Source organism: Achromobacter sp. K91, from assembly GCF_003576205.1.
In the GTDB taxonomy this organism is placed as follows: domain Bacteria; phylum Pseudomonadota; class Gammaproteobacteria; order Burkholderiales; family Burkholderiaceae_B; genus Achromobacter; species Achromobacter aegrifaciens.
Genome location: NZ_QWFB01000012.1, coordinates 111774 through 169200, shown reverse-complemented (window position 1 = coordinate 169200; position 57427 = coordinate 111774). Strand labels below are relative to the sequence as shown.

Annotated in this window: 48 protein-coding genes (2 of these 48 only partly in view); 21 read left to right on the top strand and 27 right to left on the bottom strand. The window is 66.7% G+C overall.

The genetic code is table 11. The features are described 5' to 3' along the window. From ehuD to DXK93_RS03060, 4 genes are all read right to left on the bottom strand, one after another. Positions 1 to 432: the 5' portion of an ectoine/hydroxyectoine ABC transporter permease subunit EhuD gene (gene ehuD, locus DXK93_RS03075; RefSeq protein ID WP_054455981.1), read on the bottom strand. It extends 240 nt beyond the left edge of the window; the window shows 432 of its 672 coding nt (coding positions 1-432); the start codon lies at positions 430 to 432; its stop codon lies off the left edge, out of view. Continuing rightward, positions 429 to 1082: an ectoine/hydroxyectoine ABC transporter permease subunit EhuC gene (gene ehuC / locus DXK93_RS03070; RefSeq protein WP_119449323.1), complete on the bottom strand. Its 654-nt coding sequence runs from the start codon at positions 1080 to 1082 to the stop codon at positions 429 to 431. Before ehuC ends, ehuD begins: the two co-directional genes overlap by 4 nt. A 10-nt stretch (positions 1083 to 1092) precedes the next feature. Continuing rightward, positions 1093 to 2001, bottom strand: coding sequence for an ectoine/hydroxyectoine ABC transporter substrate-binding protein EhuB (gene ehuB, locus DXK93_RS03065; protein WP_119449322.1), 909 nt, complete (start codon positions 1999 to 2001; stop codon positions 1093 to 1095). Between the two features lie 175 nt (positions 2002 to 2176). Next, a complete protein-coding gene (locus DXK93_RS03060) occupies positions 2177 to 3331 on the bottom strand; it encodes an ABC transporter substrate-binding protein (protein ID WP_119449321.1) in 1155 nt (384 codons plus the stop codon). Positions 3332 to 3595: 264 nt separating this feature from the next. Here DXK93_RS03060 and DXK93_RS03055 point away from each other — a divergent pair, with 264 nt between their 5' ends. Beyond that, positions 3596 to 4021, top strand: coding sequence for an OsmC family protein (locus DXK93_RS03055; RefSeq protein WP_054455974.1), 426 nt, complete (start codon positions 3596 to 3598; stop codon positions 4019 to 4021). Between the two features lie 130 nt (positions 4022 to 4151). Continuing rightward, the gene (locus DXK93_RS03050) at positions 4152 to 5441 is read left to right on the top strand and encodes an Nramp family divalent metal transporter (RefSeq protein WP_119449320.1); all 1290 of its coding nucleotides are present in this window, start codon (positions 4152 to 4154) and stop codon (positions 5439 to 5441) included. Between the two features lie 69 nt (positions 5442 to 5510). Here the strand turns inward: DXK93_RS03050 and DXK93_RS03045 are convergent, their stop codons facing one another. Together DXK93_RS03045 and DXK93_RS03040 are read right to left on the bottom strand one after the other, a co-directional pair. Then, positions 5511 to 5732 (bottom strand): hypothetical protein, encoded by a 222-nt coding sequence (locus DXK93_RS03045; RefSeq protein ID WP_054455972.1) that lies wholly within the window; start codon positions 5730 to 5732, stop codon positions 5511 to 5513. 184 nt (positions 5733 to 5916) lie between these two features. Next, complete coding sequence (locus DXK93_RS03040; protein ID WP_054455971.1) at positions 5917 to 6525, bottom strand: TetR/AcrR family transcriptional regulator; 609 nt, start codon at positions 6523 to 6525, stop codon at positions 5917 to 5919. Positions 6526 to 6627: 102 nt separating this feature from the next. Between DXK93_RS03040 and DXK93_RS03035 the strand changes: the two genes are divergently transcribed. Beyond that, the gene (locus tag DXK93_RS03035; RefSeq protein ID WP_119449319.1) at positions 6628 to 7911 is read left to right on the top strand and encodes an MFS transporter; all 1284 of its coding nucleotides are present in this window, start codon (positions 6628 to 6630) and stop codon (positions 7909 to 7911) included. Positions 7912 to 7968: 57 nt separating this feature from the next. Here the strand turns inward: DXK93_RS03035 and DXK93_RS03030 are convergent, their stop codons facing one another. Continuing rightward, positions 7969 to 8667: a GntR family transcriptional regulator gene (locus DXK93_RS03030; protein ID WP_233564494.1), complete on the bottom strand. Its 699-nt coding sequence runs from the start codon at positions 8665 to 8667 to the stop codon at positions 7969 to 7971. 129 nt (positions 8668 to 8796) lie between these two features. Here DXK93_RS03030 and DXK93_RS03025 point away from each other — a divergent pair, with 129 nt between their 5' ends. From DXK93_RS03025 to DXK93_RS03015, 3 genes are read left to right on the top strand one after another with little or no spacing between them, the layout of a single operon-like run. Then, complete coding sequence (locus tag DXK93_RS03025) at positions 8797 to 9792, top strand: tripartite tricarboxylate transporter substrate binding protein (protein ID WP_054455963.1); 996 nt, start codon at positions 8797 to 8799, stop codon at positions 9790 to 9792. A 51-nt stretch (positions 9793 to 9843) separates the two neighbouring features. Further along, entirely contained in the window at positions 9844 to 10644 is an 801-nt protein-coding gene (locus DXK93_RS03020; protein ID WP_119449317.1) for an enoyl-CoA hydratase/isomerase family protein, read from the top strand. A gap of 20 nt (positions 10645 to 10664) precedes the next feature. Then, positions 10665 to 11903: a CaiB/BaiF CoA-transferase family protein gene (locus DXK93_RS03015; protein ID WP_119449316.1), complete on the top strand. Its 1239-nt coding sequence runs from the start codon at positions 10665 to 10667 to the stop codon at positions 11901 to 11903. A 546-nt stretch (positions 11904 to 12449) separates the two neighbouring features. Here the strand turns inward: DXK93_RS03015 and DXK93_RS03010 are convergent. The 13 genes from DXK93_RS03010 to clpS form a co-directional block, all read right to left on the bottom strand. After that, the gene (locus tag DXK93_RS03010; protein ID WP_054452351.1) at positions 12450 to 13181 is read right to left on the bottom strand and encodes an ABC transporter ATP-binding protein; all 732 of its coding nucleotides are present in this window, start codon (positions 13179 to 13181) and stop codon (positions 12450 to 12452) included. Beyond that, entirely contained in the window at positions 13178 to 13978 is an 801-nt protein-coding gene (locus DXK93_RS03005) for an ABC transporter ATP-binding protein (RefSeq protein WP_054452353.1), read from the bottom strand. The genes DXK93_RS03010 and DXK93_RS03005 overlap by 4 nt, the downstream gene beginning before the upstream one ends. Beyond that, positions 13975 to 15063, bottom strand: coding sequence for an ABC transporter ATP-binding protein (locus DXK93_RS03000; protein ID WP_054452355.1), 1089 nt, complete (start codon positions 15061 to 15063; stop codon positions 13975 to 13977). Before DXK93_RS03000 ends, DXK93_RS03005 begins: the two co-directional genes overlap by 4 nt. Next, positions 15060 to 15911: a branched-chain amino acid ABC transporter permease gene (locus DXK93_RS02995; RefSeq protein WP_370126311.1), complete on the bottom strand. Its 852-nt coding sequence runs from the start codon at positions 15909 to 15911 to the stop codon at positions 15060 to 15062. Before DXK93_RS02995 ends, DXK93_RS03000 begins: the two co-directional genes overlap by 4 nt. 236 nt (positions 15912 to 16147) lie before the next feature. Then, positions 16148 to 17293: a branched-chain amino acid ABC transporter substrate-binding protein gene (locus DXK93_RS02990; RefSeq protein WP_013394755.1), complete on the bottom strand. Its 1146-nt coding sequence runs from the start codon at positions 17291 to 17293 to the stop codon at positions 16148 to 16150. Positions 17294 to 17531: 238 nt separating this feature from the next. Next, complete coding sequence (putA, locus tag DXK93_RS02985; RefSeq protein WP_119449315.1) at positions 17532 to 21353, bottom strand: trifunctional transcriptional regulator/proline dehydrogenase/L-glutamate gamma-semialdehyde dehydrogenase; 3822 nt, start codon at positions 21351 to 21353, stop codon at positions 17532 to 17534. Positions 21354 to 21510: 157 nt separating this feature from the next. Continuing rightward, the gene (locus DXK93_RS02980) at positions 21511 to 22227 is read right to left on the bottom strand and encodes a membrane integrity-associated transporter subunit PqiC (RefSeq protein ID WP_225590330.1); all 717 of its coding nucleotides are present in this window, start codon (positions 22225 to 22227) and stop codon (positions 21511 to 21513) included. Positions 22228 to 22235: 8 nt separating this feature from the next. Continuing rightward, entirely contained in the window at positions 22236 to 23900 is a 1665-nt protein-coding gene (locus DXK93_RS02975; RefSeq protein WP_119449314.1) for an intermembrane transport protein PqiB, read from the bottom strand. Positions 23901 to 23939: 39 nt separating this feature from the next. Continuing rightward, positions 23940 to 25256, bottom strand: coding sequence for a paraquat-inducible protein A (locus DXK93_RS02970; RefSeq protein WP_119449313.1), 1317 nt, complete (start codon positions 25254 to 25256; stop codon positions 23940 to 23942). An 8-nt stretch (positions 25257 to 25264) separates the two neighbouring features. Continuing rightward, entirely contained in the window at positions 25265 to 27577 is a 2313-nt protein-coding gene (clpA, locus tag DXK93_RS02965; RefSeq protein WP_175162976.1) for an ATP-dependent Clp protease ATP-binding subunit ClpA, read from the bottom strand. Between the two features lie 55 nt (positions 27578 to 27632). After that, positions 27633 to 29855 (bottom strand): penicillin-binding protein 1C, encoded by a 2223-nt coding sequence (gene pbpC / locus DXK93_RS02960; RefSeq protein ID WP_119449311.1) that lies wholly within the window; start codon positions 29853 to 29855, stop codon positions 27633 to 27635. Further along, positions 29852 to 35047, bottom strand: a complete 5196-nt coding sequence (locus DXK93_RS02955) for an alpha-2-macroglobulin (protein WP_119449310.1) — start codon at positions 35045 to 35047, stop codon at positions 29852 to 29854. Before DXK93_RS02955 ends, pbpC begins: the two co-directional genes overlap by 4 nt. Before the next feature lie 164 nt (positions 35048 to 35211). Beyond that, the gene (gene clpS, locus DXK93_RS02950) at positions 35212 to 35526 is read right to left on the bottom strand and encodes an ATP-dependent Clp protease adapter ClpS (RefSeq protein ID WP_006383989.1); all 315 of its coding nucleotides are present in this window, start codon (positions 35524 to 35526) and stop codon (positions 35212 to 35214) included. Positions 35527 to 35751: 225 nt separating this feature from the next. Between clpS and DXK93_RS02945 the strand changes: the two genes are divergently transcribed. Together DXK93_RS02945 and DXK93_RS02940 are read left to right on the top strand one after the other, a co-directional pair. After that, positions 35752 to 35997 carry a cold-shock protein gene (locus DXK93_RS02945; protein WP_006220277.1) on the top strand — a complete coding sequence of 82 codons (246 nt, stop codon included), beginning with the start codon at positions 35752 to 35754 and terminating at the stop codon, positions 35995 to 35997. Between the two features lie 188 nt (positions 35998 to 36185). Next, a complete protein-coding gene (locus DXK93_RS02940; protein ID WP_119449368.1) occupies positions 36186 to 36593 on the top strand; it encodes a DUF192 domain-containing protein in 408 nt (135 codons plus the stop codon). Positions 36594 to 36679: 86 nt separating this feature from the next. On the opposite strand, the gene pcaF is transcribed toward DXK93_RS02940, so the two are convergent. The 5 genes from pcaF to xseA form a co-directional block, all read right to left on the bottom strand. Further along, positions 36680 to 37885, bottom strand: a complete 1206-nt coding sequence (gene pcaF, locus DXK93_RS02935; protein WP_054452365.1) for a 3-oxoadipyl-CoA thiolase — start codon at positions 37883 to 37885, stop codon at positions 36680 to 36682. Positions 37886 to 38059: 174 nt separating this feature from the next. Further along, positions 38060 to 39451: a chloride channel protein gene (locus tag DXK93_RS02930; RefSeq protein WP_054452367.1), complete on the bottom strand. Its 1392-nt coding sequence runs from the start codon at positions 39449 to 39451 to the stop codon at positions 38060 to 38062. A 72-nt stretch (positions 39452 to 39523) separates the two neighbouring features. Next, positions 39524 to 41215, bottom strand: coding sequence for a methyl-accepting chemotaxis protein (locus DXK93_RS02925; protein WP_119449309.1), 1692 nt, complete (start codon positions 41213 to 41215; stop codon positions 39524 to 39526). Positions 41216 to 41497: 282 nt separating this feature from the next. After that, complete coding sequence (sodB, locus tag DXK93_RS02920; protein ID WP_013394768.1) at positions 41498 to 42076, bottom strand: superoxide dismutase [Fe]; 579 nt, start codon at positions 42074 to 42076, stop codon at positions 41498 to 41500. Positions 42077 to 42242: 166 nt separating this feature from the next. Further along, a complete protein-coding gene (xseA, locus tag DXK93_RS02915; protein ID WP_119449308.1) occupies positions 42243 to 43610 on the bottom strand; it encodes an exodeoxyribonuclease VII large subunit in 1368 nt (455 codons plus the stop codon). A gap of 349 nt (positions 43611 to 43959) precedes the next feature. Here xseA and DXK93_RS02910 point away from each other — a divergent pair, with 349 nt between their 5' ends. The 10 genes from DXK93_RS02910 to rpsT all read left to right on the top strand — a co-directional run bounded on the left by DXK93_RS02910 (position 43960) and on the right by rpsT (position 52117). After that, entirely contained in the window at positions 43960 to 44583 is a 624-nt protein-coding gene (locus DXK93_RS02910) for a MotA/TolQ/ExbB proton channel family protein (RefSeq protein ID WP_054452372.1), read from the top strand. Continuing rightward, positions 44580 to 44993 (top strand): biopolymer transporter ExbD, encoded by a 414-nt coding sequence (locus DXK93_RS02905; protein ID WP_054452373.1) that lies wholly within the window; start codon positions 44580 to 44582, stop codon positions 44991 to 44993. The genes DXK93_RS02910 and DXK93_RS02905 overlap by 4 nt, the downstream gene beginning before the upstream one ends. Then, entirely contained in the window at positions 44990 to 46030 is a 1041-nt protein-coding gene (gene lpxK / locus DXK93_RS02900) for a tetraacyldisaccharide 4'-kinase (protein ID WP_119449307.1), read from the top strand. Before DXK93_RS02905 ends, lpxK begins: the two co-directional genes overlap by 4 nt. 64 nt (positions 46031 to 46094) lie before the next feature. Further along, a complete protein-coding gene (locus DXK93_RS02895; RefSeq protein WP_054452377.1) occupies positions 46095 to 46277 on the top strand; it encodes a Trm112 family protein in 183 nt (60 codons plus the stop codon). A gap of 10 nt (positions 46278 to 46287) precedes the next feature. After that, positions 46288 to 47052, top strand: a complete 765-nt coding sequence (gene kdsB / locus DXK93_RS02890) for a 3-deoxy-manno-octulosonate cytidylyltransferase (RefSeq protein WP_119449306.1) — start codon at positions 46288 to 46290, stop codon at positions 47050 to 47052. Positions 47053 to 47143: 91 nt separating this feature from the next. Then, entirely contained in the window at positions 47144 to 47800 is a 657-nt protein-coding gene (adk, locus tag DXK93_RS02885; protein WP_054452380.1) for an adenylate kinase, read from the top strand. 132 nt (positions 47801 to 47932) lie between these two features. Further along, on the top strand, positions 47933 to 48691 hold the full coding sequence (locus DXK93_RS02880) for a 3-hydroxyacyl-CoA dehydrogenase (RefSeq protein ID WP_054452382.1): 759 nt from the start codon (positions 47933 to 47935) through the stop codon (positions 48689 to 48691). A gap of 182 nt (positions 48692 to 48873) precedes the next feature. Beyond that, entirely contained in the window at positions 48874 to 50433 is a 1560-nt protein-coding gene (gene murJ, locus DXK93_RS02875; RefSeq protein ID WP_054452384.1) for a murein biosynthesis integral membrane protein MurJ, read from the top strand. Positions 50434 to 50625: 192 nt separating this feature from the next. Further along, a complete protein-coding gene (locus DXK93_RS02870) occupies positions 50626 to 51594 on the top strand; it encodes a FecR domain-containing protein (RefSeq protein ID WP_119449305.1) in 969 nt (322 codons plus the stop codon). A gap of 259 nt (positions 51595 to 51853) precedes the next feature. Further along, on the top strand, positions 51854 to 52117 hold the full coding sequence (gene rpsT / locus DXK93_RS02865) for a 30S ribosomal protein S20 (RefSeq protein ID WP_006396042.1): 264 nt from the start codon (positions 51854 to 51856) through the stop codon (positions 52115 to 52117). 149 nt (positions 52118 to 52266) lie between these two features. Here the strand turns inward: rpsT and DXK93_RS02860 are convergent, their stop codons facing one another. Further along, positions 52267 to 53139 (bottom strand): LysR family transcriptional regulator, encoded by an 873-nt coding sequence (locus DXK93_RS02860; protein ID WP_225590303.1) that lies wholly within the window; start codon positions 53137 to 53139, stop codon positions 52267 to 52269. Positions 53140 to 53346: 207 nt separating this feature from the next. On the opposite strand from DXK93_RS02860, the gene DXK93_RS02855 reads away from it, so the two are divergent. From DXK93_RS02855 to DXK93_RS02845, 3 genes are read left to right on the top strand one after another with little or no spacing between them, the layout of a single operon-like run. Continuing rightward, positions 53347 to 54918, top strand: a complete 1572-nt coding sequence (locus DXK93_RS02855) for a GMC family oxidoreductase (RefSeq protein WP_119449303.1) — start codon at positions 53347 to 53349, stop codon at positions 54916 to 54918. Continuing rightward, positions 54915 to 56387 carry an aldehyde dehydrogenase family protein gene (locus tag DXK93_RS02850; RefSeq protein ID WP_233564493.1) on the top strand — a complete coding sequence of 491 codons (1473 nt, stop codon included), beginning with the start codon at positions 54915 to 54917 and terminating at the stop codon, positions 56385 to 56387. The genes DXK93_RS02855 and DXK93_RS02850 overlap by 4 nt, the downstream gene beginning before the upstream one ends. 42 nt (positions 56388 to 56429) lie before the next feature. Next, positions 56430 to 57329 (top strand): catalase, encoded by a 900-nt coding sequence (locus DXK93_RS02845; RefSeq protein WP_119449302.1) that lies wholly within the window; start codon positions 56430 to 56432, stop codon positions 57327 to 57329. On the opposite strand, the gene DXK93_RS02840 is transcribed toward DXK93_RS02845, so the two are convergent. Continuing rightward, a protein-coding gene (locus DXK93_RS02840) for a LysR family transcriptional regulator (RefSeq protein ID WP_119449301.1) crosses the window boundary here: on the bottom strand, positions 57287 to 57427 show its 3' portion. 813 nt of this gene lie beyond the right edge of the window; the window shows 141 of its 954 coding nt (coding positions 814-954); the start codon falls outside the window, past its right edge; it ends in the stop codon at positions 57287 to 57289. The two genes, DXK93_RS02845 and DXK93_RS02840, sit on opposite strands and share 43 nt — an antisense overlap.

Here is a 57427-nt window from a genome sequence, read left to right as displayed (position 1 = left end):
AATCGCCTGCGGCAGCACCACGCCCACGGCCGTGCGCCAGCGCGACATGTTCAGCGCGGTGGCGGCCTCCCATTGGCCGCGCGGCACGGCTTCGATGCCGGCGCGGTAGACCTCGGCGCAATAGGTCGCGTAGTGCAGGCCCAGCGCGGTGATGCCGGTGGCCAGCGGCGACATCCGCACGCCGGTCAGCGGCAGCACGTAGAACAGGAAATACATCTGCACCAGCAGAGGCGTGCTGCGCACGAACTCGATCACGAAGGCGGTGGGCAGGGACACGATGCGCAGCCGCGAACGCCGCAGCAAGGCCAACACCAGGCCCAGCGTCACAGCCACCAGCATGCCCAGCAGCGTGGCCTCGATCGTGATGACCAGCGCCGAGCCCAGCGTGGGCAGGATCTCCAGGGCGAAGGACCAATCGAATACCGGCTTCATCGCACGCGCACCTTGCGTTCCAGCAGACGCACGCCGGCCGTGATCAGCAGCGCCACGGCGAAGTACATCAGCAGCATCAGGGTGAAGATCTCGGTGGTGCGCAGGGTCTCGCTGCGCAGCAGCTGGCCGCGGAAGGTCAGGTCCGTGATGGTGATGAGGGACACCAGCGCGGTGTTCTTCAACAGCTCGATCAACAGGTTGCCCGCAGGCGGCAGCATGGCCGGCACGGCCTGCGGCACCACGATGCGGCGCATGATCTGGCCGCGCGTCAGGTTCAGCGCGATGCCGGCTTCGCGCTGGCCCAACGGCACCGCGCGGATCGCGCCGCGCACCACTTCCGCGCCATAGGCGCCGGCGTTCAGCGCCAGCACCACGATGCCCACCAGCATGGCCGGCAGTTGCACGCCGAACAGCGGCAGCACGAAGTAGAACCAGAAGAGCTGCACCAGGGCCGAAGTGCCGCGAAACACCTCGACGTAGACCGCCGCGATCCAGCGCAGCGGGCGCACGGACGACAGGCGCCCGATGCCCGCGGCCAGTGCCAGCGGAACGGCCAGCACCACGGCGCCTGCCATGATCTCCAGGGTCACCGCCAGCCCCTGCAGGAGCGGCGGCGCCAGCTCGGCGAAATGCTCGGATATCAGCCGCATGCGCGCCCCCTTACTGGCCGGCGCACAGCTTGGCGGCCGTGACCCCCTTGGGCAGTTCCTCTGCTGTGAAGCCAAAAGGCGCCACGAGTTTCTGGTGTTCTTCGGTGCCGATGAACTTTGCCAGCTCAGCGTTGAAGGCGTCGGCAAAGGCCTTGTCGTCGCTGCGGAAGGCATAGGCGCCGTAGCCGCGCACGTCCTTGCCGTCGATGACGGGATCCTTGAACGGATCGGCCTTCTCCAGGCCGCTGGCCGCGCTGGTCTTGCCCATCAGGTCGTTGACCGTGAGCGCCGTGGCCGCATAGGCGTCGGCGCGGCCCGCCTGCACGCCGGACAGCGCGCTGACCGCATCCGGGAACACCACCACCTGGGCGGGCGGCACCTTGATCTTGGAGGCGTACTCCGCTTCGATCGCGCCGACCACCACGCCGAGCTTGGCGTCGGGATTCTTCATCACGTCTTCATAGCTGTGCAGATTCTTGGGATTGCCTTGCTTGACCAGGAAGGACTGGCCCACCCCATAAGTGGGGTCCGAGAACGCCACCTGCTGGCAGCGTTCGGGCGTGACGTACATGCCCGCGGCGATGATGTCGAAGCGCTTGGCCTGCAGGCCCGGAATGAGCGAGCCGAACTCGGTCAGGACGCCCTCCACTTCGTTGATGCCCATGCGTTTAAGCACCACCCGGGCGATCTCCACGGATTCGCCCGTGACCTTGGCTTCCTTGCTGTCCATGAAGGCGAACGGCGCTTCGTTGGCGTAGCCGATGCGTATCTTGCCGGCGGCCTTGGCGGCTTCCAGGGTGGACGTCGCGGCGGGCGCATTCGCTGCCGGAGCAGCCTTGTCGGATCCCGAGTCGGAACATGCCGCCAGCACCCCCAGGCTCAAGGCGGCCAGCATACGTCTGGATCGGATCAGGCTCATGGCAGTTTCTCCTGTATTTATTTCGAGGTATATGGATTCACTAAAAATAATACGCTATTAAATGATTTCGACACGAATCATATGCCCGAAAAAAAGCAGGCCGCAGCCTGCTTTTTGCTTCGCCGCCCTATGGGCGTCAGGACAAGTTACGAATCGTAGACTTATATGTCCCCACTTATTCCGCGTAGGAAAAACGGCCGTTCCGGACGATGCCCATGACGCGGGCGCGCTCGTCGAAACCCTGGTGGTTGTCCTTGGTGATGTTGAGCACGCCATTGGGCACGACCAGGTCACGCGTGTTTTCCAGGGCATCCCGCAGCGCCGCGCGGAATTCCGGCGTGCCGGGCTTGGCCCCGGTCTTGAGCGCCCGCGCCACCGCCGAGTCCAGCAGCATCCAGGCGCCATAGGCGTCGCCCGCGAACTGGGTCAGCGTGTTGGCGCCGTAGCGCGCTTCGTACTTGTCGGCAAAGGCCACCGCCACCTTCTTGACCGGGTTGTCGTCGGGCAGCTCGCGCGCCACCACGCCAGGGCCGGTGGGGAACAGGGTTCCCTCCACGTCCGCGCCGCCGACCTGCAGGAATTCCAGCGTGCCTATGCCGTGCGTCTGGTAGATGGCGCCGGTGTAGCCGCGTTCCAGCAGCGTCTTCTGCGGCAAGGCAGACGGGGTGCCGGCGCCGGCGATCAGCACGGCGTCCGGCTTGGCGGCGATGACCTTCAGGACTTGTCCGACCACCGACGCGTCGGTGCGCTGGAAGCGCTCCTGCGCCACGATCTTCAGGTCGGTCCCGGCAGCGGCGGTGAACTCCTTCCACCAGCTGTCGCCGTAGGAATCCGCGAAGCCGATGAAAGCCACGTTCTTCAGACCCTTCTTCTTCATGTCCGCGACCAGCGCGGTGGCCATCAACGAATCGTTCTGCGGCATCTTGAAGGCCCAGGCGCGCTTCGGATCGGACAGCGGCTCGACGATGACGCTGGAGGCGGCCAGCGCAATCATGGGCGTGCCGGTTTCGGCCAGCACGTCCAGGCCGGCCAGCGCGGCGGCCGTGGTGTTGGGGCCGACGATGGCGTCGACCTTGTCTTCGGAGGTCAGCTTGCGCATGTTCTTCACCGCGCGGCTGACGTCGGTACCGTCGTCCAGCACCACGTAGCGGGCCGGCTCGCCGCCCAGCGTGGCCGGCCACAAGCGGATCGCGTTATTGGTCTGGATGCCGATGGCCGCGGCCGGACCGGTGGTGGACACGTCCACGCCGATGACGATTTCAGCCTGGGCGGACAAGGCGGGGACGGCCAGCGCAATGGCGCAGGCGTAGCGGACGAGCTTGTAAGACATGACAGCAGTTCTCGGCGAGGTGTGAGCAGATGCCTGTATTTTGCCTGATGGCCGCGTGCCGCCTTGCGACGCGCATCAAGAAAGCTGGTCTGCGGTTACATAGGCTTGCCGTTGCGCGCAGACGCTTTCCGCGCCTGGCGCCCGCAGCCGCCTTATCATCGTTCATGCCATTCCAGGCAGCGCGCCCCGCCCCCAGCGGGCGGCCCGCGCCCTCCCACACCGGCCGCGCGCGCGACGGGCGCGGTCCTTCTACAGGAGTCACGCATGAAGAAAACCGCAACCGCCCACTGGTCGGGCGACCTGAAGACCGGCAAGGGCACGATCTCCACGCAGAGCGGCGCGCTCAAGGAACAGGCCTACGGCTTCAACACCCGCTTCGGCGACACCCCGGGCACCAATCCCGAGGAATTGCTGGGCGCGGCTCACGCCGGCTGCTTCACCATGGCCCTGTCCAACATCCTGTCCGAAGCAGGCATGGTCGCGCAAAGCCTGGACACCAAGGCCGAGGTCACGCTGGACAAGGTGGATGACGGCTTTGCCATCACCGCTGTCCATCTGACGGTGGAAGCCGTCATCCCCGGCGCCAGCGCCCAGGCCTTCGAGGACGCGGCCCGCAAGGCGGAAAAAGGATGCCCCGTGTCCAAGGTGCTGAACGCCAAGATCTCCATGGACGCCAAGCTCAAGTCCTGATCCCCGGTGCAGCCCATGGCCCGTCCGCGAAGGATGGCGCCATTGGGCCGTCCTATCCCCTGCTTGCCCAAAATCAATTTGACGATGCCGTCCCCCAAGAGGATGATGAGAATCATTCTCAGGAGCAAGCATGGGCCAATTCATCTACGCGATATCCGGCGGCAGGACCGCGCTGGCGCAGGACGTCCAAGTATCGGCGGGCCTGCGCCGCATCGCCGGCCCTGGCATCCTGGTGGCCGTGGGCTATATCGATCCGGGCAACTGGGCCACCGACATCGCGGGCGGCAGCGGCTTCGGCTACGGGTTGCTGCTGGTCGTCATCACCTCGGCGCTGCTGGCGCTGGGCTTCCAGATCCTGGTGTCGCGCCTGGCGCTGGCAACGGGGCAGGACCTGGCCACGCTGACGGCCCGCCACCTGTCGCCGCGCCTGGCCAAGGCCGCCTGGCTGGCCGGTGAGGCGGCGATCCTGGCGACTGCCCTGGCCGAACTCATCGGCGGCGCAATCGCGCTGCGCCTGCTCTTCGGGCTGCCGCTGATCGCGGGCGTTGCGGTGACCGGCGTCGGCACGTTTGCCGTGCTGGCGCTGACGCGCGGCAACGCCGACAAGCACGAGCGCTTCATTGCCCTGCTGCTGTCGGTGGTCGCCATGTCCTTCGTGTTCCTGCTGTTCAAGGCCAACCCGGCCTGGACGGAAGTGGCGCACGGCGTCACGCAGACCGGCCGCGCGCTGCGCGACCCGCAGGGCTTCCTGATCGCGCTGGGGATACTTGGCGCGACCCTGATGCCGCACAACCTGTACCTGCATTCCGGATCGCTCGCGCAGCGTGCGCAGCAATTGCCGCCCAGCGCCCGCGACCTGGCCATGCGCGTGGCGCGCAACGACACCGTCGTGTCGCTGGGCCTGGCCATGCTGATCAACGCCGCCATCATGATCGTCGCCGCCGCCTCGCTGTCGGGCTCGGGCATCATCGTGTCCAGCCTGGACGACGCGCATGCCGTGATCGGCCAGACCCTGGGCATCGGCGCGGCCATCGTGTTCGCCGTGGCGCTGTATGCCGCGGGCCAAAGCTCCACCATCACTGGCGTGCTGGCCGGACGCATCCTGTCCCAGGGCTTCCAGGTGGGCAGCGGCTGGTCGGACCGCCGCCGCGCGCTGGCGACGCGGCTGGTGGCGGGCGTCGCGGCGGTCGGCCTGCTGGCCTTCACCGGCGGCCAGGATCCGGACGGCCTGCTGGTGCTGAGCCAGGTCATCCTGAGCCTGGCCCTGCCCTTCGCGCTGGGGCCGCTGGTGCTGCTGGCTTGCAGCAAGAGCCTGATGGGCAAGTACGTGTTGCGCGGCGCCTGGGCCTGGGCCGCGGTTGCAGCCACGGTCGGCATCCTGCTGCTGGATGGCTATCTGGTGGCGGACATGCTGGTCTGAACCCCGGGAATCGGCCGGCATAAAAAAACGCCAGCGATGCTGGCGTTTTTCTCGTACCCGCTGTCGGGCTCAGTGGTAGGCGGAGACCACGGGGTGCTGGCGGCGGCCGGCGTCCATGTCATGCAACACCTCGCCCACGGCGCCGCCGAAGGCGGCCAGGCGCACTTTCAGGCGCAGCCAGCGCGAGCCGGAAGCGTGGCCGGACAGGCTTTCCGCGATGATCGCGTCATGGATCAGGGTACGTTCCAGCTCATCCGACATGCGGGCATTCTTCAGCGCGGTATCGCTCATGGTTCTCTCCTTGAGAAAGCGATGTGGAACAACACGAGTCCATCTTAGACCTGTGCTTGCTGCGCCGCAATAAATTTCTTAACCATTTTTTTGTGCGTTGCGCAATGGGTACAAACACCAAAAATGGTGCACATGTGCACTGCTGCCTGCACCTTTCTTGTGCTGCCCCTTCCGAAGACGCCCGTCAGGGCTGTGCGAGATGCGCCTGGATCAGCATGTCCGCCATCTGCGCGACCCGGCCGGCTGGCCCGCCTTCGCCAAATAGCTGGCTGGAGACGAAGGCCCCTTCGAACAACAGCAACAGGCCATCGCCCAGCGCGTCGGGATCGGCCGCCCCCATTTCCGCCGCCATGGCGGCCAGGCGCCGCCGCAGCTCGGCCTTGTGTTCCACCGCCACGGCGCGGGCGGGATGACCGGCCTCGGGGTATTCCACCGCCGCGTTCGTCAGTCCGCAGCCCCGGTAGCCGCTCTGCACCGCGCGCACGCCCAGGCCGGTCAGGTAGGCCAGGATCTGGGCCCGGGGATCGCCCGGATGCGCCGCGCAGGCCGCGTCGAAACGCGCCCAGAACTCAGCGTCATAGTCGCGCAGATAGGCCGCCGCCAGTTCGTCCTTGGACGAAAAGCTGCGGTACAGGCTGGGTTTGGTCACGCCCGCTTCGCTGACGATGGCGTCCACGCCCACCGCCCGGATGCCGTCCCGGTAGAACATTTCGCGCGCGGTCTTGCGGATGCGCTCGGCCGCCAGCGGCGGCTTGGATGCGGGCCGATCGGCGCTCGAGGTTTTACTGGCCATGGATGGGCTCCTTTCCGGATGACGGATCGACTAAAAATCGCTTGACGATGTTACTGACCGGTACGTACTATTCGCAAACCCCAATACGTACCGGTCAGTAACATGAGTATAGCCCACCCTCCCGTCCCTTTCCGGCGCGCCGGCCAGAAGTACGCTTTTGTCGTCGTCGCGGTGATTTTCCTGTCCCTGCTGGTATCCGCCGGCCTGCGTTCCTCGCCCAGCGTGTTGCTGGTGCCTCTGGAAGAAACCTTTGGCTGGAGCCGCAGCACCATCTCGCTGGCCGCCGCGGTCGGCATCTTCCTGTATGGCATGGTGGGACCGTTCGCGGCCGCCGCGATGGAGCGCTTTGGCTTGCGGCGCGTGCTGATCGGCGCGCTGATGCTGATGGCTGCGTCCAGCGCAGCCAGCGCCTTCATGACCCAGTCCTGGCATCTGCTGCTGACCTGGGGGGTGTTCTCGGGCCTGGGGTCCGGCGCGGTCGCCGTGGTGCTGGGCGCCACCGTCGTCAACCGCTGGTTCACCAAGCACCGCGGCGTGATGATGGGCCTGCTGACCGCCAGTTCCGCCACCGGCACGCTGGTGTTCCTGCCGGTGCTGGCCGCGCTGGCCTCGTCGGGCGACTGGACGCGCGTGGTGTGGACCGTGGCGGCCGCGGCGGCAGCGCTGGTGCCGCTGGCCTGGTGGCTGGTGCCGGACCGCCCTGCCAGCGTCGGGCTGGCCCCCTTCGGCAGCGATCCGCATGCGCCGCCCGCGCCCGCCGCGCCGCGCACCGGCATGCTGGCCGCCACCTTCGGCGCACTGGCGCGGGCCTCGCGCACCCGCACCTTCTGGTTCCTGTTCGCGACCTTCTTCGTGTGCGGATTCACCACCAACGGCCTGGTCGGCACGCACCTGATCGCGCTTTGCGGCGACCACGGCATGCCCGAGGTGCAGGCCGCGGGCCTCCTGGCGTTGATGGGCATCTTCGACCTGATCGGCACCACGGCGTCCGGCTGGCTCACCGACCGCTACGACCCACGCAAGCTGCTGTTCGTCTACTACGGCCTGCGCGGACTGTCGCTGATCTACCTGCCCTATTCCGACTTCTCGTTCTACAGCCTGTCGATCTTCGCCATCTTCTTCGGCCTGGACTGGATCGCCACGGTGCCGCCCACGCTGCGCCTGACGACCGAAGCCTTCGGCGAGCGCGACGCGTCCATCGTGTTCGGCTGGATCGTCGCCGGCCACCAACTGGGCGCCGCCAGCGCCGCCTGGATGGCGGGCGCCGTGCGCGAAGCCCAGGGCAGCTATCTGATGGCCTTCGTCATCTCCGGCATGACGGGCCTGATCGCCGCCGTCATTGCGCTGATGATAGGCAGGAAGCGCATGGTGGCGCAGCCGGCCTGAGCGCGCCAGCGGGCGGACGGCCGAGCCCTGGGCCCGCGCCGTCCGCGCGATGACAGGTCACTTCAAGCCTTGGGCCCCGCGCCCGCGCAGGTTGTAGGTCTTCTTGCTGCCCACATGCCTGCGGATGAGCGACTCCGCAAGCTCGCCGTCGCGCTGCATCAGCGCCTGCACGAAGGCCTCGTGGTCGGCCACCGCCGCCGTCCATTCGTCGATATCGAAGTTCGACTTGTAGCGCAACGCCTGCACCTGCAGGTTCAAGCGGTCATACGAATGCATCAGCGCCGGGTTGTGGGCGGCCCGGTTGATGGCGATATGCGTGCCCATGCTGGCCGCGAAATACGCGCGGATGTCGCGCTGTTCATACCCTTGCAGCATCTGCGCGTGCAATTGTGCGATATGCGCCAGTTCCGCGTCCGTGGCGCGTTCGGCGGCACTGCGCACCGCCAGCCCCTCCAGCACCGACAGCACGTCGAAGATGTTCTCGACATCGTCGGCCGACAACTCGATCACCATCGCGCCGCGCTTGGGCTGCAGAGTCACCAGGCCGTCGGAAGCCAGCATGCGATAGGCCTCGCGCAGCGGCGTGCGTGAAATCTTCAACTGGTCGCACAGGTCCCGCTCGTTCAGCCAGGTGCCCGGCTTGAAGGTGCCGTCGATGATGAGCTGCCGCAATTTTTCCGCCACCACGGCCGGCAGCGTGGGGTGATGAATGGCCAAATCGGGGACGGACTGGTCCATAACTTCAGGGTTAGCCATGAGTTGTTGCCACTCGCTATTTCGACTATTTTTGTATCTGGTATACCAAACACCAAAGGCATACCAACCTGACCCCATCATAGATCAAGCAACACGCGGGCAGGCTGACAACCACCAAAGGAGACCCACATGCACAAGCACGCTCGCGCCTGGGCCGGCGCCCTGGCGTTGACCGCCGGCCTGGCCGCCGCCAGTCCCGCCCTGGCGCAGGACGCATCCAAATGGCCGGAACGGCCGGTACGCCTGATCGTCGGTTTCGTGCCAGGCGGCGGCACCGACGTATCGGCGCGCATCCTGTCCGCGCGCCTGTCGGCGCTGCTGGGCCAGCAGGTCGTGGTCGAGAACAAGCCCGGCGCTTCCGGCCTGATCGCGGCCGACTTCGTGGCCAAGGCCGATCCGGACGGCTACACGCTGCTGCTGGCCAATATGCAGTCCACCGTCGCCGCGCCCTATGTGGTGCAGTCCAGCGTCGACCCGATCAAGGACTTCACGCCGGTGCGCTACATCGGGTCGGTGCCCAACGTGCTGGTGGTCAATCCCGCCAAGCACAGCTACGCCAGCGTGCAGAACCTGGTGGACGACGCCCGCGCCAAACCCAAGCAGCTGACCTACGCCTCTTCCGGCATGGGCAGCCCGCAGCACCTGAGCGCCGCGCGCTTCTCGCAGATCGCGGGCGTCAGCATGGAGCACGTGCCGTACAAGGGCAGCGGCCAGGCCATGACCGACCTGCTGGGCGGCAGCGTGGACATGAACTTCGACACCCTGCCCGGCGCCATCAACCAGATCCAGGCCGGCAAGTTGCGGCCGCTGGCTGTGACCAGCACCGAACGCAGCAAGCGCCTGCCCGACGTGCCGACGCTGGCCGAGTCCGGCATCAAGGGTCTGGACATCGTGCAGTGGTATGCGGTGCTGGCCCCGGCCAAGCTGCCCAAGCCGGTGCTGGACAAGCTCGACCAGGCGCTCAGCCAGACGCTGGCCGATCCCGAGATCAAGGCCAAGCTGGCCGACCAGGGCATGGAACTGGGTGGCGGTCCGGCCACCCCCGCGGCCTTCGCCAGCTACGTCCAGGACGAATGGAGCAAGTACGGCAAGCTCACCGCCAGCCTGGGCCTCACCAAGCAGTAAGCCGGCAGCAACCCGGCGGGGGGTGCGCCCCCGCCCACGCAAAGGAACACCATGAGCGCTACCCCCACTTCCGACACCTCCCCCATCCTGTGCCAGCGCGACGGCGACATCGCGACCGTGGTGCTGAACCGCCCGGAAAAGCTCAACGCCTTCACCATAGACAGCTGGCGGCTGCTGGGCGACGCCTTCCTGGAGCTGGACGCCGACGACAGCGTGCGCTGCGTGCTGCTGCGCGGCGCGGGCGAAAAGGCCTTCTCCCCGGGCAATGACATCAGCGAATTCGAGACCACGCGCAGCAACAAGCGCCAGGCCATCGAGTACGGCGCCGTGATGCGCCGGACCATAGAAGCCATCGGCAACTGCCGCCATCCGGTGGTAGCGCAGATACACGGCATCTGCGTGGGCGGCGGGCTGGAGATCGCCAGCCTGGCCGACATCCGCATCTGCGGCCAGAGTTCGCGCTTCGGCGTGCCCATCAAGAACCTGGGGCTGGTGATGTCGTACTCGGAACTGGCGCCGCTGGTGCGCCTGGTGGGCCCGACCGCCGCGCTGCAGGTGCTGCTGGAAGGCACCATCTTCGACGCGCAGGAAGCGCTGCGCCTGGGCGTGGTCACGCGCGTGGCGCCCGACGATCAGGTCGCCTCCGAAGCCCAGGCCGCCGCCCGCCGCATCGCCGACGGCGCGCCGCTGGTCGCGCGCTGGCACAAGAAGTTCATCCGCAATCTGGTGCAGGGCAAAGCCCTGACCGACGCCGACCGCGACGAAGCCTTCGACTGCTTCGACACCGAGGATTTCCGCACGGGCTACCAGGCCTTCCTGGCCAAGGCCAAGCCGCAATTCAACGCCCGCTGAACCCCATGCAAGGAGGACTCATGCATAACGATACCCAGCGCCCCGCCGGCGCCCTTTCCGGCATGCGCGTGATCGAGCTGTCGCAGATCATGGCCGGCCCGACCTGCGGCATGATGCTGGCCGACATGGGCGCCGACGTCATCAAGGTCGAGAAGATCGACGGCGGCGACGATTCGCGCCAGTACCGGGACCCGCAGATCAACGGCATCTCGGCGCCTTATCTCATGCTCAACCGCAACAAGCGCGCCATCGCGCTGGACTTGAAGCATCCGGAGGGCAAGAAGGTCCTGCTGCGCATGATCCGCGACGCCGACGTGGTGACCGAGAACTTCCGCAAGGGCACGATGGAAAAGCTGGGCCTGGGCTACGACCGGCTGCGCCAGGAAAACCCGGGCCTGATCTATTGCGCGGTGTCGGGCTATGGCACCACCGGCCCCTATGCCGACAAGGGCGGCTTCGACCTGGTGGCGCAGGGCTTCTCCGGCCTGATGGCGATCACCGGGGAACCTGGCGGGCCGCCGCTGCGCACCGGCAATTCCGTCGCGGACATCAACGCCGGCTTGCTGGCGGCTTTCGGCGTGCTGGCGGCCTACCAGCACAAGCAGCGCACGGGCGAAGGCCAGATCGTGGAAACGTCATTGCTGGAAGCCAGCCTGCAGCAGCTGTACTGGCACGCCGCCATCTACTTCGGCAGCGGCGTGTCCCCCGGCCCCACGGGTTCGGCGCACGTGCTGAGCGCGCCCTACCAGGCCTTCCCCACCGCGACCGACTGGATCATCATCGGCGGCGCCAACGAGAAGAACTGGCAGCGCATCACCCAGGCGCTGGGCAAGCCGGAATGGGCCGAGGATGCCCGCTACGCCCGCAATCGCGACCGCATGCAGAACCGCGATCAACTGGTAGAGGATATGTCCGCCATCCTCAAGACGCGCAGCGCGGAGGAGTGGCTGGACGTATTCGACACGGCCGGCGTGCCTGCGGGCCCTGTGCATTCCATCGCCCAGGCGCTATCGCATCCGCAGACGCTGGCGCGCGGCATGGTGGTGGAACAGGAGCACCCGGTCGCGGGCACGGTGCGCACGGTAGGCATGCCGGTGAAGCTGTCGGCCACGCCCGCGCAATACCACCGCGCGGCGCCGCGGCTGGGCGAGGACAGCATCGCGATTCTGGGAGAGTTCGGCTACGGCGCCAAGGAAATCGAAGCGCTGATCGATGCCGGCGTGGTCGCGGCCGTGGACCGTGAACGCGCGCCGGCTTAGGACGTTTTTGGCTGAATTGCTGACGTTCGGTTTTGTACGGCTGGGGTTCTTGAGTCGCCGGCGTCTGCCCACGAACGGGTCCGAAACCAACGCATTAGGCGACTGCCAGCCGAGGCGGCCCGGAGCCATCCGAAGCGCAGCCCCATTGGGGCGAGCATCGGAATGGCGCAGGGCAGCCTCGGCGGCTAAAGAACCCTGACATCCGCAAGCTCGAAGCCCTGCCGCTGCGGCTTTGTGAGGCTGGGTTCTTTTGTGCGGCAGGGTTCTTGAGCCGCCGGCGTCCGGACTGCGGGATTCCGATGCTCGCCCCGGTGGGGCTGCGCTTCGGATCCCTCCGTCCGGCCACCGGCTCACGATGTCTGCCCATGAACGGGGTCCAAAGCCAGCGCATTAAGCGACTGCCAGCCGAGGACCCCGGAGTCATCCGAAGCGCAGCCCCGCCGGGGCGAGCATCGGAATGACGCAGGGCAGCCTCGGCGGCTCAAGAACGCTGGCATCGGCAAGCTCGAAGCCCTGCCGCGCCCGCCCCAAGATCCCGGCCGCGCCCTACTCGGACTCGCCCAGATAGGCCGCCCGCACCTTGGGATCGTGCAGCATGTCGCCGGCCGGACCAGACAGGATGATCTCGCCCGATTCCATCACGTAGCCGCGATGGCTGTTTTCCAGCGCCAGGCGCGCATTCTGCTCGATCAGCAGGATGGTGACGCCTTCGCTGGCGATGGTGCGTACCACCTCGAAGACCTTCTCCACCATCAGCGGCGCCAAGCCCATCGAAGGCTCGTCCAGCAACAGCAGCTTGGGGCGCGCGATCATCGCGCGGCCCATCGCCACCATCTGCTGCTCGCCTCCGGACAGCGTGCCGGCCGCCTGCTTGCGGCGCTCCGCCAGGCGCGGGAACAGCGTGAAGACGCGGTCGGTGTCCTGGCGGATCTGGGCCGCATCGCGACGGATATAGGCCCCCATCGCCAGGTTTTCCTCGATCGTGAGCTGGCCGAAGATGCCGCGCCCTTCCGGCACCATCACCAGACCGCGGCGCACCAGCTCATGCGACTTCTGGCCGCCGACGGACTGGCCGCCGTAGACCACTTCACCGCCCGCCAGCGGCACCAGTCCGCAGATGGCGCGCAGCGTCGTGCTCTTGCCGGCGCCATTGGCGCCGATCAGGCAAACCAGTTCGCCCTGGTCCACGCGCAGGTCGATGCCGCGCACCGCGCGGATGCCGCCATAAGAGACCTGCAGGCCCCGCAATTCCAGTAGGGGTTGGGATGCTGCCGTCATGCCGGGCGCTCCTGATGAATCTGCGGATCCTGCGCGGCGCCTGCGCCCAGATACGCTTCAATGACCTTGGGATCGCGCTGCACCTGGGCGGGTTTGCCCATGGCCAGCACCTTGCCGTATTCGAGCACCAGCACGCGGTCGCACAGGCCCATGACGAGCTTCATGTCGTGCTCGATCAGCAGCACGGTGATGCCGTCGGCGCGGATCTTCTCGACCAATTTGCGCAGCACCACGGTTTCCGATGCGTTCATGCCGGCCGCCGGTTCGTCCAGCGCCAGCAGCTTGGGATCGGTGGCCAGCGCCCGCGCGATCTCCAGGCGCCGCTGGTCGCCGTAGGGCAAGGAACGCGCCACGTCGTTGGCGCGATGGCCGATGCCTACGTAGTCCAGCAGTTCCTGCGCCCGCGCTTCGGTGGCGGCCTCTTCGGCCCGCGTGCCGCGCGTGCGCAACACGGCGCCCAATACGCCCGACTTGGTGCGCATGTGGCGGCCGATCATCACGTTCTCGATCGCGCTCAGGTTGGCGAACAGGCGGATGTTCTGGAAGGTGCGTGCCAGGCCCGCATAGGCGACTTCATGCGGCTTCTTGCCGGACATGGACTCGCCGTTGAACGTGCAGCTGCCCTCTTCCGGGATGTACAGGCCGGTGAGCACATTGAACAGCGTGGTCTTGCCCGCGCCGTTCGGCCCGATCAGGCCGTAGATCTCGCCTTGCTCGATGTCGAAGCTGACGTCCGACAGCGCCTGCAGGCCGCCGAAGCGCTTGCCCAGTCCCTGGGCTTGCAGCAGTTTGCTCATGCTCCGCCTCCCTGGGTCTTGGTTGCAAGTTCACGCTTGCGCACCGCCGACGGCCACAGGCCGGCCGGACGGAACAGCATCACGCACACCATGGCCAGGCCGAACAGCAGCATGCGTATGCCCTCGGGGTCCAGCACCACGGCGCCGAACAGCATGTGCTGCACCGGTTCGACCACCGCGCGCAGGAACTCGGGCAGCGCAGCCAGGATCAACGCGCCCAGGATCACGCCCGGGATGTGGCCCATGCCGCCCAGCACCACCATGCACAGGATCGAGATGGATTCCATCAGCGAAAAGCTCTCGGGGCTGACGAAGCCCTGCATCGAGGCGAACAAGGCGCCCGCCACGCCGCCGAAGGACGCGCCCATCGCGAACGCCAGCAGCTTGATGTTGCGGGTATTGATGCCCATGGCCTTGGCCGCGATCTCGTCTTCGCGGATCGCTTCCCAGGCGCGGCCGATGCGCGAATTCTGCAGGCGCACGCAGACCACGATGATGATCAACGTCACCGCGAGCAGCAGGTAGTAATACTTTTCGGGTCCCGTCACGCGCAGGCCCAGCAGGCTTTCCGTGCGGCCGAAGGCGAACTCGCCGACCTTGAAGGTGTCGATGCGGTTGATGCCCTGCGGTCCGTTGGTGATGTTGACCGGCGCGTTCAGGTTGTTCAGGAAGATGCGGATGATCTCGCCGAAACCCAGCGTCACGATGGCCAGATAGTCCCCTCGAAGCTTGAGCGTGGGCGCGCCCAGCAGCACGCCGAACAGGCAGGCCACCGCCAGCGCGATCGGCAGGATCGCCCAGAACGGCAGGTGCAGGCCGAAATGCGGCGATGCCAGCAACGCCCAGGTGTAGGCGCCCACCGCGTAGAACGCGATGTAGCCCAGGTCCAGCAGGCCCGCGAAGCCCACCACGATGTTCAGGCCCAGCGACAGCATCACATACAGCAGCGCGAAGTTCAGGATGCGGACCCAGCTCTGGCCGGCCATGCCGATCACGAAGGGCAGCACCGCCAGCACCACGCCGATCAGCGCGATGCCGATCAGGTTGCGGGTGGAGAACCCGCTGCTTTTCAGGGTTGCGTTCATGCCCGGTCTCCCACGCGCTCGCCCAGCAGGCCGGACGGACGGAAGATCAGCACCAGCACCAGCACGAAGAACGCGAACACGTCCTGATAGTGACTGCCGAGGAAGCCCCCGGTCAGGTCCCCGATGTACCCGGCGCCCAGCGATTCGATGATGCCCAGCAACAGGCCGCCCGCCATGGCGCCTACCAGATTGCCGATGCCGCCCAGCACCGCGGCCGTGAAGGCCTTCAGGCCCAGCATGAAGCCCATGGTGTATTGCGACACGCCGTAGTAGGTGGCGACCATCATGCCGGCCACCGCGGCCAGCGCCGAGCCGATCAGGAACGCCGCCGAAATGACCGTGTTGATGTTCACGCCCATCAGCCCGGCCACTTCGCGGTTCTGCGCGGTGGCGCGCATCGCCGTGCCCAGGCGGGTCTTGTGCACCACGGCCAGCAGTCCGCCCATGATCAGCGCCGCAATCACCACGATGGCAATCTGCAGCGAGCTCATGCGCGCGCCAGCAATCTCGAACACCTGTGGCGACAGCACCTGCGGGAAGTTCAGGTAGTTGCGGCCCCAGCCCATCATCGCCACGTTCTGCAGGATGATGGACACGCCGATCGCGGTGATCAGGGCAGCCAGGCGCGGCGCGCGCCGCAACGGCCGGTAGGCCACGCGCTCGGCGGTCCAGCCCACGGCCATGCACAGCGGCACGGACACCAGCAGGCCGACGCCCAGCACCACGAAGGCGGACGTGGAAGGATCGCCGCCCACCAGCGAGATGGCGATGGTGGTCGCCGCCATCGCGCCGATCATGACGACGTCGCCATGGGCGAAGTTGATCAGCCCAATGATGCCGTACACCATGGTGTAGCCCAGGGCGACCAGGGCGTACACGCTGCCTAGCGTGACGCCGTTAATCAGTTGTTGAATGAAGATATCCATAGGGGCCGCTGAATAAGCCTGGAAAAATCGCGCGGACCTTGCGGTGACGGCCCTCGGGCCTGCCACGGCGCCGCGCGTGGCGCGCGCCTGACGGCGCGCACGCTGCAATACGGGCGGGACGCGGCGCTCAGCCGCCTCCCCGCCCCGGTCCAGCCGCCTTAGTTGGCTTGGCTGACCATCGTCTCAACCATCTCCCACTTGCCGTTCTTGACTTCGTAGATGGTGACCGAGATTTCCTTCAGGTCGCCTTTGGCGTCGTAGGAAATGTGCTCGCTGGTGGCGCCCTTGCGGTTCAGCTTGGCCAGGGCCGGCAGGTACTTCTCGGGCTTGGCCGAGCCGGCCTGCTCGATGGCGGCGATCATGTTCCAGGCGCCGTCATAGGCGTAGGGAGCATAGACGCCGGGGGCCTTCTTGAAGCGGGCCTGGTAGCGCTGCTCGAAGTCCTTGCCCGCGGCCATCTTGTCCAGCGGCACGCCGGCCAGCGAGGCGTAGGTGCCGTCGGCGGCGTCGCCGGCCAACTTGATGAAGGTGTCGCTGCGCGTCATTTCGCCCGAAACCAGCGGCGCCTTCAGGCCCAGGGTAGCCAGTTGGCGCTTCATCGGACCGGATTGCGCGTCCAGGCCGCCGTAGAAGATGGCGTCGGGCGCCGAACCCTTGATGTTGGTCAGGATGGCGGTGAAGTCGTTGGCCTTGTCGGTGGTGTACTCGCGGCGCACGACCTGGCCGCCAGCGGCCTTGACCGCCTTCTCGACCTCGTCGGCCAGGCCCTGGCCGTAGGCGGTGCGGTCGTCGATGATGGCGACCTTCTTGGCCTTCAGGCTTTCCACCATGAACTTGCCGACCGCGGCGCCCTGCTGGGTGTCGCTGGTCATCATGCGGAAGGTGGTTTCGTAGCCTTGCTTGGTGTACTCCGGCGAGGTCGCCATGGCGATCTGGGGCAGACCGGCTTCATGGTAGACGCGCGAAGCAGGGATGGTCGTACCCGAGTTGAAGTGGCCCAGGATGCCGACCACGTCCTGGTCGACCAGCTGCTGGGCAACCTGCACGCCGACGCGCGGATCGGCCTGGTCATCGCGCGACACCAGCACGAACTTGGCGGTTTCGCCGTCGACCTTGATGCCCTTCTTGTTGGCTTCTTCCAGGGCCAGGTTCAGGCCGTTCTGCATGTCCTCGCCATAGTGCGATTGCGGACCGGTGAGCGGCGCGGCAAAACCGAACTTGACGTCGGCAGCCTGCGCGGAGGCGGCCATGCCGGCGGCGGCGATGCTGGCGGCGAGAAGCTTCAAAGTGGTGCGGAACTTCATGGGTATCCTCCGAGTGTCGGACTTAAGACCTTGTTATACCTGAGCTTTTAACCAGGCTTTTGGTTTTTCACTACTAGCAAGTCCGATATGGCGGAAGCTTGCGTGTGCATGTTCTGCAAAATCCGGAAGCCGGGTTGCGACTTCCGGATTTGAGGTGCGACCGAATTTTCGTGCCAGTGCAACCTCTGCCGATATTGGAGATAACCCTTGGATACCCAAGGGTTGTCCTATACCAGGCTCAACCTATGGTCATGAGGCTGGCGTTGCCGCCCGCCGCCGCCGTATTGACGCTGACGGAGCGCTCCGCCAACAGGCGCTCCGGCACGTAGCCGGCGCCCGCCGCGATCGCGTCGGGGGTCAGTCCATGCACCGACAGGATGGCGCCCGGACGCTGCGCGATGCGCTGGTTCAGCGCCTGCAGCGCGTCGCCATCACCCTCGAACAGCACGGCCTGGTAGTCCGCCTGGTCGACCTCGCCGTCGGCCAGGATGCCCGCCTGTTCCGGCTGGCCGGCGTCCAGCGAGGCCAGCAGCGCCTGCGCCGCGGGCGTGTCCGCGAACCAGGCGTGGTTGCCGGTCAGCTTGGCGACGGACCACTGCGCCCGCGCCCCGGCCTCGGTGGCGGCCACGCAATATACGGCGCCGCGCGGCTCGACCACATAGGTATTGGTCTCGCCGGTCGGCCCCGGCAGCGCAATGCGCTGCGGCAGCGCCGCCGCCGCGTCCAGCGCCGGCGGCAGGCCCGCCGGACGCGTGCCCAGCAGGCGATACATGTAGAGCGGACCGCCGGCCTTGGGGCCGGTACCGGACAAGCCTTCGCCGCCGAAGGGCTGCACGCCCACCACCGCGCCCACGATATTGCGGTTGACGTAGACGTTGCCCGCATGGACCTGGCCGGTCACGTGCGCGATGGTCTCGTCGATGCGGGTATGCACGCCGAAAGTCAGGCCGTAGCCGGTGCCGTTGATGGCATCCAGCAAGGCGTCCAGTTCGTCGCGCTGATAGCGCACCACGTGCAGCACGGGTCCGAACACTTCGCGCGTCAGCTCGCTGACGTTGTCGATTTCGATGATGGTCGGCGGCACGAAGGTGCCGTGGCGGCATTCGCCGTTGAGTTCCACCTGGTCCACGCGATGGCCCGCCGTGCGCATCGTTTCGATGTGCCGCTGGATGCCGTTGCGCGCTTCCGTATCGATCACCGGGCCCACGTCCACCGACAGGCGGTCGGGGTTGCCCACGCTCAGCTCGCGCATCGCGCCGCGCAGCATGGTCAGCACGTGGTCGGCATTGTCTTCCTGCACGCACAGCACGCGCAGCGCCGAACAGCGCTGGCCCGCCGAGTCGAAGGCGGAGGTCAGCACGTCGAACACGACCTGTTCGGACAGGGCCGAGGAATCCACCACCATGGCGTTCTGGCCGCCCGTCTCGGCGATCAGCGGAATGGTGTGGCCGGCGTCATCCAGGCGATCCGCCAGCGTGCGCGCGATGATGCGCGCCACGTCGGTGGAGCCGGTGAACATCACGCCGCGCACGCCGGGGCTTGCGACCAGTTGCGCGCCCACGGTTTCGCCGCGGCCCGGCAGCAGCTGTACGGCGCCGGCAGGCACGCCGGCAGCGCGCAGGATGGCCACGGCTTGCGCGGCGATCAGCGGCGTCTGTTCGGCGGGCTTGGCCACCACCGTGTTGCCGGCGGCCAGCGCGGCCGCGACCTGGCCGGTGAAGATGGCCAGCGGGAAGTTCCAGGGGCTGATGCACAGCACCGTGCCCAACGGACGATGCGTGTCGTTGCTGAATTCCGTTTCGGCCTGGTCCGCGTAATAGCGCAGGAAGTCCACGGCCTCGCGCACCTCGGCGATGGCGTTGGGCAGAGACTTGCCGGCTTCGCGCACGATCAGGCCCAGCAGGGTCTGCATCTGCTCTTCCAGCAGTTGCGCGGCGCGGCGCAGGCACTGCGCGCGTTCGGCCACCGGCGTGGATTGCCAGATGGGAGCGGCATTGGCGGCGGCGCGCAGCGCGGTCTCGGCCTCGTCTGCCTGCGCTTCGACCACGTGGCCCACCACGTCGCGCAAATTGGCGGGGTTGCGGACTTCCATGGCGCGCGAGGCGTCCCAGGCGCCGTCGCCCTCGCCCAGCATGGGGCCGGCGCGCCACGGCATGGCGGCGCTGGCCAGCAGGGCCGCGGACAGCGAACCCAGCCGATGTTCGTTGCTCAGGTCCAGGCCCGCCGAGTTGGCGCGGGCGCCCTCCTGCGGGTCGCCATAAAGTTCACGCGGCAGCGGAATCTTCTCGTGCGGCGCGCCCAGCGGCGTGATGCGCGCAGCGGCTTCCACCGGGTCGGCCACCAGTTGCTCGACCGGAATGCTGTCGTCGCCGATCAGGTTCACGAACGAGGTGTTGGCGCCGTTTTCCAGCAGGCGGCGCACCAGGTAGGCCAGCAGCGTCTCATGCGTGCCGACCGGCGCGTAGATGCGGCACGGACGGTTGAGCTTGCCCTGCGACAGCGCGCCCACGACTTCGTCGTACAGCGGCTCGCCCATGCCGTGCAGGCATTGGAATTCGTACTGGCCCGGGTAGTAGTTCTGGCCCGCCAGCTGGTAGATCGCGGACAGGGTGTAGGCATTGTGCGTGGCAAACTGCGGGAACACCGCTTCCGGCGCGCCCAGCAGCTTGCGGGCGCAGGCCAGGTAGGCCACGTCCGTGTAGACCTTGCGGGTATAGACCGGATAGCCTTCCAGGCCGTCGACCTGGGCGCGCTTGATCTCGCTGTCCCAGTACGCGCCCTTGACCAGGCGCACCATCACGCGATGGCGGCTGCGGCGGGCCAGGTCGATCACGTAGTCGATCACGAAGGGAGCCCGCTTCTGGTACGCCTGGATGACGAAGCCGATGCCGTTCCAGCCGTCCAGCTCGGGCTCGAAACAGAGCGCTTCCAGCAAATCCAGCGAAATTTCCAGGCGGTCGGCTTCCTCGGCGTCGATGTTCAGGCCGATGTCGTAGCTGCGCGCCAGCACGGTCAGCGCCTTCACGCGCGGCAGCAGCTCGGCCATGACGCGTTCGCGCTGGGCGCGCGAATAACGCGGATGCAGCGCCGACAGCTTGATCGAGATGCCCGGTCCCTCATAGATGCCGCGGCCGGCCGCGGCCTTGCCGATGGCGTGGATGGCCTGCTCGTACGAGGCGTAATAGCGGTCGGCGTCCTCGGCCGTGGTCGCGGCCTCGCCCAGCATGTCGTAGGAATAGCGGAAGCCCCGTGCTTCCATCTTGCGGTTGTTGGCCAGGGCTTCGGAAATGGTCTGGCCCGACACGAACTGTTCGCCCATCATGCGCATGGCCATGTTCACGCCCTTGCGCACCAGAGGTTCGCCGCCCTTGCCGATCAGGCGGGTCAGCGCCTTGGACAGCGACTGCTCGCTGCTCACGGCCACCAGCTTGCCGGTGATCATCAGCCCCCAGGTGGCGGCGTTGACGAACAGGGATTGCGAGCCGCCCATGTGCGACTTCCAGTCGCCGCGGGCCACCTTGTCGCGGATCAGCGCGTCGCGCGTGGCGCGGTCGGGAATGCGCAGCAGCGCTTCGGCCAGGCACATCAGCGCCACGCCTTCCTGGCTGGACAGCGAGAACTCCTGGATCAGCCCTTCCACCCCGCCGCCGCTGCGCTTGCCGCGCAGCTTCCGGACCAGGTCGGCGGCCATGGCGTGGATCTTTTCCAGATTGGGCATGCGGGCCTGGCCCAGCAGCAGCGGCACGCACTCGGGCTCGGGGCGGCGGTAGGCGGCGGTAATGGCCGCGCGCAACACCGACTGCGGCTGCACGTCCTGACCGAATTCGTAGAACGGCGGCGTCGGCGCGGAATGGCCTTCGCCCGCCTCGTCCTCGCCGCCCGCGTCCATGCCCAGGTGCGACATCTCGGCGGGCAGGTGGCCGCGCTCGATCTTGTCCAGGTAGGAAAGGATCGCTTGCTTGTGCAGCCAGTGCGGCGTGCAGTTGAGCTTTTGCGCGGCGGCCTTCAGCCGGTCGCGGAGCGCGTCGTCGACTTTAACGCCTAGGGTCGTGCTGGCCATAAGAGATTGCTTCCTGTCGCATGGCAAAGGTAGTACCGGGCCCCGACGGGACCCGGCATGGGTAGGACCGTATGCTAGACAGGTTGCAACTTGGTTTGCACTATGGTTAACCCTAGGTTAACCATTTGAGATCAGGCGGAATTTTGGCCCAGGGCTATCAATCCTTAAGCGCCGCGCAGCCCAGCATCTGCACCGAGGCCGATCCCGCCGGGGTCTGCCCCCGTATGGCCGAGGCCATGGCGCCGGCCAGACTGACCACTGCGCGCTGCTGGGCAGCGATCATGGCGGGCACGCCCTCTTCCGCCACCGGTTCCGTCACCACGCTGCGGCACAGCAGGCCGGAACCCTTCATGTTGACCGGCCGCACGCGCCAGGTCGCATCCAGCTGGGCCATGCGGCCCGGCTCCAGCTCGAAACGCTGTACGTCGGTCTGGACCCGCCAGACCGCAGCGCCGGGGCCTGGCTTGACCAGTTGCACATCCAGCGCGCCCAGTTCCCGCTTCAGCGCGTCCGACAGCGCGCCCCGCAACTCGTCGCCCAGCGGTGAGCTCCAACGCTCGGAATACAACGCGGACAGACTGCCTTCGCCGGTGCGCACCATCAGTTGGGGCTGATCCGCCTGCGTCGAGATATTGACCGGTTGCACCTCGATCAGAAAGCTGGCCGGCGCCACCGCACCGCCCGGAGCCTGGGCCGCCGGCGACTGCAAGGTGTGATAGTGCACGGGCGAGGACGCCCCGCAGCCGGCCAGCGCCGCCGACAAGGCCAGCAAGGACAGGACCGGGCGCAGACGGGGCGTCAGCCTGCCCGCGGATTGGGGCTGCTCGGAACTCGGGGCCGCCTGGCGGGCGTGGGGGGACGGGCGTCTATTCATCATGGGATTCAGTTCCTGACAGGACCGGCGCCGGGGATCGGGTCTGGGCCGCGGCCGCGCAACAAGGCCTCGGGATTGGCTTGCAGGAAATCGGCCAGGGCGCGCAGCGAACGGGCCGCGCGACCCAGCTCCTGCATCGCCTTTTCCGTATTGACCGGCAAGGAAGCATCGGACGCCAGCAGCGCGTTGACCTGCGCCATGGACTCCTTGGCCTGCTTGAGCATGTTCTGCGCTTCAGGCGCGACCTGCTTGTCCAGGCGGTTCATCAGCTTGGAGGTGCTGGCCAAGGTGGTGCGCAGGTCCTCGCCGATCTTGTCGAACGGAATCTTCTCGATCTTGGCGACGATGTTGCTGATCTGCTGCTGCAACTGATCCAGGTTGCCTGGCACCGTCGGGATCAGCGCCGGATCCGAGGGTTTGAATTCAACCGGCTTGGCGTTCGGGAAGTCGTCCAGCGCCACGTACAGCTGGCCGGTCAGCAGGTTGGCGGTGCGCAGCTGCGCGCGCAGGCCGTGCTTGATCATGCCGCCCAACAAGCGGTTGCCGGCAACGTCGCCGTCCTTGGTGGCGCGATCGCGCACTTCGTCGAACACGCGGCCCAGACGTTCCGGATACAGGGTTGCATCCACCATCGAGTAGAAACGCTTGGCGACCGGATCGAAGTCCATGTTGATCTGCGTGACGTTGCCCAGCGTGATGCCGCTGAAGTCGATCGGCGCGCCCACCGTCAGGCCGCGGATCGACTGGTCAAAGCGCATGCGGATCGGGAAGGCCTCGCCGTCCGGATTGGCCTTGGCTGCGGCCTCGGTCGCGTACAGGTCAAATTGCGCGTCGGCCTGCGCCTGCTTGCCGGCATCGCGCGCGCTGATGACCGGCTCGAAGGCCACGCCGCCCACCGCCATCGACACCAGCGATTGCGTGCGCACCTTGAGGCCGTCCGCATTGACGCTGAAGTCGACGCCGCTGGCATTCCAGAAGCGCGTGCCCTGGGTCACGAACTTGTCGTTGGGCGCGTCCACGAACACCTCGACGTTCACGGCCTTGCCGGTTTCATCCAGCGCGTAGCCGATCACGCGGCCCACGTTGATGCGGCGGAAGTACACGGGAGAACCGATATCCAGGGAGCCCAGGTCGGACGCCTTGAGCTTGAAGCGCTTGCCGGCGCGGTCATGCGTGACCGCGGGCGGCACTTCCAGCCCTTCGAAATGCAGTTTGGTGGCCTTCTTGGAACCGTCCTTGCCTTCGGCCGCGTCCACGCCGATATAGGCGCCCGACAACAGCGTGCCCAGGCCGGACACGCCGCTCACGTCCAGACGCGGGCGCACCACCCAGAAGTTGGTGCCTTCGCGCGCCAGATCGGAAACATCCTTGGACAGTTCGGCCTGCACCACCACCTTGGTGCGGTCTTCGTTGAAGCCGATCGACTTCACGGTGCCGATGTTGACGTCCTTGTAGCGCAGCTGGGTCTTGCCGACTTCCAGCCCTTCTGCGGTATTGAACGAAATGGAGATGTCGGGCCCCGCCTGCATCCAGGTTCGCACGACCAGCGACAAGCCCATCAGGGCCGCCACGATGGGCACCAGCCAGATCCATGAAATCCGGCTCTTCTTCTTGCGCGAGATCGCGGGTGACGCAAACTTCTCTTCACCGGATCCGGGTGCTTGCTCGGACATCTACTCTTCCTTGTTCGTGGACGGAAGCCGCGGCGCTTCCTAGCCCATTTCCTTGCCGGCGAGAGACGCCGGCTGGCGCCCGCCTCCCACTGGCGGCGATTCTATTTCACTTTGTCCTTCCAGATCCCAACTGCGGCGCAGGTCGAAACTCATGGCCGACAACATGGTCAGGATCACTGTCAGCCCGAACGCCGCCGCACCCGCGCCGGCGCTGATTTCCATCAAGCCCTGGAAATCCGCCAACGCCGCCAGCAATATAACGACAAAAACATCCAGCATCGACCATTGGCCGATGAACTCGACCATTTGATACAGGCGCGTGCGCGGACGCAGGTTGGTGGTGCTGCGCCATTGTTCGGTCAACAGCAACAGCATGAGCGCCAGCAGCTTGGTCAACGGCACCGCCACGCTGGCAATGAAGACGATCAGCGCGATATCCCAGGAACCCATTTCCCAGAGTTCGACCACGCCGCCCAGAATGGTGTGGGCGCTGTCCCCCAGCACCGACCTGACCTGCATCACTGGTAGCACGTTGGCGGGGATGTAGAACACCACGGCCGCCAGCAACAGCGCCCAGGTGCGCGCCAGATGATCGGGCTTGCGGAAATGCACCAGGGCGTCGCAACGCACACAGCGGTGATGCTCTTCCGGATCGGCCGCGCGGGGCAACGCCTGCACCTGGCCACAGACATGGCATCCGGTCAGAACCGTGTCCGGCGCAGCCTGGGGGATATGCACCGGCACCACGCCCACGCTCTCGGCGTAGCGCCACAGCACATGCGGCGACAGCCGCCCCAGCATCGTCAACAGAATGGTCAGGATGCCGAATGCCGCCAACCCGATACCCGGAGTCACGGCGGCCATGCCCGCCAGCTTCACCACCGCCACCAGCACGCCCAGGAGGAACACCGGAACCATGCACCAGGGCCGCAGAATGCCCAACAAACGTATCGCAGTACGAAAGCCCAGGGGTTCCCGGCCGCGCGACAGCGGCCCCAACACCCACAGCAACACCGACAGCTGCAGCATCGGCAGCGCAAAGCCGGCCATGCCGGTCATGATGGCGACGACCCAATGGTCCTGGCGCCAGGTGATGGCAATAGCGTCCAGCAAGGATGCCTGCTGCACCATGCCCTGCACGGACATGGAAGCGACGGGATAGGCATTGGCCACCCCGAACACGATCAGGGCGGAAATGGCGAGCGCCAGCCAATTGGACAAAGTAAGCCCGCTGTAACGCCACAGAGTGGCGCCGCAGCGGGCGCAATTGGCGGTCTCGCCAGGTTCAAGCTGATGCCGGCGATAGATGCTCGCGCAGTGTTCGCACTCGATCAGCGGCTGGCGGTCCGCGGTCATTGAGAGCCTTAATCGACCAGTTCGACTTCCTGCTTGTCAGGCGCATCCGACGAGGGCGGCTTGCCGTTCTCGTCGAAGTCCAGCTTGACCTTGCCCTCCTCGTCCAGGTCGACCGTAACCGTGCCGCCATCGACCAGCTTGCCGAACAGCAGCTCGTCGGCCAGCGCGCGGCGGATGGTGTCCTGGATGAGACGCTGCATGGGGCGTGCGCCCATGAGCGGATCGAACCCTTCCTTGGCGAGATGCTCGCGCAGCCCCGTGGTGAAGATGGCTTCCACGCGACGCTCGTGCAGTTGGTCTTCCAGCTGCATGAGGAACTTGTCCACCACGCGCAGGATGATTTCGCGGTCCAGCGGCGCGAACGGGATGATCGCGTCCAGGCGGTTGCGGAACTCGGGCGTGAACATGCGGCGGATTTCCGCCATTTCGTCGCCCACCACGCGCGAATTCGCGAAACCGATCGACGGACGGTTCAAGGTTTCAGCGCCCGCGTTGGTCGTCATGATGAGGATGACGTTGCGGAAGTCCGCCTTGCGGCCGTTGTTGTCGGTCAGCGTGCCGTGGTCCATGACCTGCAGCAAGATGTTGAACACATCCGGGTGCGCCTTTTCGATTTCATCGAGCAGCAGCACGCAGTGCGGCTGCTTGGTGATGGCCTCGGTCAGCAGGCCGCCCTGGTCGAAACCGACGTAGCCCGGAGGCGCGCCGATCAGGCGCGACACCGCATGCCGCTCCATGTATTCGGACATGTCGAAACGCAGCAGCTCCACGCCCAGCGTGAACGCCAGCTGGCGCGCGACCTCGGTCTTGCCCACGCCGGTGGGGCCGGAGAACAGGAAGGCGCCGATCGGCTTTTCCGGCTTGCCCAGGCCCGAGCGCGCCATCTTGATGGCGGCGGACAGGGCTTCGATGGCGTTGTCCTGGCCGAAGACCACGGTCTTCAGGTCGCGGTCCAGCGTCGCGAGCTTGCTGCGGTCGTCGTTGGAGACGGACTGCGGCGGGATGCGCGCGATCTTGGACACGATGTTCTCGATGTCCACCTTGCCGATCACCTTCTTTTGGCGCGAACGCGGCAACAGGCGCTGCGCGGCGCCGGCCTCGTCGATCACGTCGATGGCCTTGTCCGGCAGATGGCGGTCATTGATGAAACGCGCCGACAGTTCGGCCGCGGCCGACAGGGCGGCGGACGAGTAGCGCACGCTGTGATGCTCTTCGAAGCGGCTCTTCAGGCCGCGCAGGATCTGCACGGTCTGTTCGACGCTGGGCTCGGCCACGTCGATCTTCTGGAAGCGGCGCGACAGCGCGTGGTCTTTTTCAAAGACGCCGCGGTATTCGGTGTAGGTGGTCGCGCCGATGCACTTGAGCTGCCCGGAAGACAAGGCGGGCTTCAAGAGGTTGGACGCGTCCAGCGTGCCGCCGGAAGCCGAACCGGCGCCGATCAGCGTATGGATTTCGTCGATGAACAGGATGGCGTCGGGGTTGCCGCGGATCTGCTTGAGCACGCCCTTCAGGCGCTGCTCGAAATCGCCCCGGTACTTGGTGCCCGCCAGCAAGGCGCCCATGTCCAGCGAAAAGACCTGGGCGGCCTGCAGGATCTCGGGCACTTCGCCGCGCGTGATGCGCCAGGCCAGGCCTTCGGCGATCGCGGTCTTGCCCACGCCGGCCTCGCCGACCAGCAGCGGGTTGTTCTTGCGGCGGCGGCACAGCACCTGGATCACGCGTTCGACTTCGTGCTCGCGCCCGATGAGGGGATCGATGCGACCCGCCAGCGCGGCGGCGTTCAGGTCGGTGGCGTACTGGTCCAGCGGCGACTGACGCGATTCGCCCTGCTCTTCACCATTGGTCTGCTGCTCTTTCTGCACGGCGGCGGACTCCACCTGGGGCTGTTTGGTAATGCCATGCGACAGAAAATTGACGACGTCCAGCCGCGTCACGCCCTGCTGTTGCAGGTAGTACACAGCGTGCGAATCCTTTTCGCCGAAAATGGCCACGAGCACATTGGCGCCGGTAACCGGCTTCTTGCCGGTGCCTCCCGCGGATACGTGCATGATGGCGCGCTGGATCACGCGCTGGAATCCCAGCGTGGGCTGCGTGTCGACCTCGGCGCCGCTCGGGATCACCGGGGTGTTCTCCGAGACGAACTGGCGCAGATTGCGGCGCAGGTCGTCCAGGTTCGCGGCGCAGGCGCGCAGCACTTCAACGGCCGAAGCGTTGTCGAGCAACGCGAGCAGCAGATGCTCGACGGTAATAAATTCATGCCGGGCCGAACGGGCCTCGACGAAAGCCATATGCAGGCTGACTTCAAGCTCTTGAGAAATCACGCTTCCTCCGTAACGCATCGAAGCGGGCAAATACACGATTCATATTCTATGCCGATCATGGCGTAACGCCAGAGATTTCAAAAACCACTCTGTCGTGGCGGCCTTGCGCATCCATGACGGTAAGCGTATACCGGCCGTCCATGGCCAACACTAATTTAAACGGATGACCCGACGCGCCATGGCCAACCACGCGCCCGTCCAGCATCCACCATACTTCGCCTTCAGTTCCCTGCACATCCACATCCAGCGCCACTTCGCGCCCGCCCGGCACGGGCCGCAGCACCGAGCCGCTGGCCACGCCGCCCAGACGCAACGGTCCGCGCGAGGCGTCGGCGTAGCCGGCAAAGGACGGCGGCGCCGTTTCATTCAGCACCCAGGCCGCGCGCTGCTCCGGACATTCGCCGGACGGCACGCTGCCGAGCTTGTAACCCAGGGGCCAGCATGTCACCGCGGCCTGCACCGTTTCGGGCCTGACGCGGACCTGCTGAGCGCCTTCGGGCAAGGCCGCCACGATATCCTGCAGTAGCGGCGCCGCCACGTTGGCCCCGAAAAATCCGGGGTTGGGCGTACCGTCCGGACGGCCGACCCAAACGCCCATCGTCCACCTGTCGGTCACTCCAACGGCCCAGGCGTCCCGGAATCCGAAACTCGTCCCGGTTTTCCAGGCCAGCTGCCGCGCCGGACTGCCCGACTGGTAGAACGGCCGGTCGGGATGGCCGCCGCTCTCCAGAATGTCACGGACGATCCAGGCCGCCCCAGGGCTCATCATACGGGACTCGACCCGCGGCTGCTCCGGCCGCAGCCGGGGCCGCCCTGAGACGCCGCCGCGGGCCAGGGCCCGGTAAGCGCCCACCAGTTCTTCCAATGTGGTGCCACCCCCGCCCAAAATCAAGCTCAAATTCGGTTCCGCGCCCGCGGGCAAACGTAACCGTACCCCGCCGGCCAGCATGACCGAGGCGAAACTGCTGGGCCCGACGCGGTCCAGCAGATCCACCGCCGGCACGTTGAGCGAACGCTGCAGAGCCTGGGCGACGCTGATCGGGCCGGCGAACGCGGCCTGGAAGTTGCCCGGCGCGTAGCCGCCAAACGACATCGGCGCGTCGATCAGCAGGCTTTCGGAATGGATCAGGCCTTCGTCGAGCGCCTGCGCATACAGAAAAGGCTTGAGCGTGGAGCCCGGCGAACGCACGCCGCGCACCATGTCCACGTGGGCCGCCCGGCTTTCGTCGGAGAAATCGGCGGAGCCGGCATAGGCCTTGACCTCCAGCGTATCGTTGTCCATCACCAACACGGCCATCGACACTTTAGGCGGCAGGCCGTCCACCCGATCCTGCAGCATGCGCTCCACCGCCGCCTGCATGTCCGCGTCCAGGGTGGACGTGACCACCGCGGGCCGCTCGCCAGGACGCCGGCCCGCCTTGCGCTGGCTGCCCGCCTCCTGCAGCAACCGCTGCGCGGCCAGGGGCGCCAGCCAGCGCGCCCGCAGCGGCGGCGCAACCACGTTCTCGATCTTGGCGTCGGCCACCTCGGCCGGGGTCCAGCGGCCCAGTTCGACCATGCGGTCCAGCACCTTGTCGCGCGCGGCCTGCGCGGCCTCGGGGTGACGATCCGGCCGCAGCCGCGATGGCGCCTGCGGCAAGGCGGTCAGCATCGCCGCTTCGGCCGGGCTCAGATCGCGGGCGGGCTTGCCCAGCCACAGGCGCGAGCCCATCTCCACGCCCTCGACGATGCCGCCCATGGGTGCGTGGGTCAGATACAGCGACAGGATCTCGTCCTTGCTGTAGTGCATTTCCAGCTGGATGGCGCGCCAGGCCTGCCGCAGCTTCGCCGACATCGAGCGCGAGGGCTTGCCGGCCAGTTCCGGATCGATCAGCCGCGCGACCTGCATGGTCAGGGTGGACCCGCCCGACACGATGCGGCGGTTGGTGGCCCACTGCCAGCCGGCGCGCGCCATCGCCACCGGGTTGACGCCCGGGTGCCAGTAGAACCAGCGGTCCTCGTAGGTCAGCAACGTTTCCAGATAGCGCTCGGACACCTGGTCGGGCTTGACCGGATAGCGCCAGATGCCGTCGCGGCTGGGATAGTTGCGCAGCGGCGTACCATCGGCGGCCACGACGACGGCGGCGCCGCCCGAATCCACGGGCGGCAAGGGATAGAGGCGGTCCAGCGTGAATAACAACGCGGCCAGCGCAAACAACGCGCTGGCCGCGAAGATTCCTCGCCGCCGCCAGCGGCGGGCGCGCGAGGCGCCCGCCACCGGGGTGGCGGCGGGGTTCAAGGACGCTTGGCGCCGCGGTCGCGGATCTCTACCGTGCTCCATTGCTCGCCTACGCCCCGGATTTCAGGCCGGTACATGTCTTCGGCCACCGTCGACGGCACCGCATAGCGGCCCGGCGTCACCACGCGCACCAGATAGAACACGTCCACCTTGCCGCGACCCAGCGACACCGCGGCCACATAGCGGTCGTCGCGGAACTCGCGGTGCTTGATGTTGGGATCGGACATGGCTTCGGCCACGCGGCGTCCGCCGATCGTCCATTCCTGCATCTCGGGGCTTTGCGACAGGTTCAGGTTTTCGACTTCAAAACCCGCCGGCACGCGGTCCACCAGCAAGCCATCCGGAATGTTCTGGTTGGCGCTGGCCTGCACCCACACCACCAGCATGTCGCCGGTCTGCAGGCTGCCGCCATCCCACGGGCGGCCGTCCGGACGGTACCAGCCGCGCTTGAGCTGGATCACGTCATTGCGCGGCGCAGGCGTGGTGGTCGGACTGCCCTGGATGTCGTATTCGACGAACAGGGACTGGTTGCCGGTGTTCAGCAACTGCACGCCGGCCAGGTCGGCCGCCGACAGCGACACGGTCTGGTCGCTGGTGCCGCCAGCGAGCGCCTTGGTGGAACCATTGACGGTCAACGTGGCGGACCAGGGCGTGGCCTTGTCGCCGCCCATAGCGCGGGCGGCCAGCAACAGCGACATCTGTTCCTGCGTCGACAGGTACGAACGGTTGCCCAGACGGCTGGCCAGCTGCGTCAGCAGGTTGTCCAGGCGCTCGTGGCGCAGCTCGTACTTGTCCGCGATCGCAAAGGCCAGCGCGTAGTCGCGCACGCCGCTGCCGTAGTCGCCCAGCCATTCGTCGTAATAGCCGGAGTTGCGACGATTGTTGAGACCGTACTCGCGCGCCACGGCCTGGTCGAGCGCGCTCTTCATGCGCCCCTCGTCGCCCATGAGCTTGAACGCGGCCGCCAGCTGGATCAGCGGCAACGGCGAGCGCGCGCGCTCCTGGTAGTTGTCGTACAGCTGACGCACCGTGGACAGCGGCGCCTTCTTGTCGCGCGCCAGCGCCAATGCGGCAGTGGCCAGGCCGGCGAAGCGACGATGGTCCTCACGCAGGATGTTGGCGTCGCTGGAGTCGTAGCGACCGGATTCGACGCCGCGCTTCAGGTTGGCCGACCAGGTGCCGAACGCGCCCGAACTCTGCTGCACCTGCTCCAGCAGCCACTGGCGCGAACGGTCCAGCGATGCCTCGGGCACTTCGAAACCGTTGTCGCGGGCGTCCTGCATGAAGCCGACGGCGTAGGCCGTCAGCCACACATCGCGCGAGGAAGAGCTGCTCCACAGGTTGTACGAACCGACGGCGTTGCGCATGCCCGCCAGGCGGCCGATCGCGCCGGCCACCTTGGCGTCGCGCTCGGCCTTGGTGCGCGGCTTGAGGCCGAACTGCTTGGCCGCGGCCTCATCCAGCATGACCCACGGCAGGGTCGCGCTGATGGTCTGCTCGGTGCAGCCGTAGGGATAGTTGAGCAGCCCTTCGACCAGGCGATTGACGTTGATCGGCGGACGGTTCGATACCGTCATGCTGACCGTGGTCGAGTCCGGGTAGTAGGACGCCACCCACGACGCCTGCGGCGCGTTGGCTTCGCCCGGATTCAGGCGCAGGCGGCGCACCTGGCGCTCGGCCGCGTAGGCCGGTTGCACCTGCAGCACCGATTCGCGCACGATGCGCAAGGGCTTGCCGCCGCCCTGCCCGTCGACGGTCAGGCGCATCAGGCCCAGGCCGTACGAACCGGTGGTGGTGGCGGTGAAGCGCAGCGTGGTGCGCTGCTTGTCCTTCAGAGTCACGGTCTTGACGCCGTCGACGATGGCCAGCGGGTCCAGCGCTTCCAGCTTGACCGTCACCTTCTGCTCGGCGCCGCTCAGGTTGGTCACGTCCAGCGCAATCGCGGCCTGGTCGCCCGGGGTGATGAAGCGCGGCGTGTTCAGCTCGGCCACGATGGGCGCCGCCACCACCATTTCGGTGTCGGTGCTGCCGTAGTTGTCGGGCGTGAAGGCCACGGCCATCAGGCGCAGCGTGCCGTTGAAATCAGGCAGGTCCAGCGGGATGTCCGCCTCGCCCTGCTCGTTCAGCTTGACCGGACCGGAGAACAGGTCCACCAGCTTGACCTTCTTAGGCAGGCTCTTGCTGTCGCCGCGCATGGCGGCGTCGCCGCCCCACTTCAGCTTGCCCTTCGTGCCGTCCATTTTCTCGATCAGCTTGCCGTACATGTCCAGCAATTCGGGCGCGTAGCGGTGCTTGCCGAAGAAGTAGTCCAGCGGATCGGGGGTCTTGTACTGGTTGATGTTGAGGATGCCCACGTCCACCGCCGACAGGGTCACGGTGGCCTGCTTGCCCTGGGCGCCGTCCACCTTGACGCGCACGGTCGCCTTGGTCTCGGGCACCGCCTTGGGCGGCGCCGTCAGTTTCACGTCCAGCTTGCGGTCAGCGCTGGCGATGGGCAGGAAGGTCAGGCCCAGCGCGCGCGCCGGCGTCACGCGGTCGCCTTCGCTGCCGGGACGGAACACGGCGGCGGCGATGTACAGGTCGTGGCGCTTCCAGCTCTTGTCGACCGGGATCTCGACCTGCGTGCCCGTCGCTTTCACGGCCACCCAGGTAGACCACAGCATGCGGTCGCCTTCCACGGTGATGAGCGCCTGGCCGTCATGCGGCGGCGTCAGGGTCAGCTTGACCGTGTCGCCCGGCTTGGCCGGCACGCCTTCAAGCTTCATCTGCACGCGGTCGGGACGATTGCCCATGGCGTCGGAGTCCTGCGCGTTCCAGCCCGCGTAGAAGCGGTAGCGCAGGGTCTGGCCGGTTTCGGGATCGGCGATTTCCAGGCGGTAGCGGCCCCACTTCACGGGCACGGTCAGCTGGGAGCGGTCGTTCAGCGCGATCTCGCGCGAATCCAGCAATTCCTCGGTTTCGGTGTAGCCGCTGTTCCAGCCGCGCTGGTCGTCGAAACGCCAGTAGTACTGGCGATCTTCGCGGTACAGGCGCATCTGCGCCTGCGCCAGCGGCGCAATCTTGCCCTGCGCATCCACGCGCAGCACTTCAAACCCGGCGGGCGCGCCTTCGCGGGCCACGTCGCCGTCGAATTGCGGACGCACGGCGATCAGGCGGTCGGCGGGCCAGACGCTGCGCTCGATCGAGCGCACCACCGGACGGCCGCCGGATTCCAGCAGGCTGGCCGACACCCGCACCTTCATCGGCGAACGCGTGCCGCCGGTGCGCGGATCGACCTCGAGCTGGCCGCGGCCCTTGTCGTCCAGGGCCGTTTCGGGCAGCTCTTCGAAATGGCGGCGGGCATCGTCGGCAACGTCGCCGAAGATGAAGCCGGGCCATTGCTGGGGCAGCGCAAAACGGTCGCGCTTGACCTGGAAGCTGGACAGCAGGCGGTTGCCAGCGGCGGGCGCGCCGTAGAGATAGTCGCCCTGCACGTCGACAGTCAGCGTTTCCTCCGGCGACAGCACCTCCTGGTCGGAGGTCAGCGCCATCTTCATGCGTTCAGGCAGGAATTCCTCGACCTGGAACTTCCAGGACGCGTCCGGCGCGCGCGACGCGGGGTCCACGCGCAGTTCCAGCAGCCACGTGCCGGTCTGCGCATCCAGCGGCAGGTCGATGCTGCGCTCGATATAGCCGGGCAGATCCTTCTGGGGCTGCCACAGGGTGCTCAGCACCGTGCGGCCGTCGGGGCGCTTGATGGTCGCGGTCAGGGGCGACGGCGCCAGCATGCGGCCGTCCAGATCGCGCGGCAGGACCGAGACGTTGAAGGTTTCGCCGGGGCGGTACAGATTGCGGCCAGCGTAGACGAACAGGTTGTTGGGGCGGGAAACATGGCCGCCCGTGTCGAATTCAGACAGGTCCAGGGCGGGTTCGCCCAGGGCCAGCACCGTCATTTCCTTGTCGCGCGAGGCGCGGATGACGCGCGCATTGGCGAAGCTGCCGTCAAAGCGGACATGGCCCTGGCCGTCGGCCGCGGCCTTGGCCAGCGACTTGCCGGCGCCGTCCACCAGTTCGAACACGGCGCCCGAGATGGCGGTGCCGCTCTTCAGGGATACCGAATAGGCTTCGATGCGGTCGCTGTAGCGGCGCGCGTGCAGGCCGATGTCGCTGACGTAGAAATACGTCACCTGGTATTCGTAGCGGAAACGGCCGGGCTGGCTCATCACCGCGATGTAGATGCCGGGCTCCTGCAATTCCTTGATGCCTTCGACCGGCAGGAACGTGACATGGCGGCGGTTGGGCTTGTCGTCGGTGACGAAGCGGCCTTGATAGACGCTGGTCGTCAGCGAGTTCAGGCGGTCCAGGTCCCAGTTGCTGACCGAGCCCTTCAGGCTGCGGTTGTCGGAATAGCGCCAGTTGTCATCTTCGTCGCTGCTGTCTTCTTCTTCGCCAGAGCCGGTGCTGCGGCCGATGCCCAGCACGGTGTCGAACAGTTCAGGCACGCGCTCAGGCGATACGCGCAGGAACTGCACGTCCACTTCGGGCACGTTCACCGTGGCCACGGGCAGGCCGCCATTCTGGCCGGCCGGCAACACCACGCCGCGGCTGGCGAAATAGAACGACGGCGGCATGGCCTGCGTGTTCACCTCGCAATTCGACGCTTCTGCCAGCTTGATGCCGCCCGCGCCGGGCAGCCCGGCACGCACGGAGATCGCGTAGGAACGCTGCGGTTGCACGTAGGGGAAATAAACCATGCGGGGGTTGTCGCCCACCACCCAGTTGCCCTTCAGGATCTTGCCCTTGGGCGCCGAGTCGCCCGGCCGGACCGAGGCGGGCTGGTCACCGTTGCTGGCGGCCGATTCGCTGTCCTTGTCGGAGGCCGAACCCGTGTCCGTCACCTGCAGAAAGCTGTCCAGGTCGGACTTGGCATCCACCGGCTGCGTGAAGGTCACGGCCAGCGCCAGCGTATCGTTGTACTGGCGCGGCTGGCAGGAAAGCGCGGCAAACGGGTCGGCCGCGCCGACCACCGCGCTGGCGGGCAATGCCGGCTTGGCATCTCCGCCGCCCGCCGGGGCAGCAGGCTGCGACACGACGGCTGGCGCCGGATTGGCGGGCTGACGTTCCTTGCCCATCCACCAGCCCACGCCGATGGCGCCGGCCAATACAACGACCCCGGCTGTCGCCAGCCAGGCCTTGCTTATCTTTCCACTCACGGTAAATCTCCCGCTTACTCAAATGCAGACGCACCGCTCCTAAGCGGCGGAGCTGCCGACCTGATCATTCCGCGCGCTTCTCGGGTACGCGGATACTGCTTGTCAAAACAAAATAACCGGACAACACAACGCCGCCATGACAGGCGGCGCATTGATTCTGGGGTTCAGACGGGTTCCATCACGCATTGCAGGGGGTGCTGGCGCGCCCGTGCGTATTGGGCCACTTGCGCGATGCGCGTGGCGGCGAGGTCCCGGGGATAAACCCCGCATACACCACGCCCTTCGTGATGCACCTGCAACATGATCCTCGTAGCCTCTTCGTGATTCTTATTGAAGAACTTTTGCAGTACTTTCACGACGAACTCCATCGGGGTGTAGTCGTCGTTCAGCAGCAGGACCTGGTACATCGGAGGCGGCGCGGCGCGCGCCGGAGCCTTCTCGACGGCCAAATCATGCTGGGTATCCAAGGTAGAACTCATAGGGCCGCTATTCTATTTAAACGGGGGACGGCTAGCGTGTAACTTACGGAAAATTACACGTAGAAATGCGTAGTTTCCATACTTGACGCCGCAAAGAAAAGCGGCGCATTATCCACGCATTCTGGGGTTTTCAAAGCACCGAAAATCTGCCAGGAAGCCGGAGGGGGGACAGGGGTCTAGGCCGCGATGCCCTTCGTCAACATACGATTCAATGAGGCAGTCCGCATGTCTGATACGACCGCAACCGCCGTCCAAGGGGACAATCCCAAATCGACGGGCACCGTCAAATGGTTCAACGACGCAAAGGGGTTCGGCTTCATTACGCCCGACGACGGCGGTGAAGATCTGTTCGCCCATTTTTCGTCCATCCAGATGAATGGTTTTAAAACCCTGAAGGAAGGCCAGAAAGTGGCCTTCGAGATTATCCAGGGGCCCAAAGGCAAACAGGCGCTTAATATCACAGCTGCCTGAGTTACCCTTAAAGCGCAACGGTAAGGTTGCGCCATTATTCAGGCGGGGCTTTCGAGCCCCGCCTTGTTATTTTTCATTCATTGCGCCAGGTCATGCCCAAGAACGCCGTTTTAAATCCTGTCAGCCTCACGTTGTTCAAGACAGCGTTCTTCAGAAACTTCCTGCCGAAAGCCCTGGCAGCCATCGCCATGGCCCTGCCTCTGGCGGCCAGCGCACAGCAAACCGGACCGCAAGCCCCGCTGCCTACCACCCAGCTTTCGGCCGGCATCCATATTATCCGCGCAGAAGTCGCGAACACGGAAGCGACCCGCCGCGACGGCCTGATGTTCCGCAAGGAGCTGCCCGGCAACGACGGCATGCTGTTCGTCTTCGAACAGCCCGACGTGCAGTGCTTCTGGATGCGCAACACCATCCTTCCGCTCTCGATTGCCTTTATCGCCGACGATGGCACGATCGTCAACATTGAAGACATGGCGCCGCAGACCGAAGACCCGCACTGCGCCAAGAAGCCGGTGCGCTACGCGCTGGAAATGGCCCAGGGCTGGTTCGAACAGCACGGCATCAAGGCCGGCAAGAAGCTGGACGGCCTGCCCTGAGGCGAGCCCGCCGGCGGATATGAAAAGGGAGCCTGCAGGCTCCCTTTTCGTTCCTGCGCGCAGCAAGCCGCTGCGCGCCAGCCCGATTACACGCGTTCGATGATCAGCGCGATGCCCTGGCCCACGCCGATGCACATGGTGCACAGCGCGTAACGGCCGCCGGTGCGGTGCAACTGATTGATCGCGGTGGTGGCCAGGCGTGCGCCGCTGGCGCCCAGCGGATGGCCCAGGGCGATCGCGCCGCCGTTGGGGTTCACGCGCGGGTCGTTGTCGGCGATGCCCAACTGGCGCAGCACGGCCAGGCCCTGGGCGGCAAACGCCTCGTTCAGTTCGATGACGTCCATCTGCGCAAGCGTAAGGCCGGTCTGGGCCAGCACCTTCAGCGTGGCGGGCGCCGGGCCGATGCCCATGATGCGCGGTGCGACGCCGGCCGTGGCCATGCCGACCACGCGGGCGCGCGGGGTCAGGCCATGGCGGGCGGCGCCCTTTTCGTCGGCCAGCAGCAGCGCAGCCGCGCCGTCGTTGACGCCCGAGGCGTTGCCGGCGGTGACGGTGCCGCCTTCGCGGACCACGCCCTTCAACTTGGCCAGCGCTTCCAGCGTGGTTTCACGCGGGTGCTCGTCCTTGCTGACGATGATCGGGTCGCCCTTTTTCTGGGCGATCGACACCGGCACGATCTCGGTGTCGAAGAAACCTTCCTTCTGCGCGCGCGCGGTCTTCTGCTGGCTGGCCAGCGCGAACAGATCCTGGTCTTCGCGGTTGATCTTGAAATCGTCGGCGACGTTCTCGGCCGTTTCGGGCATCGAGTCCACGCCGTATTGCGCCTTCATCAGCTTGTTGATGAAGCGCCAGCCGATGGTGGTGTCGTAAATCGCGGCATTGCGCGAGAACGCGCTGTCGGCCTTGCCCATGACAAAGGGCGCGCGGCTCATGCTTTCCACGCCGCCGGCCAGCATCAGGCCGGCTTCGCCAGCTCGGATGGCGCGGGCAGCGCCGCCGATGGCGTCCAGGCCCGAACCGCACAGGCGGTTGACGGTGGCGCCGGGCACTTCGATCGGCAGGCCGGCCAGCAGCGTGGCCATGCGGGCCACGTTGCGATTGTCTTCGCCCGCCTGGTTGGCGCAGCCCATGATGGCGTCGTCCAGTTCTTCCCAGCGCACGCCAGGATTGCGCGCCACCAGCGCCTTGATGGCTACGGCAGCGAGATCGTCGGGGCGCACGGAAGCCAGCGCGCCGCCGTAGCGGCCGAAGGGAGTGCGGATCGCATCACAAATAAAAGCATGCACGGTCATGGGAGGCTCGAAGTCAGTGAGAAAAAATCCGGATCGGGCGATCTTAACGCAGCGCTTTCGCGCCAAGTTGGTGCGCCTGCGGGATGTCCGCTGCACGGACAGTGTCCAATGGCTGTTCACCCTGCCTGTGCGCGCCCCGTGCACCGCGCCGGGGCGCGGGCGCGGCTTATGGACTCACGCCGGCGGCTTGGCGGCGCGTCCGGCATCGACGATGGCTTGCCGGCGGAAACGCCCCGCAGCCAGGTGGTAGAAGGGTTGCGGGCAGAATTGGCGCGACACGCCGGAAGCCAGCAGAGAGCCGACCAGCAGCCAGAACAGCATGGGCTGGCTGCCCGTCATTTCCATCACCACCACGCTGGCGGTCAGCGGCGCCTGGGTCGCGGCGGCCAGGAACGCGGCCATCGAGATCAGCACCAGCACGCGATGGTCGACGCCCTCTCCCGCCAGTTGCCAGATGTGATGACCGATGCCGGCACCGGTGGTCAGGGCCGGCGTGAAGATGCCGCCCGGTATGCCCGCCCAATAGGAGGCGACCGTCGCGGCCAGCTTGGCCAGCCCGAAGCTCGCGGGTGCAGTGTCCTTGCCCGACAGCAGGTCCGCGGCCACGCCATATCCCGTGCCGTAGACGCTGCCGGCGGTAGCCAGCCCGATCATGGCCAGGATCAGGCCCATGATGAAGGCGGTCCAGATCGGATGGGCGCGGATCCAGGCGCGCCAGGACTGTGGCGCGCTGCCAGCAGCCCCCTTGCCGAGCAGGCGGGCGAATATGCCGCCCAATGCGCCATTGAGCGCCGCGCAGATGGCCACCCACATCACCATGCCATGCGTCAGCGGCGCGCCGCCGAACACGCCGAAATAGGGGTTGTTGCCGACCACGGCCACGACCAGGAAGCCCGAGGCCAGCACGCCGATCAACACCAGCCGCTGCCAGCGCAGCACCGTGCCGCGCCCAAGTTCCTCGATGGCGAAGATGACGCCGGCCAACGGCGCGTTGAAGGCGGCCGCCAGGCCGCCCGCGGCGCCGGCGGCAATCAGTTCGTTGGCGTGAAAGCCGCGCAGCTGCACGCCGCGACGTTTCCAGAAGTCGCCCCAGGCCAGCATCAAGGCCGCGCCCACCTGCACGGACGGCCCTTCGCGGCCGATCGAGGCGCCGGCCAGCATGCCGCCGAACGCAAGAGGAATTTTCCAGAGAGTCTGCCCCAGCGCCACCAGGCTGTTCTGGCTGGCGCCCGGCGGCAGCGACAAGGCGCCGATGACCTGCGGAATGCCACTGCCGGACGCATTGGGCGCGAAGCGCAAAGTCAGCCAGCGCAAGGCCGCCAGGCTCAGCGGCAGGACCAGCAAGGCCAGCCAGCCGTTGTAGGCGACCCACTCGCGGTTCCATTCCAGCGCCTTGTCGGCCAGATAGGCAAAGCCCAGCGACATCAGCGCCACCAGGCCGGCGCCCCCCAGCAACAGCCCCATCTGCACGCTCTTGCGCGACAGGCGGTTGATCTGGCGCACCTTGCGATGCGCCCATCGGCGCGGGCCGGCCAGCAGCCGGCGTAGAGGGTCGGGCAGGTTCATGGGCAGAAGCCGGCGCGGTTGAAAGTGGCTAACCTTACCACTCCCACCTGACCGCCAGCCCACAGCGCAGGATCAGAACGTCGACCAGTCGTCGTCAGAGGCCTGCGCCAGCGCGGGACGCGCCACCGGCGCGGCCGGCTTGCGCGGCGCCGCAGGCACCGCCTGCACCAAACGGACCTGGGCTTCACGGGCCGATCCGCTGCCGGCTTCGACCTTGAAGCGGCGCACTTCCTGCGCCAGGCGCGTGGCCTGTTCCTGCATGCTGGCCGCCGCCGCTGCCGCCTCTTCCACCAGCGCGGCGTTCTGCTGCGTCACGGTGTCCATCTGCGCCACGGCCTGGTTGACCTGGCCGATGCCGGCGGACTGCTCTTCCGAAGCGCTGGCGATTTCGCGCACCAGCGTGGCGACCTGGCGCACGCTGTCCACCACTTCGCGCATGGTGCGGCCAGCTTCGTCGACCTGGCGCGTGCCGCCCTCGACGCGCGTGACCGACTCGTCGATCAAGGCCTTGATCTCCTTCGCGGCCACTGCGGAGCGCTGCGCCAGCGTGCGCACCTCGCCCGCCACCACGGCGAAGCCGCGGCCCTGCTCGCCGGCGCGCGCCGCTTCCACGGCGGCGTTGAGCGCCAGGATGTTGGTCTGGAAGGCGATGCCGTCGATCACGCCCGTGATGTCGGCAATGCGGCGCGAGCTGTCGGAGATCGCGCTCATGGTCTGGACCACGCCCTCCACCACTTCGCCGCCGCGCACGGCCACGCTGGAAGCCTGGTTGACCAGCCGGTCGGCTTCGCTGGCGTTGTTGGCGTTCTGCTGCACGGTGCTGGTCAGCTGCTCCATCGACGCCGCGGTTTCCTCCAGCGACGAGGCCTGTTCCTCGGTGCGCTGCGACAAGTCTGCGTTGCCCTGCGCGATCTGCGAGGACGCCGAGGCGATGCTCTCACAGCCGTCGCGCACGTCCTTGACGATGCGCGCCAGGCTTTCGTTCATGGTCTTGAGCGCGCCCATCAGGTCGCCGGTTTCGTCGCGCGTGGCGACCTGGATGTCGGTCGTCAGGTCGCCGGCCGCAACCTGGCGCGCGGCCGTCACGGCCTGTTCCAGCGGAAGCACGATGCCGCGTGTCACCAGCCAGCCCAGCAACATGCCGACCGCCACGCCGATCACGGCCAGGGCGACCATGACGGCGCGCAACGTTTCATACAGATCCGTGCCGCTCTGCACGGTCTGGGCGGCGGCGTTTTCCTTGGTCTTCGCCAAGGTCGTCATGAGGTCATCCAGCTTCTGCGACGAAGCGATCACACGCGCCTCGATTTCGGCAACGCGCGGATCGGCCTGGGTCAGCGGCCGCGCCTGGGCGGCGGCGAAGAAGGCCGCGGACTCGCGCTTCCAGACCTGCTCGGTCTCGGTGAACTGCGCCAGCGCGCGCTTGCCTTCTTCGGAATAGAAGTTGGCCGCAGCCTTTTCACGCAGCGCGTCCATGTTGGCGACGGCGTCGTCGAACTGCTTGCGCAGGGCCTGGCGTTCCTGGTCGGTGGACGCGGCCAGGTAGCCGTTGCGGGCGCGGCCCGCATAGATCAGATTGATGTTGGCTTCCTTGACGTCCGAGATGCCGCGCAGCTCGGTGTCGTAAAGCCGGTCGTTCATTTCATTGATGCGCGCCAGGCCCCAGACCCCGAAGCCGCCAATCGCACCGCCTATCACCGCCACCAGCAAAAACGCGCCCGACAGGCGCGCGCCGATGCGCAAACCCGAAAATAACCGCAACATGCTTCCCTTCCCTGTAAGTACCACGGTTTATGGCGGGCATGCCGCGGCCGTGGACCCCGTGGTTCAGTCGCCGACCGGGGCCAACGATAGTGGCTGGCAAACCTAGGGATTACCCGGAAGAAAAGCCGGTTTGTTCTTCATTTCCCCGCAATGAATTCGACAATCGACAGGGATTTCGCAGGCTGAATTTTTCCTGAACAAAAAAGAAAACCCCACGCTTGCGCGAGGGGTTGATCAGCAGGAGCCGCGACGCTGACGCCGCGGCGGGCCTGGCTTTGCCTATCAGGCGAAGTTCTTGGCCGCGAATTCCCAGTTCACCAGCGCCCAGAAGTTTTCCAGGTACTTGGGACGGGCGTTGCGGTAGTCGATGTAGTAGGCGTGTTCCCACACATCACAGGTGAGCAGCGGCTTGTCGGCCGTGGTCAGCGGGGTGGCGGCGTTGCTGGTGTTGACGATGTCGACCGAGCCGTCGGCCTTCTTGACCAGCCAGGTCCAGCCCGAACCGAAGTTGCCGGCGGCCGACTTGTTGAAGGCTTCCTTGAAAGCGTCGAAGCTGCCCCACTTGGCGTTGATGGCGTCAGCCAGCTTGCCGGTCGGCGCACCGCCGGCCTTGGGAGCCAGGCTGTTCCAGTAGAACGTGTGGTTCCAGATCTGGGCGGCGTTGTTGAAAATGCCACCCGAGGACTTCTTGACGATGTCTTCCAGCGACAGCGTTTCGAATTCCGTGCCCGGGATCAGGTTGTTCAGGTTCGTGACGTAGGTCTGGTGATGCTTGCCGTAGTGGAACTCCAGCGTTTCCTTGGAGATGTGCGGAGCCAGCGCGTCCAGTTCGTAAGGCAGGGGGGGAAGAGTATGTGCCATGTGAGGTTCCTTCTGTTGAGTGCACGATCAAGCCGTTCAATTGTATCGGCAACTACTGAGGATACCTCGTTAACCCCCCGCCCGCGCGGGGTTAAGGGACGCATCTGCTTATGACTGGAAGCATGTGTTCATGACAGCAGCCCCAAGCGCGCGCGACCGCCCTCTTTCAGGAAGCCTCGCGCGTCTCGCGGCTGCGCGTGACCGCGACTTCGGCTCCGCCCTGCGAGAAGCTCAGGTCCAGCGCCTGCCCCGCCGTCAGCGCGGTCCCGTCCCGCACGATGCGGCCCTGTTCGTCGCGCGCGATGGCGTAGCCGCGGGCCAGTGTGTTGCCCGGATCCAGCGCGCGCAATTGCGCCGTGGCGGCGGCCAGCCGGTTGCGCCGCTGCACCAGCAGCCGCGCATGCGCCTGGCCGAGCTGCCGCGCCGCGCCGGCCAGCCGGTCGGCCGCGCGGCCCGTGTCGGGTACGCGATGCGCCAGACGCTGCGTCAGCAGATTGACGCGCGCGGCGCGGCGCTCCTGGGGACCGGACCAGGCGGTGGCCAGGCGGAAACGCAGGCTGTTCAGGCGCTCCCGCTGATGTTCGAGCCGTTGGGCCGGAGACACCAGTTGCGCGGCGGCGCGGTCCAGCCGCTGGGCAGCGCGTTCCAGGCGGCGCTGCTGACCGCGCGTCATGGCCTCTGCCGCCTGCATGACCCGGCCCAGCAATTCCGAACGCGGCACGCAGGCCAGTTCGGCGGCTGCGGTCGGCGTCGGCGCGCGCACGTCGGCCACGAAATCGACGATGGTGAAATCCGTCTCGTGCCCCACCCCGCTGATGACGGGGATTGCGCTGGCCGCAACCTCGCGGGCCAAGGCTTCGTCGTTGAAGCTCCAAAGATCCTCGATGCTGCCCCCGCCGCGCACCAGCAGCAGCGTATCGACCTCGGCGCGCTGGTTGGCCATGCGCACCTGGGCGGCCAGCCGCCCGGCGGCGTCCGCCCCCTGGACCGGCGCGGGGTAGATGAACACGGGCACCTGGGGTGCGCGGCGCGCCAGCGCCGACAGCACGTCCCGCAACGCCGCGGCATGCAGGGACGTCACCACGCCGATCGCCCGCGGCAGGCGCACGGGTTCGCGCTTGGCGGCGGGATCGAACAGGCCTTCGGAAGCCAGTTGCTCCTTCAGGCGCAGAAACGCCTCGTACAGATTGCCTAGTCCGGCCCGCCTCATGGCGTCAGCCTGCAGCTGATAGTCGCCACGGGGCTCGTAGAGCGACACGCGGGCCCGGATTTCGACCTGATCACCGGCCCGCGGCGTGAAACCCACCGCACTGGCGCGGCTTCTGAACATGACTGCCCGCACGGAGGCCCGGCTGTCCTTGAGCGTGAAGTACCAATGCCCGGAAGCCGCCGCCGTGAAGTTGGAAATCTCTCCACGCACCCATAGCGCCGGGATGCTGCGCTCCAACAACTGCCCCACAGCTTGATTCAGCTGGGCAACCGTCAGGATATCCCGCGCAAATACGTTGTTTGTGACTGTAGATTCAATTGTCATGGGGCTTTCCGATGCGTACCTGTCCACAGGAGCCGCGTAGCGGGCCGCAATCATACCGCGTCCCAGCAGATTTTCCCCAACCGGCCCGAAAGCCAGCAAATTCGAACTAAATCATTGATTTTTATATAACTTTATTGAAAACAAAGCTGCTCGAAATTGAAGCAAACAAGTGCAAGCCCTGTGCCCACAAGCACTTCCGGGAAGTTTTGCACAGAATTATCCACAAGATCTGTGGATAGATTGGGGGTCGTACCGACTTGCCACACCCCCGCCGCACCGTTACAGTTTCGGCTTGATCAGATGCCGGTTCGCGCCGCTTTGCGCACCGGTCCCCCGGGAGTTGAACGCTTTGCTTTCCATACTGCGCGAGGCCGGCTGGCCGATATGGCCCCTGCTGGCGACATCCGTCCTGGGCCTGGCGCTGATCTTCGAGCGCTTCCTCTCCCTGCGCCGCGGCCTGGTCATGCCGCGCGGCCTGAGCGACCAAGTGGCTGAAATGCTGCGCAACCGCCAGGACACTCCCGACGCGATCAACCGCCTGGAGCGCAACTCGCCGCTGGGCCGGATCCTGGCCGAGGTGATGCGTCACCGCCACCTGCCGCGCGAGGAACTGCGCAACGTGGTCGAGGATACCGGCCGCGCCGTCGCCCACGACCTCAGCCGCTACATCTCCGCCATCGGCACCATCGCCGTGGTCGCGCCCCTGATGGGCCTGTTCGGCACCGTGGTCGGCATGATCGAGATCTTCGGCTCCTACACCCCCGGCGGCGGCGATCCCGCGCAACTGGCGCGCGGCATCTCGATGGCGCTGTACAACACCGGCTTCGGCATTCTCATCGCCATTCCCGCCATGATCGCGCACCGCTATCTGCGCGGCCGCGTGGACGGCTACCTCAGCGCCATGGAACAGACCGCGTCGCGCCTGGTCCGCGCCGTCTCCCCCGGGTCCGCCATGCGCGAGGGCCGTTCATGAATTTCCGCGGCCCCCGCGGCGAGCGCGATGAGCTGGATATCAACCTGATTCCGCTCATCGACGTGCTGCTGGTCATCCTGATCTTCCTGGCGGCAACCACCTCCTTCGCGCGCTTCACCCAGCTGAAGGTGACGCTGCCCCAGGCCTCGATGGAACAGGACACGCCTCCGGCGCTGGAAGTCGCCGTCAGCCAGGACGGGCGCTACGCGCTCAACGGCACGCTCATCGACGTCTCCACGCCGCCCGAAATCGCCGAGGCCTTGCGCCAGGCCGCCGCCGGCAAGACCGAACCGCTGGTCGTCATCAACGCCGACGCCCAGGCCACCCACCAGTCCGTGATCAACATCATGGAAGCCGCCCGACTGGCTGGCATCGGCCGCGTCAACTTCGCCGCGCAGACCACCCGGTGACCGCCAAGCGCGCCTCGACGCTGCTGGCGCGCCAATGGCAGCACGGCGGCTGGCTCTCCAATCTGCTGCTGCCGCTGTCCAGGCTGACCGCCTGGGAAGTGGCGCGCAAGCGCCAGCGCTACCTGGACGGCACCCGCCGCTCGTACCGCGCCCCCGTTCCCGTCGTGGTGATCGGCAATGTCTATGTCGGCGGCACGGGCAAGACCCCCATGGTCATCGCCACCGTCGAAGCGTTGCGGGCCCGCGGCTACACCCCCGGGGTCGTCAGCCGCGGCTACGGCGTCAAGGTCGGGCCGCACGCCCGCGTCGGGCTGGGCCAACTCGAAGCCGCCCGCTTTGGCGATGAACCCGCGCTGATCGCCCGCGCCACCGGGGCGCCGGTTTCCGTGCACCCGAAGCGCGCCCTGGCCGCCCAGGCCCTGCTGCAGGCGCACCCCAAGGTGGACGTGATCGTGTCGGACGACGGCCTGCAGCATCTGGCGCTGGCGCGCGACATCGAAATCGTGGTGCAGGACGAGCGCGGCGTGGGCAATGGCCGCCTGCTGCCGGCGGGCCCCCTGCGCGAGCCCGCCGAACGGCTCCGGGAGGTTGACGTGGTCGTGACGAACATCGGCACCCCCGACGGCCAGCCCCAAACCGGGGGCAGCGTCCGGCCGCGGCAAGTCCGCATGTGGCTGGAACCGGGCGATACGCGCCAGGTCTCGGGCCGCGGCGCGCGCCCCCTGGCCGCCTTTGCCGGCCAGCCGCGCATCGCGGCGGTGGCCGGCATCGGCAATCCGGAACGCTTTTTCACCACCCTGCGCGGCGCCGGCATCCAGCTGGAAACCGCGCTCGCCCTGCCCGATCATCACGATTACGCCGAGTCGCCCTTCCAGGCGCTGACAGCCGAGGCCATCCTGGTCACCTCCAAGGACGCGATCAAATGCGCCGCCCTGGACGATCCGCGGCTGTGGGAAGTGCCCGTGCGCGCCGGCTTCTCCGATCCGCAACTGTTCGACTGGCTGGCGCAGGCGCTGCGCCAGCCAGTCCGGACCTAGCAAACCGTCCGCCTGGCAGCGCCGCGCGGCCCGGCCCCCGGCAAACTGCTTTAGAATTCCGGTCATGGAATCCCGCCTACTCGACATCCTCGTCTGCCCGCTGTGCAAGGGCCGCCTCGAACACGACCGGCAGCAAGCCGAACTGGTTTGCCGCGCCGACCGCCTGGCCTTCCCTGTGCGCGACGGCATCCCCGTCATGCTGGAATCGGAAGCCCGCGCGCTGGACGACGCCCCCGCTTCCCACTGAACCGCCGAGCATGAGCTTCATCGCCCTGATCCCGGCGCGCACCGCCTCGACCCGGTTGCCCGACAAGCCGCTGGCCGACATCGCCGGCAAGCCCATGGTCGTGCGCACCGCCGAACGCGCGGCGCTGTCCGGCGCTTCCCGCGTCTATGTGGCCACGGACGACGTCCGCGTGCAACAGGCGGCGCAGGCGCACGGGCTGCAGGCGCTGATGACCCGCGCCGACCACGCGACGGGCACCGACCGCCTGGCCGAAGCCGTGGAGCAACTGGGCCTGCCTGACGACGCCATCGTGGTCAACGTGCAGGGCGACGAGCCCCTGATCGAACCCGAACTCATCGACGCGGTCGCGGCCAAGCTGCAAGCCAGCCCCGAGGCCGACATCGCGACCTGCGCCTGTCCCCTGGCCAACGCCGAGGCCCTGTTCAACCCCAACGTGGTGAAGCTGGTCTGCGCCGCGAACGACCGCGCGCTGTATTTTTCACGCGCCCCGATCCCCTGGGCCCGCGATGCGCTGGCCTCGGGCGAACGCGTGCTGGCCGACGGCCTGCCGGCCTGGCACCACATCGGCCTGTACGCGTACCGGGTGTCGTTCCTGCGCCGCTATCCGTCCCTGCCGCAGGGCGCGCTGGAACGTTTCGAATCTCTGGAGCAGCTGCGCGCCATGGAACACGGCCACGTCATCGTCGTCCATCGGACGTCCAACCCTCCTGCCGCAGGCGTAGATACCCCGGCAGATCTGGAACGCGTCCGACTGGTCTACAGCAAGCAGATATAAGGGTTATTTCCTATGGCGCGGCTCCGCATCGGCTGCTGCATTGCGGCATAATTCCCCGGATCACAAAAAATACACCCCTTCAGGAGCACTCATGCGTCTCATCTTGCTCGGACCTCCCGGCGCCGGCAAAGGCACCCAGGCCGCGTTTCTCACCCAACACTTCGGCATTCCCCAGATTTCCACCGGCGACATGCTGCGCGCCGCGGTCAAAGCGGGCACGCCGTTGGGCATTGAAGCCAAAAAGGTCATGGATGCCGGCGGTCTGGTTTCCGACGAGATCATCATCGGCCTGGTACAGGACCGTCTGAAGCAGCCCGACTGCGCCAACGGCTACCTGTTCGACGGTTTCCCCCGCACCATCCCGCAGGCGGACGCGCTCAAGAGCGCCGGCGTCAAGCTGGACTACGTGGTGGAAATCGAAGTCCCCGAAGAAGACATCATCGAACGCATGAGCGGCCGCCGCGTGCACCAGCCCAGCGGCCGCAGCTACCACGTGCGCTTCAACCCGCCCAAGGTCGAAGGCCGTGACGACGTCACCGGCGAAGAGCTGATCCAGCGCGACGACGACCGCGAGGAAACCGTGCGCAACCGCCTGGCCGTGTACCGCGACCAGACCCGCCCCCTGGTCGACTACTACTCGTCCTGGGCGCAGCAGAATCCCGCCGACGCGCCGAAGTACCGCAAGATCTCCGGCGTCGGCGCGGTCGAAGAAATCAAGGCCCGCCTGTTCGAAGCCGTCCAAGGCTGATCGGCGCCTCGATGGCTCACAGGCCTTCGGCGCTGGCACCGGAACGCAACGCGTCCGGCCGGCCCCGAAGGCCTAGTCATATCCGGCGCCTGCCGCGCCGCTTTCATCCCTAGAACTACTGGTGGTAGACACATGGAAATCGCGAACAAGGTATTCATCGTCACGGGCGGCGCGTCCGGACTGGGCGCCGGCACGGTGCGCATGCTGGTCGAAAACGGCGCCAAGGTCGTCATCGCCGACGTGCAGGACGAGCCGGGCTCGGCCCTGGCCAAGGAACTGGGCCAGCGCTACGTCCACTGCGACGTGACCCAGGAAGCCGACGGCAAGAACGCCGTAGCTGCCGCGCTCGAGCTGGGCTCGCTCTTTGGCCTGGTGAACTGCGCCGGCGTCGCGCCCGCCGCCAAGATCGTGGGCAAGAACGGCGCGCATCCGCTGGAACTGTTCCAGAAGGTCGTGTCGATCAACCTGATCGGCAGCTTCAACATGATGCGCCTGGCCGCCGAGGCCATGAGCGCCAACGCGCCCGAACCCACCGGCGAACGCGGCGTGATGATCAACACCGCCTCCGTCGCGGCCTTCGACGGCCAGATCGGCCAGGCCGCCTACGCCGCCTCCAAGGCCGGCGTGGCCGGCATGACCCTGCCCATCGCGCGCGACCTGTCCAAGACCGGCATCCGCTGCATGACCATCGCCCCGGGCATCTTCGGCACGCCCATGATCTTCGGCATGCCGCAGGAAGTGCAGGACTCGCTGGCCGCCAGCATTCCCTTCCCCGCCCGCCTGGGCCGCCCGGAAGACTACGCCAAGCTGGTCCACAGCATCATCACCAACGACATGCTCAATGGCGAAACCATCCGCCTCGACGGCGCCATCCGCATGCCGCCGAAATAATGCCCCCACGCTTCGCCCGCTGCGCGGGCTCTCTGCCCCCCGAGGGGGCTCTTTTTCCCTTGGGGCGGCCCAAGGGAAAAAGGCGCTCCGGCGTAGAGAAAAAACGTAGGGCGAAGTGTTGCCCCATTCAAGGGGCAATGTTGGTTATGGGGCCTGCCGGCCCCCTTTTTACGTAGTCCTCCATGAGCCTGTTTCGTTCGGCGGCCACGGTCAGCAGCTTCACCCTGCTGTCCCGCATTTCCGGCCTGATCCGCGACATCCTGGTGGCCCGCGCTTTCGGCGCCGGCCCCATCACCGACGCCTTCTGGGTCGCTTTCCGCATTCCCAACCTGCTGCGCCGCCTGTTCGCCGAAGGAGCCTTCGCCCAGGCCTTCGTGCCCATCCTGGGCGCCGCGCGCAACAACCGTTCCGAAGCCGAAGTCCGCACCCTGCTGGACCGCGTGGCGCTGCTGCTGACCGCGGCGCTGATGCTCATCACCCTCATCGGCATCGTCGCCGCGCCCTGGGTGGTATCGGCCATGGCCAGCGGCCTGCGCGGAGCCGCCCGCGACACCGAATTCGGCGCCGCGGTCTGGATGACGCGGGTGATGTTCCCCTATATCTTCTGCATGTCGCTGATCGCGTTCGCCTCGGGCGTGCTCAATACCTGGCGGCGCTTTGCCGTGCCGGCTTTCACGCCGGTGCTGCTCAACCTGGCGATGATCGCGGCCTGCATCTGGCTCGCGCCACGCATGGACGTGCCGGTCTACGCGCTGGCCATCGGCGTCATGATCGGCGGCGTCGCGCAACTGGCTGTGCAATGGATCGCCCTGGCCCGGCTCGGCCTGACGCCACGCTTCACCCTGCGGTTCCGCGAGGCCTGGGGCGACCCCACGGTGCAGCGCATCCTCAAGCAGATGGCGCCCGCCACCCTGGGCGTCTCGGTCGCGCAGATCTCGCTCTTGATCAACACCAACATCGCCACCTGGCTCACGCCGGGCAGCGTTACCTGGCTGTCATTCGCCGATCGCCTGATGGAATTCCCCACGGCGCTGCTGGGCGTGGCGCTGGGCACGGTGCTGCTGCCCAGCCTGTCCGCCGCCCATGCCCGCGACGACCACGGCGGTTACAGCGGACTGCTGGACTGGGGCCTGCGCCTGGTGCTGCTGCTGGGCCTGCCGGCGGCGGTGGGCATGGCGCTGCTGTCCGACGGCCTGGTCGCCACCCTGTTCCACTACGGCGCCTTCGCCGCCCAGGACGTAAGCCAGACCCGGCTGGCGGTCATTTCCTATTCCGCCGGACTGATCGGTCTGTTGGCAGTGAAGATCCTGGCGCCCGGCTTCTACGCCAAGCAGGACATCCGCACGCCGGTGAAGATCGCGATCGGGGTGCTGATCATGACGCAGTTGATGAACCTGGTGCTGGTGCCTCTGATGGCGCATGCCGGGCTGGCCCTGGCAATCGGCCTGGGCGCCTGCCTGAATGCGCTGGCGCTGCTGATCGGCCTGCGCCGCCGCGGCGTCTACCAGCCCGGCCCCGGCTGGGCGGCGTTCGCGCTGCGCCTTTTGCCCGCCTTGGCGGCGCTGGCGGCCTTGCTCTGGTATGCGGACGGACGCATCGACTGGATCGCCCTGCAGGCCCACTCCGGTCAGCGGGTGGCCTGGCTGGCTGGCGTGCTGGCGGCCAGCGGCGCGGTCTACTTCGGAATGTTGTTACTGTTTGGCTTCCGCCCTAGGGACTTCGGCCGACGTCCGGCGCGCTAAGTTCGGACAATCTGCCTATATACACGTCAAAAGCCGGTCTAGTACCGGCTTTTTTTGCATTAGATTCGTCAAGAATTGACAATCAGCCGGTAATCTTTGGTAAAAAACCTTTATTATTTACAAATTGCCATCGAAAGGATCCCCCTTGAAGCACTGCGGGGACATGAAGTGAAGTACGCCCAAGGACAACCCATGGCGGACCAGGTAATCAATTGGCTGCTGTTATTGCGCTCCGGCAAGGCGACCGCCCAGGACTATAACGACTTCCTGGCGTGGCGTGCTGCCGACCCAGCCCACGAGAACGCCTGGCAGCAGCTGACCGGCTCGCTGGAAGGATCGACGTTCGGCCGGCTTGGCGACGCCTATCCCGCCGGCTACGCGACCACCGGCCCGGCCATCCCGCATCTCGCGGCCCCTTCCGGCCCCGCCATTGCGCCCCCTCGCCGCCGTTTTCTGGCCGGCGCGCTGGCGCTCGCCGGTACCGGCGCCTGCGCCGCCTACGTGGGCAATGCCTTCTATCCCCTGGGTAACGTCGCGGCGGATGCCGCCACGGCCACGGGCGAGCGTCGCCGCTACGTGCTGTCCGACGGCAGCCAACTGCTGCTGGACGCGCGCAGCCGCGTCAACCTGGACTTCACTCCCGCGTATCGCCAGGTCCGCCTGCTGGACGGCGCCGTGACGGTGTCGGTGGCTCCTGACGCGCGCCGCCCTTTCCTGGTCCAGACGGCAGAAGGCACGGTCCGCGCGCTGGGCACCCGTTACATGGTGCGCCAGCAAGCCCAGCGCACCCTGGTAGTGGTGCATGAGCATGAGGTCGAGGTCGAAACCATGTCCGGGGCCCACGGCACCGTCCGCGCCGGCACCGGCGCCCGGTTCGACGCGGCCCGCATGGACACCCCGCGCGCCGAACTCATGGCCGAAGCCGCCTGGGAAGCCGGCTGGGTCGAAGCCCGCGGCCGCCCGCTGGCCGAAGTGATCGCCGCCCTGCGCCCCTACCGCAGCGGCACGCTGCGCGTGTCCATGGCCGCCGGCGGCCTGCCGGTATCCGGCCACTTCCCGCTGGACGACACCGACGCCGCGCTCGATACGCTGCGCGACATCATGCCCATCCACGTCCGCCGTTTCACGCCCTGGTTCGTCTCCATCAGCGTCGCCACCTGACAACGCCGGCATTCGCCCCGTGTCGCCGGAGCGGCTTCGTTGTATACTAAGCACGGTGTTTTTATCCAGTAGGCGCCACGGGTTTTCCTCAAACGCATGAGGACCATCCGCAAGGGCTCTCCAGCCCAGGGAATTCCTCCCGCAGCGCCCCCCGCCCGGTTGACGGGCGCTCCATCGGCTGATCAAACATTAAAAGCTTGCATTCCCGTAGGGACTTGCTACAATGTTCGACTTTGCCGAATTCAACTTATATAGCAACATGGCCAATACCGCCCAAGCCCGCAAGCGCGCTCGCCAATCCGTTGAGCGCAACAAGCACAATTCCAGCCTGCGCTCGATGCTGCGCACCGCCATCAAGCGCGTTCGCCAATCCATCGCCGCTGGCGACAAGGCTGCGGCTGGCGAAGTGTTCCAGAAGGCCTCCAGCGTGATCGATCGCGTGGCCGACAAGAACATCATCCACAAGAACAAGGCCGCTCGCCACAAGAGCCGCCTGGCTGCCGCCATCAAGGCGCTGGCCTAAGCCATTCTGCCGCCCTGTTTTCAGGGCGTCACGAATACGGCAAATGAAAAAGGATGCCCATGGGCATCCTTTTTTGCGTTTCGGGCCGCCGCAAAGCCTCTATTTTGCGGCGTCCATATACTCCCCTTTGCCCCTTGCGCCCGCCGCGGCTATAACTGCGCCGCGATCCGCTCGGCGAAGAAATCGATGAACGCGCGCACTCGGGCAACCTCCGCCGATCGGGGCGGCCATAGCAGCGAAACGCTGCCCCGGTTTTCGGTGTAATCCTCGAGCACCGGCCGCAGCCGCCCCGCTGCCACGTCTTCCTTTACCAGGTAGCTGGGCGCCTGCACGATCCCCAAGCCGCCGATCGCCGCGGACGCCAGGGCCTCGCCATCATTCAATATGCTGGAGGGTTTGAATACCCTGCCCGACGGCTCTCCCTTGAAAGCCCAGGTTTCCGTCCTGCCAGTCGTTGGAAATCGATAGTAGATACAGCAATGCTCACTGAGATCCGCAGGCGTGCGCGGCGTGCCGCGCTGGGCCAGGTAGGCGGGCGAGGCGCAAGTCGTGAACGCGTGCGGGCCGATGTTGCGGGCCTGCAGCCCTGAATCCTCCAGTTCGCCCAGGCGCAATACGAGGTCGTATCCGTCCTCGATCACGTCGACGATCAGGTCGTCCAGGTTGATGTCGACCATCACCTCGGGAAAGCGCGCGTGGAAGTCGCTGAGCGCCGGCAACACGATCCTGCGGCCCATCACCGTGGGAACACTGATCTTGAGCCGGCCGCGGGGCGCGTTCTGCACCAGCTGCAACTCGCGCTCCGCCTCCTGGAGATCCTTCAGGATCTTGCTGACATAGCGGTACAGGACCTCGCCTTCACCGGTCGGCCCCAGAGAGCGCGTACTGCGATGCAGCAGCCGCACGCCCAGCTTGAGCTCCAGCCTTTCAACCGCCTTGCCCGCCGCGGACGCGGACAGGCCCAGCTTGCGCCCGGCCGCAGCGAAACTGCCGGACTCCACCGTGGCCGCGAAGGCCACCATTCCACTGAACGATTCGATCGAAAAGGTTCCGGACATATGTTCGCGACTCTAAAGACCGCCACCCGTCTTCTGTCGGAGGCGGTACCGATGAATGATGCATCCCAATGGGATGCCGGGCTGAACGCTGGCTACAGCTGATCCGATCAGCCGTCGATGCGCTTGAACCTCCGATCCTGACACAAGGCTGGATTTTTAGAGGAGACCACAATGAATACAGGACTACGCCACCCTTCGGCGTCAGAAAATTCAGACTTTCAGCACGCTGCCTTCGACATCATCGTGGTGGGAGGCGGTTCGGCGGGCGCCGTGCTGGCCAGCCGCCTGAGCGAGGATCCCGCCCGCCGGGTACTGCTGCTCGAGGCCGGCCAGGCCTATCCGCCCCACGCCTACCCGGACGCCGTCCGCGCCCAGAACATCATCGGCGGCGACGCCAAACACGACTGGGGATACGTGTCCCAGCCAGGCTGGGGCGGAAAGTCCTTCCTGGTTCCGCGGGGCAAGGTGCTGGGCGGCTCCTCGGCCGTGAATGCCGGCGTCTGGATGCGCGCGCCCGCAGCCGACTTCGAGCGCTGGACCCGAGCAGGACTGCCGCATTGGTCCATCACCGACGCGCTGCCATTCTTCCGCGGCAGTGAATGGACCGCCTCGGGCGCGGACCAATGCCATGGCCGCACCGGCCCGGAGCCGGTGCACCAGTTGCAGGACGACGAAATCTCCGACATGCAGCGCGCGTTCCTGGTTTCGGCCCAGATGGCGGGCCATGCCCGCGTGCGGGACTTCAACAGCGACGCGCCTTTCGGCGTCGGCCCCTACCCGATGAACAACCGCATGGGCCAACGGCTGAACACGGGTATGACCTACCTGTCGGACGTCGTGCGCGCCCGACCCAACCTGACGATCTATAGCGAGACGCTGGCGGACCGCGTCGAGATTGAAAATGGCCGGGCGCAGGCCGTGATCCTGGCCGATGGCGAGCGGATCGCAGCCGGCGAAGTCGTACTCGCGGCTGGGACGTATGGATCGGCGGCCATCCTGCTTCGCTCCGGCATCGGGCCGGCGGCGGACCTCAAGGCCCTGGACATCCCCCTGGTCGCCGATCTTCCGGTCGGCCTGCGACTGCAGGAGCATCCCTTCTACTTCACGGTCTGGGCCGCGCATCCCGACCGGCTGGGGCTGCCCATCCCGCCGGTTGGCGCCATCCTGTGGACCCGGTCATCCCGGGCCGGGCCCGGCGACGGCGACCTGCATGTCAGCGCAGTGCATTATGGCGACCCCGCCGACTCGCCCACCGGCGCAATCTTCATGCTGGCCCTGGCGCTGACTCGCCCCAGCTCCATCGGCAGCCTCAAGCTGCAAGACCGCGATCCCCGCACTGCGCCGCTCATCGACCTCAACATCCTGGGGACTGCGCGCGATCGGAAACTGATGGTCGAAGGCATTCAATTGATCCGCCGGATCGCGAGCCAGGGCCCGCTGTCCGAGATCATCGCTCAGGAGCTCGTGCCGGGCCCCGCCGCAGCGGACGCTGCGGCGCTGGAAGCGGCCCTGCCGACAGCGTTGGACATCTATCACCACCCCACCTCGACCGCCCCCATGGGCGGCGACGGCGATCCTGGCGCGGTAACGGACTATCAGGGACGCGTGCGCGGCATCGCCAGACTGCGAGTCGCGGACGCATCCTGTTTCCCGGACGTCCCCTCCGTCGCCACCAATCCCACCGTAGTCATGCTGGCCGAACGCGTCAGCCACTGGATCAGGAACACGGAGGCCAGATCATGAAAGATGCCGAAAACACCGCCTGGACCCGCAAGGCCTACAACTGGATCGGCGGCGTCCAGCGCTCCGAAGGCGCCCTGAGGGAATCGATCGACCCTGCCACCTACAACATCATCGGCCACTACCCCGACAACGGCCTGGCGGCGGCAAAGTCGGCCGTCACGGCAGCCGTACGCGCCTTCCGCACGACGCCTTGGGCCCATGACCACGAACTGCGCGCCCGCGTGCTGGAGCAGTTGGCGCGGGCATTCGAGCGCAACCGCGACCGGCTGCTGGACATCCTCTCCCTCGAAAACGGCAAGATCAAGGGCGAAGCGGGCTTCGAGCTCGACATGATTCCAAGCAAGCTGCGTTACGCGGCCGCCGCCGCCCTGCTCGAAAGCGGCCGGGCGCTGACGCCCAGGCCCGGCAGCATTTCCATGGTCCTGCGCCAACCCATGGGCGTAGCGGCGGTGATCGCGCCCTGGAATTCACCGGCCGTGCTGACGATACGGTCGCTGGCGCCGGCCCTGGCGGCCGGCTGCACGGCGGTCGTCAAGCTGCCCGGCCAGGTGGCGCAAACAGCCAGCTTCATGGCCGAGATCATGGCCGAGGCGGAGGACCTTCCGGATGGCGTGATCAATCTGTTCTTCGAAAGCGGACCCGATGGCTCCGCCTATCTGGTGGACTCGCCCGAGGTTCCCGTCATCAGCTTCACCGGCTCCACCCGCACGGGCCGCGCGATCAGCGCCGCCGGCGCCAGGCACTTGAAGCGCTTCGGCATGGAACTCGGCGGCAAGACTCCCATGATCCTGTTCGATGACGCGGACGTGGACGCGGCGCTGCCCGTGCTTGAAAAGGCCTTGACTGTCTTCAGCGGCCAGTTCTGCATGACCGGCTCCCGCTTGCTGGTCCAGGACGGCATCTACGCCGAGGTTCGCGACGGACTGGCCTGCCGGCTGCGCAAGGTCAAGGTCGGCCCGGCTGCCGATCCGGACAGCGACATGGGGCCGCTGATCGACCGCGCCAGCGTCGAACGCGTCGACCATGCCGTCGTCCTAGCGATCGCCGCGGGCGCCACGGCAGTCGAGCGCGGCGGGCCGGTGGACACAGGCCCGCTGGTCGGCGGCGCCTTCTACCGCCCCACGCTCCTGGAGGTGACCGAAAACAGCCTGGCCATCGTCCAGCAAGAAACTTTCGGCCCGGTGTTGACGATCCAGCGTTTTGCCGACGAGGCCGAAGCCATACGCCTGGCCAACGACAGCGAATACGGCCTGGCCGCCAGCGTCTGGACCCGCGACGTCGAGCGGTCGCTGCGTGTCGCGCAAGCCATCGACGCAGGTTCGGTATGGATCAACGACTGGGCCAAGGTCTACGACAGCACCGAGGAAGGCGGCTTCAAGCAATCCGGGCTGGGACGCCTGAATGGCGTGGCCGCGCTGGAGGACTTCATCGAATACAAGCACATCGCGCTCAAATCCGGCCTCGGCTAATGCCGACCGGCCAGAACGTCCATTAGAAAAAAGGAGACTCCCATGCCGGATTCCATCGCCGCAAAGCTGATTGACGCGCTCCATGCGGGCGCGGATGTCCCGCCAGGCTGCCGCGTCAATCACGCGCGCGGACTGCTTGTGGAAGGCAGATTCCTTGGCGTGCCCCGGGCAGCGCAATTCTGCGCTTCGCCCATGTTCAACGACGCTGAGCAGCCGCTCCTCGCCCGATTCTCGGACTCCGGCCCCGACCCGCGGATTCGCCAGGACAGTCCGCAAGCCGAACCGCGCGGCCTGGCCGTGCGTATCGGACAGGATTCGCAGTTGGTGCTCGTAGGCCACTCGATCGAAGGTTTTCCCGCGCAAGACCCGCAGACGTTTCTTGCATTCATACAGGCCCTGAACAGGCAGCACACCGCCCCCGAGGCGTTGCAAGCCCATCTGGCGGCCAATGCGCCGGCGCAACGCTTCGGCCAACTGCAGCAAGACGCCCTGCCCACGGGCTACGCCTCCCGCAGCTATCACATGCTTCATTCCTACCGCCTGACCGCCGCGGATGGCGGGACGCGAACTGGCAGGTTGACGATCCGGGGCAGGAACGCCGATGGCGCTCACAAGGCGCTGACCGGTCGGAACTGTATGGACGAGGCCTTGCGCCATGCAATGGCGGCGGGCCCGGTGGCGCTGGAACTGGCGTTTACCCCGGAGCCGGAACGAGGCACGACGGACGACCCGTCCACGGGCTGGTCAGGACATGGCGGCTCGATGCTCCTGGGATATCTGATGCTGGAACGCCTTGCGCCAGATCAGGACGCACAGCGCACCCTGGTATTCGACCCTTCCATCCTGCCTGCCGGCATCGCGTTCGCGGGCGACCCGCTGCTGAAGGCGCGCTTGCAGGCCTACCGGCTGGCGGCAGAGCGACGACTGCGCGGCATTTCCTGATCCAGGCCAGACGCCAGGCGGCTCCGGGCCGCCTGCGCCGCCTCGCGCAACGACGCCATCAATGCATCCACCAGCGGATTGCCCGGCCGGTGCTCCGG

Bases quoted from the DNA above. Each gene is read 5' to 3' on its own strand.
- ehuC (WP_119449323.1), bottom strand. From the start codon at position 1,082: ATGCGGCTGATATCCGAGCATTTCGCCGAGCTGGCGCCGCCGCTCCTG.
- ehuB (WP_119449322.1), bottom strand. From the start codon at position 2,001: ATGAGCCTGATCCGATCCAGACGTATGCTGGCCGCCTTGAGCCTGGGG.
- DXK93_RS03060 (WP_119449321.1), bottom strand. From the start codon at position 3,331: ATGTCTTACAAGCTCGTCCGCTACGCCTGCGCCATTGCGCTGGCCGTC.
- DXK93_RS03055 (WP_054455974.1), top strand. From the start codon at position 3,596: ATGAAGAAAACCGCAACCGCCCACTGGTCGGGCGACCTGAAGACCGGC.
- DXK93_RS03050 (WP_119449320.1), top strand. From the start codon at position 4,152: ATGGGCCAATTCATCTACGCGATATCCGGCGGCAGGACCGCGCTGGCG.
- DXK93_RS03045 (WP_054455972.1), bottom strand. From the start codon at position 5,732: ATGAGCGATACCGCGCTGAAGAATGCCCGCATGTCGGATGAGCTGGAA.
- DXK93_RS03040 (WP_054455971.1), bottom strand. From the start codon at position 6,525: ATGGCCAGTAAAACCTCGAGCGCCGATCGGCCCGCATCCAAGCCGCCG.
- DXK93_RS03035 (WP_119449319.1), top strand. From the start codon at position 6,628: ATGAGTATAGCCCACCCTCCCGTCCCTTTCCGGCGCGCCGGCCAGAAG.
- DXK93_RS03030 (WP_233564494.1), bottom strand. From the start codon at position 8,667: ATGGCTAACCCTGAAGTTATGGACCAGTCCGTCCCCGATTTGGCCATT.
- DXK93_RS03025 (WP_054455963.1), top strand. From the start codon at position 8,797: ATGCACAAGCACGCTCGCGCCTGGGCCGGCGCCCTGGCGTTGACCGCC.
- DXK93_RS03020 (WP_119449317.1), top strand. From the start codon at position 9,844: ATGAGCGCTACCCCCACTTCCGACACCTCCCCCATCCTGTGCCAGCGC.
- DXK93_RS03015 (WP_119449316.1), top strand. From the start codon at position 10,665: ATGCATAACGATACCCAGCGCCCCGCCGGCGCCCTTTCCGGCATGCGC.
- DXK93_RS03010 (WP_054452351.1), bottom strand. From the start codon at position 13,181: ATGACGGCAGCATCCCAACCCCTACTGGAATTGCGGGGCCTGCAGGTC.
- DXK93_RS03005 (WP_054452353.1), bottom strand. From the start codon at position 13,978: ATGAGCAAACTGCTGCAAGCCCAGGGACTGGGCAAGCGCTTCGGCGGC.
- DXK93_RS03000 (WP_054452355.1), bottom strand. From the start codon at position 15,063: ATGAACGCAACCCTGAAAAGCAGCGGGTTCTCCACCCGCAACCTGATC.
- DXK93_RS02995 (WP_370126311.1), bottom strand. From the start codon at position 15,911: ATGGTGTACGGCATCATTGGGCTGATCAACTTCGCCCATGGCGACGTC.
- DXK93_RS02990 (WP_013394755.1), bottom strand. From the start codon at position 17,293: ATGAAGTTCCGCACCACTTTGAAGCTTCTCGCCGCCAGCATCGCCGCC.
- putA (WP_119449315.1), bottom strand. From the start codon at position 21,353: ATGGCCAGCACGACCCTAGGCGTTAAAGTCGACGACGCGCTCCGCGAC.
- DXK93_RS02980 (WP_225590330.1), bottom strand. From the start codon at position 22,227: ATGAATAGACGCCCGTCCCCCCACGCCCGCCAGGCGGCCCCGAGTTCC.
- DXK93_RS02975 (WP_119449314.1), bottom strand. From the start codon at position 23,900: ATGTCCGAGCAAGCACCCGGATCCGGTGAAGAGAAGTTTGCGTCACCC.
- DXK93_RS02970 (WP_119449313.1), bottom strand. From the start codon at position 25,256: ATGACCGCGGACCGCCAGCCGCTGATCGAGTGCGAACACTGCGCGAGC.
- clpS (WP_006383989.1), bottom strand. From the start codon at position 35,526: ATGAGTTCTACCTTGGATACCCAGCATGATTTGGCCGTCGAGAAGGCT.
- DXK93_RS02945 (WP_006220277.1), top strand. From the start codon at position 35,752: ATGTCTGATACGACCGCAACCGCCGTCCAAGGGGACAATCCCAAATCG.
- DXK93_RS02940 (WP_119449368.1), top strand. From the start codon at position 36,186: ATGGCCCTGCCTCTGGCGGCCAGCGCACAGCAAACCGGACCGCAAGCC.
- pcaF (WP_054452365.1), bottom strand. From the start codon at position 37,885: ATGACCGTGCATGCTTTTATTTGTGATGCGATCCGCACTCCCTTCGGC.
- DXK93_RS02930 (WP_054452367.1), bottom strand. From the start codon at position 39,451: ATGAACCTGCCCGACCCTCTACGCCGGCTGCTGGCCGGCCCGCGCCGA.
- DXK93_RS02925 (WP_119449309.1), bottom strand. From the start codon at position 41,215: ATGTTGCGGTTATTTTCGGGTTTGCGCATCGGCGCGCGCCTGTCGGGC.
- sodB (WP_013394768.1), bottom strand. From the start codon at position 42,076: ATGGCACATACTCTTCCCCCCCTGCCTTACGAACTGGACGCGCTGGCT.
- xseA (WP_119449308.1), bottom strand. From the start codon at position 43,610: ATGACAATTGAATCTACAGTCACAAACAACGTATTTGCGCGGGATATC.
- DXK93_RS02905 (WP_054452373.1), top strand. From the start codon at position 44,580: ATGAATTTCCGCGGCCCCCGCGGCGAGCGCGATGAGCTGGATATCAAC.
- DXK93_RS02895 (WP_054452377.1), top strand. From the start codon at position 46,095: ATGGAATCCCGCCTACTCGACATCCTCGTCTGCCCGCTGTGCAAGGGC.
- kdsB (WP_119449306.1), top strand. From the start codon at position 46,288: ATGAGCTTCATCGCCCTGATCCCGGCGCGCACCGCCTCGACCCGGTTG.
- adk (WP_054452380.1), top strand. From the start codon at position 47,144: ATGCGTCTCATCTTGCTCGGACCTCCCGGCGCCGGCAAAGGCACCCAG.
- DXK93_RS02880 (WP_054452382.1), top strand. From the start codon at position 47,933: ATGGAAATCGCGAACAAGGTATTCATCGTCACGGGCGGCGCGTCCGGA.
- murJ (WP_054452384.1), top strand. From the start codon at position 48,874: ATGAGCCTGTTTCGTTCGGCGGCCACGGTCAGCAGCTTCACCCTGCTG.
- DXK93_RS02870 (WP_119449305.1), top strand. From the start codon at position 50,626: ATGGCGGACCAGGTAATCAATTGGCTGCTGTTATTGCGCTCCGGCAAG.
- rpsT (WP_006396042.1), top strand. From the start codon at position 51,854: ATGGCCAATACCGCCCAAGCCCGCAAGCGCGCTCGCCAATCCGTTGAG.
- DXK93_RS02860 (WP_225590303.1), bottom strand. From the start codon at position 53,139: ATGGTGGCCTTCGCGGCCACGGTGGAGTCCGGCAGTTTCGCTGCGGCC.
- DXK93_RS02855 (WP_119449303.1), top strand. From the start codon at position 53,347: ATGAATACAGGACTACGCCACCCTTCGGCGTCAGAAAATTCAGACTTT.
- DXK93_RS02850 (WP_233564493.1), top strand. From the start codon at position 54,915: ATGAAAGATGCCGAAAACACCGCCTGGACCCGCAAGGCCTACAACTGG.
- DXK93_RS02845 (WP_119449302.1), top strand. From the start codon at position 56,430: ATGCCGGATTCCATCGCCGCAAAGCTGATTGACGCGCTCCATGCGGGC.